Source organism: Nonomuraea sp. CA-143628, assembly GCF_050942315.1.
GTDB lineage: Bacteria > Actinomycetota > Actinomycetes > Streptosporangiales > Streptosporangiaceae > Nonomuraea.
Window position 1 is genome coordinate 1,688,185 of the sequence record NZ_CP192072.1, and the last position, 57,197, is coordinate 1,745,381.

General features: G+C 70.0%; 51 protein-coding genes, 1 tRNA gene and 1 pseudogene (2 of these 53 only partly in view). 32 read left to right on the plus strand and 21 right to left on the minus strand.

Translation table 11 applies throughout. The features are described 5' to 3' along the window. The 4 genes from cysN to ACQP2T_RS07905 form a co-directional block, all read left to right on the plus strand. Positions 1–1,070, plus strand: partial view of a sulfate adenylyltransferase subunit CysN gene (gene cysN / locus ACQP2T_RS07890; RefSeq protein WP_357943927.1) — the 3' portion only. The gene continues 193 nt to the left of window position 1, outside the view; 1,070 of the gene's 1,263 nt are visible here — the last part of the coding sequence; its start codon lies beyond the left edge, outside the window; it ends in the stop codon at positions 1,068–1,070. A gap of 381 nt (positions 1,071–1,451) precedes the next feature. Then, positions 1,452–2,360, plus strand: coding sequence for a sulfotransferase (locus ACQP2T_RS07895; RefSeq protein ID WP_433515533.1), 909 nt, complete (start codon positions 1,452–1,454; stop codon positions 2,358–2,360). Positions 2,361–2,649: 289 nt separating this feature from the next. Beyond that, positions 2,650–3,570, plus strand: coding sequence for a glycosyltransferase family 2 protein (locus tag ACQP2T_RS07900; protein WP_433515534.1), 921 nt, complete (start codon positions 2,650–2,652; stop codon positions 3,568–3,570). 457 nt (positions 3,571–4,027) lie between these two features. Next, a complete protein-coding gene (locus ACQP2T_RS07905) occupies positions 4,028–4,849 on the plus strand; it encodes a WecB/TagA/CpsF family glycosyltransferase (protein WP_433515535.1) in 822 nt (273 codons plus the stop codon). Between the two features lie 262 nt (positions 4,850–5,111). On the opposite strand, the gene ACQP2T_RS07910 is transcribed toward ACQP2T_RS07905, so the two are convergent. From ACQP2T_RS07910 to ACQP2T_RS07935, 6 genes are all read right to left on the minus strand, one after another. Continuing rightward, positions 5,112–6,008: a sulfotransferase gene (locus tag ACQP2T_RS07910; RefSeq protein ID WP_433515536.1), complete on the minus strand. Its 897-nt coding sequence runs from the start codon at positions 6,006–6,008 to the stop codon at positions 5,112–5,114. An 82-nt stretch (positions 6,009–6,090) separates the two neighbouring features. Next, positions 6,091–7,362, minus strand: a complete 1,272-nt coding sequence (locus ACQP2T_RS07915; RefSeq protein WP_433515537.1) for a lipopolysaccharide biosynthesis protein — start codon at positions 7,360–7,362, stop codon at positions 6,091–6,093. Next, a complete protein-coding gene (locus tag ACQP2T_RS07920; RefSeq protein WP_433519731.1) occupies positions 7,350–8,195 on the minus strand; it encodes a sulfotransferase domain-containing protein in 846 nt (281 codons plus the stop codon). The genes ACQP2T_RS07915 and ACQP2T_RS07920 overlap by 13 nt, the downstream gene beginning before the upstream one ends. Positions 8,196–8,200: 5 nt before the next feature. Beyond that, the gene (locus ACQP2T_RS07925) at positions 8,201–9,106 is read right to left on the minus strand and encodes a hypothetical protein (RefSeq protein ID WP_433515538.1); all 906 of its coding nucleotides are present in this window, start codon (positions 9,104–9,106) and stop codon (positions 8,201–8,203) included. Then, a complete protein-coding gene (locus ACQP2T_RS07930) occupies positions 9,103–10,380 on the minus strand; it encodes an O-antigen ligase family protein (protein ID WP_433515539.1) in 1,278 nt (425 codons plus the stop codon). The genes ACQP2T_RS07925 and ACQP2T_RS07930 overlap by 4 nt, the downstream gene beginning before the upstream one ends. Next, positions 10,377–11,678, minus strand: coding sequence for a YveK family protein (locus ACQP2T_RS07935; RefSeq protein WP_433515540.1), 1,302 nt, complete (start codon positions 11,676–11,678; stop codon positions 10,377–10,379). The genes ACQP2T_RS07930 and ACQP2T_RS07935 overlap by 4 nt, the downstream gene beginning before the upstream one ends. Positions 11,679–12,025: 347 nt before the next feature. Between ACQP2T_RS07935 and ACQP2T_RS07940 the strand changes: the two genes are divergently transcribed. Continuing rightward, positions 12,026–13,069 carry a glycoside hydrolase family 26 protein gene (locus ACQP2T_RS07940; RefSeq protein WP_433515541.1) on the plus strand — a complete coding sequence of 348 codons (1,044 nt, stop codon included), beginning with the start codon at positions 12,026–12,028 and terminating at the stop codon, positions 13,067–13,069. On the opposite strand, the gene ACQP2T_RS07945 is transcribed toward ACQP2T_RS07940, so the two are convergent. From ACQP2T_RS07945 to ACQP2T_RS07955, 3 genes are all read right to left on the minus strand, one after another. Then, positions 13,014–13,895 carry a sulfite exporter TauE/SafE family protein gene (locus ACQP2T_RS07945; RefSeq protein ID WP_433515542.1) on the minus strand — a complete coding sequence of 294 codons (882 nt, stop codon included), beginning with the start codon at positions 13,893–13,895 and terminating at the stop codon, positions 13,014–13,016. The genes ACQP2T_RS07940 and ACQP2T_RS07945 overlap by 56 nt on opposite strands. Further along, on the minus strand, positions 13,892–15,106 hold the full coding sequence (cysC, locus tag ACQP2T_RS07950; protein WP_433515543.1) for an adenylyl-sulfate kinase: 1,215 nt from the start codon (positions 15,104–15,106) through the stop codon (positions 13,892–13,894). The genes ACQP2T_RS07945 and cysC overlap by 4 nt, the downstream gene beginning before the upstream one ends. Before the next feature lie 378 nt (positions 15,107–15,484). Continuing rightward, positions 15,485–16,201 (minus strand): class I SAM-dependent methyltransferase, encoded by a 717-nt coding sequence (locus ACQP2T_RS07955; RefSeq protein WP_433515544.1) that lies wholly within the window; start codon positions 16,199–16,201, stop codon positions 15,485–15,487. A 62-nt stretch (positions 16,202–16,263) separates the two neighbouring features. Between ACQP2T_RS07955 and ACQP2T_RS07960 the strand changes: the two genes are divergently transcribed. From ACQP2T_RS07960 to ACQP2T_RS08050, 19 genes are all read left to right on the plus strand, one after another. Next, the gene (locus ACQP2T_RS07960; RefSeq protein ID WP_433515545.1) at positions 16,264–16,680 is read left to right on the plus strand and encodes a signal peptidase I; all 417 of its coding nucleotides are present in this window, start codon (positions 16,264–16,266) and stop codon (positions 16,678–16,680) included. A gap of 126 nt (positions 16,681–16,806) precedes the next feature. After that, positions 16,807–20,295, plus strand: coding sequence for a transcription-repair coupling factor (mfd, locus tag ACQP2T_RS07965; protein ID WP_433519732.1), 3,489 nt, complete (start codon positions 16,807–16,809; stop codon positions 20,293–20,295). Positions 20,296–20,323: 28 nt separating this feature from the next. Beyond that, positions 20,324–20,941: a SurA N-terminal domain-containing protein gene (locus ACQP2T_RS07970; RefSeq protein ID WP_433515546.1), complete on the plus strand. Its 618-nt coding sequence runs from the start codon at positions 20,324–20,326 to the stop codon at positions 20,939–20,941. Positions 20,942–20,944: 3 nt separating this feature from the next. Continuing rightward, a complete protein-coding gene (locus ACQP2T_RS07975) occupies positions 20,945–21,883 on the plus strand; it encodes a MazG family protein (RefSeq protein ID WP_433515547.1) in 939 nt (312 codons plus the stop codon). Between the two features lie 42 nt (positions 21,884–21,925). Beyond that, on the plus strand, positions 21,926–23,203 hold the full coding sequence (gene eno, locus ACQP2T_RS07980; protein WP_433515548.1) for a phosphopyruvate hydratase: 1,278 nt from the start codon (positions 21,926–21,928) through the stop codon (positions 23,201–23,203). 110 nt (positions 23,204–23,313) lie between these two features. Further along, on the plus strand, positions 23,314–23,706 hold the full coding sequence (locus tag ACQP2T_RS07985) for an FtsB family cell division protein (RefSeq protein ID WP_357943959.1): 393 nt from the start codon (positions 23,314–23,316) through the stop codon (positions 23,704–23,706). A gap of 58 nt (positions 23,707–23,764) precedes the next feature. Continuing rightward, positions 23,765–24,253, plus strand: a complete 489-nt coding sequence (locus ACQP2T_RS07990; RefSeq protein WP_357943961.1) for a DUF501 domain-containing protein — start codon at positions 23,765–23,767, stop codon at positions 24,251–24,253. After that, positions 24,244–25,188 (plus strand): exopolyphosphatase, encoded by a 945-nt coding sequence (locus ACQP2T_RS07995; RefSeq protein WP_433515549.1) that lies wholly within the window; start codon positions 24,244–24,246, stop codon positions 25,186–25,188. Before ACQP2T_RS07990 ends, ACQP2T_RS07995 begins: the two co-directional genes overlap by 10 nt. Before the next feature lie 177 nt (positions 25,189–25,365). Further along, positions 25,366–26,817 carry a hypothetical protein gene (locus ACQP2T_RS08000; protein ID WP_433515550.1) on the plus strand — a complete coding sequence of 484 codons (1,452 nt, stop codon included), beginning with the start codon at positions 25,366–25,368 and terminating at the stop codon, positions 26,815–26,817. A gap of 99 nt (positions 26,818–26,916) precedes the next feature. After that, entirely contained in the window at positions 26,917–27,243 is a 327-nt protein-coding gene (locus ACQP2T_RS08005; protein ID WP_358444342.1) for a PadR family transcriptional regulator, read from the plus strand. After that, positions 27,240–28,091: a hypothetical protein gene (locus tag ACQP2T_RS08010; RefSeq protein WP_433515551.1), complete on the plus strand. Its 852-nt coding sequence runs from the start codon at positions 27,240–27,242 to the stop codon at positions 28,089–28,091. Before ACQP2T_RS08005 ends, ACQP2T_RS08010 begins: the two co-directional genes overlap by 4 nt. Before the next feature lie 18 nt (positions 28,092–28,109). Then, complete coding sequence (locus tag ACQP2T_RS08015) at positions 28,110–28,910, plus strand: uracil-DNA glycosylase (RefSeq protein ID WP_433515552.1); 801 nt, start codon at positions 28,110–28,112, stop codon at positions 28,908–28,910. An 88-nt stretch (positions 28,911–28,998) separates the two neighbouring features. After that, positions 28,999–30,315, plus strand: a complete 1,317-nt coding sequence (locus ACQP2T_RS08020) for an NAD(P)/FAD-dependent oxidoreductase (RefSeq protein WP_433515553.1) — start codon at positions 28,999–29,001, stop codon at positions 30,313–30,315. Positions 30,316–30,408: 93 nt separating this feature from the next. Beyond that, a complete protein-coding gene (locus ACQP2T_RS08025) occupies positions 30,409–30,921 on the plus strand; it encodes a glycine cleavage system protein R (RefSeq protein WP_357943970.1) in 513 nt (170 codons plus the stop codon). A 71-nt stretch (positions 30,922–30,992) separates the two neighbouring features. Continuing rightward, entirely contained in the window at positions 30,993–31,442 is a 450-nt protein-coding gene (locus ACQP2T_RS08030) for a peptide deformylase (RefSeq protein WP_433519733.1), read from the plus strand. A 49-nt stretch (positions 31,443–31,491) separates the two neighbouring features. Beyond that, a tRNA-Leu gene (locus ACQP2T_RS08035) sits at positions 31,492–31,564 on the plus strand. Between the two features lie 170 nt (positions 31,565–31,734). Next, a complete protein-coding gene (locus tag ACQP2T_RS08040; RefSeq protein WP_433515554.1) occupies positions 31,735–32,523 on the plus strand; it encodes a Bax inhibitor-1/YccA family protein in 789 nt (262 codons plus the stop codon). Positions 32,524–32,690: 167 nt separating this feature from the next. After that, on the plus strand, positions 32,691–32,924 hold the full coding sequence (locus ACQP2T_RS08045) for a DUF4287 domain-containing protein (protein ID WP_357943976.1): 234 nt from the start codon (positions 32,691–32,693) through the stop codon (positions 32,922–32,924). A 61-nt stretch (positions 32,925–32,985) separates the two neighbouring features. Beyond that, on the plus strand, positions 32,986–33,396 hold the full coding sequence (locus tag ACQP2T_RS08050; protein ID WP_433515555.1) for a PPOX class F420-dependent oxidoreductase: 411 nt from the start codon (positions 32,986–32,988) through the stop codon (positions 33,394–33,396). 107 nt (positions 33,397–33,503) lie between these two features. Here ACQP2T_RS08050 and ACQP2T_RS08055 read toward each other — a convergent pair whose 3' ends face one another. From ACQP2T_RS08055 to ACQP2T_RS08065, 3 genes are all read right to left on the minus strand, one after another. Then, a complete protein-coding gene (locus ACQP2T_RS08055; RefSeq protein ID WP_433515556.1) occupies positions 33,504–34,721 on the minus strand; it encodes an acetyl-CoA C-acetyltransferase in 1,218 nt (405 codons plus the stop codon). A 114-nt stretch (positions 34,722–34,835) separates the two neighbouring features. Continuing rightward, positions 34,836–36,179 (minus strand): PQQ-binding-like beta-propeller repeat protein, encoded by a 1,344-nt coding sequence (locus ACQP2T_RS08060; RefSeq protein WP_433515557.1) that lies wholly within the window; start codon positions 36,177–36,179, stop codon positions 34,836–34,838. Between the two features lie 58 nt (positions 36,180–36,237). Then, positions 36,238–37,221 carry an SGNH/GDSL hydrolase family protein gene (locus ACQP2T_RS08065; protein ID WP_433515558.1) on the minus strand — a complete coding sequence of 328 codons (984 nt, stop codon included), beginning with the start codon at positions 37,219–37,221 and terminating at the stop codon, positions 36,238–36,240. Positions 37,222–37,350: 129 nt separating this feature from the next. Here ACQP2T_RS08065 and ACQP2T_RS08070 point away from each other — a divergent pair, with 129 nt between their 5' ends. Further along, positions 37,351–38,721 (plus strand): cystathionine beta-synthase, encoded by a 1,371-nt coding sequence (locus tag ACQP2T_RS08070; protein WP_433515559.1) that lies wholly within the window; start codon positions 37,351–37,353, stop codon positions 38,719–38,721. A gap of 46 nt (positions 38,722–38,767) precedes the next feature. Here ACQP2T_RS08070 and ACQP2T_RS08075 read toward each other — a convergent pair whose 3' ends face one another. Further along, positions 38,768–39,625, minus strand: a complete 858-nt coding sequence (locus ACQP2T_RS08075; protein WP_433515560.1) for an NAD(P)-dependent oxidoreductase — start codon at positions 39,623–39,625, stop codon at positions 38,768–38,770. A 66-nt stretch (positions 39,626–39,691) separates the two neighbouring features. Here ACQP2T_RS08075 and ACQP2T_RS08080 point away from each other — a divergent pair, with 66 nt between their 5' ends. Beyond that, entirely contained in the window at positions 39,692–43,096 is a 3,405-nt protein-coding gene (locus tag ACQP2T_RS08080) for a BTAD domain-containing putative transcriptional regulator (protein WP_433515561.1), read from the plus strand. A gap of 324 nt (positions 43,097–43,420) precedes the next feature. On the opposite strand, the pseudogene ACQP2T_RS08085 reads toward ACQP2T_RS08080, so the two are convergent. Then, a pseudogene (locus ACQP2T_RS08085) lies at positions 43,421–44,206 on the minus strand (histidine kinase); the annotation flags it as partial. A gap of 21 nt (positions 44,207–44,227) precedes the next feature. Between ACQP2T_RS08085 and ACQP2T_RS08090 the strand changes: the two are divergent. Together ACQP2T_RS08090 and ACQP2T_RS08095 are read left to right on the plus strand one after the other, a co-directional pair. Further along, entirely contained in the window at positions 44,228–44,437 is a 210-nt protein-coding gene (locus ACQP2T_RS08090; RefSeq protein ID WP_433515562.1) for a hypothetical protein, read from the plus strand. Between the two features lie 121 nt (positions 44,438–44,558). Then, on the plus strand, positions 44,559–45,698 hold the full coding sequence (locus tag ACQP2T_RS08095) for a cystathionine gamma-synthase (RefSeq protein WP_433515563.1): 1,140 nt from the start codon (positions 44,559–44,561) through the stop codon (positions 45,696–45,698). A 16-nt stretch (positions 45,699–45,714) separates the two neighbouring features. On the opposite strand, the gene ACQP2T_RS08100 is transcribed toward ACQP2T_RS08095, so the two are convergent. Beyond that, a complete protein-coding gene (locus tag ACQP2T_RS08100) occupies positions 45,715–46,149 on the minus strand; it encodes a hypothetical protein (RefSeq protein ID WP_393475505.1) in 435 nt (144 codons plus the stop codon). Positions 46,150–46,159: 10 nt separating this feature from the next. Next, on the minus strand, positions 46,160–46,285 hold the full coding sequence (locus ACQP2T_RS08105; protein ID WP_263655728.1) for a hypothetical protein: 126 nt from the start codon (positions 46,283–46,285) through the stop codon (positions 46,160–46,162). 140 nt (positions 46,286–46,425) lie between these two features. On the opposite strand from ACQP2T_RS08105, the gene ACQP2T_RS08110 reads away from it, so the two are divergent. Then, positions 46,426–46,848, plus strand: coding sequence for a DUF6292 family protein (locus ACQP2T_RS08110; protein ID WP_433515564.1), 423 nt, complete (start codon positions 46,426–46,428; stop codon positions 46,846–46,848). Between the two features lie 81 nt (positions 46,849–46,929). Here the strand turns inward: ACQP2T_RS08110 and ACQP2T_RS08115 are convergent, their stop codons facing one another. The 3 genes from ACQP2T_RS08115 to ACQP2T_RS08125 form a co-directional block, all read right to left on the minus strand. Further along, complete coding sequence (locus ACQP2T_RS08115; RefSeq protein WP_433519734.1) at positions 46,930–48,885, minus strand: vWA domain-containing protein; 1,956 nt, start codon at positions 48,883–48,885, stop codon at positions 46,930–46,932. 30 nt (positions 48,886–48,915) lie between these two features. Next, positions 48,916–49,650, minus strand: coding sequence for a hypothetical protein (locus tag ACQP2T_RS08120; RefSeq protein ID WP_433515565.1), 735 nt, complete (start codon positions 49,648–49,650; stop codon positions 48,916–48,918). A gap of 63 nt (positions 49,651–49,713) precedes the next feature. Then, entirely contained in the window at positions 49,714–51,105 is a 1,392-nt protein-coding gene (locus ACQP2T_RS08125) for a sigma 54-interacting transcriptional regulator (protein WP_433515566.1), read from the minus strand. A 171-nt stretch (positions 51,106–51,276) separates the two neighbouring features. Between ACQP2T_RS08125 and ACQP2T_RS08130 the strand changes: the two genes are divergently transcribed. After that, a complete protein-coding gene (locus tag ACQP2T_RS08130) occupies positions 51,277–52,461 on the plus strand; it encodes an FIST signal transduction protein (protein ID WP_433519735.1) in 1,185 nt (394 codons plus the stop codon). Between the two features lie 48 nt (positions 52,462–52,509). Here the strand turns inward: ACQP2T_RS08130 and ACQP2T_RS08135 are convergent, their stop codons facing one another. Beyond that, entirely contained in the window at positions 52,510–53,922 is a 1,413-nt protein-coding gene (locus tag ACQP2T_RS08135; RefSeq protein WP_433515567.1) for a M1 family metallopeptidase, read from the minus strand. Between the two features lie 156 nt (positions 53,923–54,078). After that, entirely contained in the window at positions 54,079–55,188 is a 1,110-nt protein-coding gene (hppD, locus tag ACQP2T_RS08140; protein WP_433515568.1) for a 4-hydroxyphenylpyruvate dioxygenase, read from the minus strand. Between the two features lie 103 nt (positions 55,189–55,291). Here hppD and ACQP2T_RS08145 point away from each other — a divergent pair, with 103 nt between their 5' ends. Continuing rightward, the gene (locus ACQP2T_RS08145; protein ID WP_433515569.1) at positions 55,292–55,771 is read left to right on the plus strand and encodes an Lrp/AsnC family transcriptional regulator; all 480 of its coding nucleotides are present in this window, start codon (positions 55,292–55,294) and stop codon (positions 55,769–55,771) included. Positions 55,772–55,897: 126 nt separating this feature from the next. Next, on the plus strand, positions 55,898–57,197 hold the 5' portion of the coding sequence (locus ACQP2T_RS08150; protein WP_433515570.1) for a transglycosylase domain-containing protein. The gene runs 818 nt beyond the window's last position; the window shows 1,300 of its 2,118 coding nt (coding positions 1–1,300); its start codon is at positions 55,898–55,900; its stop codon lies beyond the right edge, outside the window.

Below are 57,197 nucleotides of genomic sequence, written 5' to 3' on the forward strand. Positions count from 1 at the left end.
AGGGCATCACGATCGACGTGGCCTACCGCTACTTCGCGACGCCGCGCCGCAAGTTCATCATCGCCGACACGCCCGGCCACATCCAGTACACCCGCAACATGGTCACCGGCGCCTCCACCGCCGACCTGGCGATCATCCTCATCGACGCGCGCAAGGGCGTCCTTGAGCAGTCGAGGCGGCACGCCTTCCTGACCACCCTACTGCGGGTGCCCCACCTGGTCCTGGCCGTCAACAAGATGGACCTGGTCGACTACTCCGAGGAGCGCTTCGAGGAGATCCGCGAGGAGTTCACGGCCTTCGCCTCGAAGCTCAACGTGGCCGACCTGACCTTCATCCCGATCTCGGCGCTCAATGGCGACAACGTGGTCTCGCGCTCCGAGAACATGCCCTGGTACCACGGCTCGTCCCTGCTGCACCACCTGGAGAACGTCCACATCGCCTCCGACCGCAACCTGGTCGACGTGCGCTTCCCCGTCCAATACGTGATCCGCCCGCAGCGGGCCACCGATCACGCCTTCCACGACTACCGCGGCTACGCGGGACAGGTGGCGGGCGGCGTGCTCAAGCCCGGCGACGAGGTCGTCCACCTCCCCTCGGGCCTGGCCACCCGGATCGCCTCGATCGACACCTTCGACGGGCCGGTGGAAGAGGCGTTCCCGCCCATGTCGGTGACGCTCCGCTTCGAGGACGACATCGACATCTCACGCGGCGACATGATCGCCCGGCCCAACAACCAGCCGCAGGTGGCGCAGGAGATCGACGCCATGATCTGCTGGATGGCCGACAGCGCCAAGCTGGCGCCGCGCTCCAAGCTCGTGATCAAGCACACGACGCGGACCGCTCGGGCGCTCGTCCGTGACCTGCACTATCGGCTCGACGTCAACACGCTGCACCGCGACGAGACGGCCACCTCGCTGTCGCTCAACGAGATCGGCCGGGTGTCGTTGCGGATCACCCAGCCGTTGTTCGTGGACGACTACTCGCGTAACCGGCTGACCGGTGGGTTCATCCTGGTGGACGAGTCCACGAACGCGACCGTCGGGGCCGGCATGATCATGGACCTGCGGTAGCCGACTGATTCATGGCGGGCGTCCAGCGGGCTGGGCGCCCGCGTCGGCGTACTCGTCGCTGAGGAGTTGGCGCCCGCGTTCCAGCGGGCTGGACGTCCGCGTCGGCGCGCCTGCGGCTAAGGGTTTGGCACAGGCGTCCGGTGGGCTGGGCCCCCGCATCTGCGCGCGCCCGTGGCTGAGGGGTTTGGCCCAGGCGTCTGGTGGGCCTGGCGCCCGCATCCGCGCGCCTGTGGCTGAGGGGCTGACGCGGATGTCCGCCGGGCTGGGCGCGCCTGTGGCTGGGGGCCTTAGGTAGATCCTTTGTCGTTTCGCGGATGGGATGATTACTCTCCGCGCTAGCCTCTCCACGTTCCGTATCCATGACGTGAAGGCCATTCCCCCGTGACGCACCGTTCGACCGCCTATCGGGTGGTTTACCTGGGCGGCCTCGGCCGTAGCGGCACCACGCTGCTCGAGAGACTGCTCGGCGAGATCCCCGGCGTGGCACCCCTCGGCGAGGTCGTACACCTCTGGGCCCGAGGCGTGCTGGCCGGCGAGCCATGCGGCTGTGGCGAGCCCTTCCCGGCCTGCCCGTTCTGGCGCGAGGTCGGCGAGACCGCGTTCGGCGGATGGACGCAGGCCCTGGCCGAACGCGTCCTCACCCTGCGGCACCGCGTCGACCGCACCCACAGGATCCCCCGCATCGCCCACCCGGAGCTGGCCGAGTACGCCGGCACCTACCAGCGCCTCTACGACGCCGCGGCCAAGACCGCCGGCGCGACGGTCGTGATCGACTCCGGCAAACACGCCTCCCTGGCCTTCTGCCTGGCGGCGGCCGGAGTGGACGTGCATGTGGTCCACGTGGTCAGAGACCCGCGGGCCGTCGCCCACTCCTGGCGCAAGACCGTCGAACGACCCGAGGACGGCCGCCCGATGACCCGCTGGGGCCCCGCCCGCACCGCCGCCCACTGGACGGCCCAGAACCTCGCCCTGGACCTTCTCGCCGCCCGCGGGGTCCCGGTGACGAGGCTGCGCTACGAGGACCTCCTGGCCGACCCAGCGGCCGCTCTGGCGACATTGGCCGACACCCTGGGCCTGGGCACGGCGCTGCCGTTCCTGACCGGCACGACCGCCCAGCTGACCACCGCCCACACCGCCTCGGGCAACCCCATGCGCTTCACCGTCGGCCCGATCGAACTGCGACGGGACGACGCGTGGCACTCCGGCCTCCCGCGCCACCACCGGCACCTGGTCACGGCCCTGACCTGGCCGCTCAGGTCGCGGTACGGCTATGGGGAGGCGGCGGCATGAGCGGGTCTCGTGCGTGCGGCCCTTGGGTCATCGGGCCTTGTACGGACGGGTTCTGCGCGGATGGGTCTCGTCCGGTCGGGCCTTGGGTGGTCGGGCCTTGGGTGGTCGGGTCCCGTGCGGTTGGGTCTTGTCCGGTTGGGTCCCGTGCGGTCGGGTCTCAGGCAGTGGGGTCCCGCGCGGCTCGGCCTCAGGTAGGCGGGTCTTGTGCGGCCGAGCGTCGTGTGGCCGGGCCTCGTGAATCGGTTGCCGACGCCGTGGCGTGGGCCGTACCTCTCGAAGTGGGGGTCGCATGAGTGCGTCCGTCGGCGTGGTGATTCCCACTCGGGGTGACCGGCCCGAACAGCTGCGGGCGGCCGCCCGAGCCGTCCTGACCCAGGACTACCCCGGCCGGATCTCGCTGGTCATCGTCGTCGACGGTGGCGATCCCATCGCAGTCGCCGAGCAGGTGGCCGATGTGGTGACGCCGGGCTCCGCCACGAACGCCCGCCACCGCGTGCTCGTCCTGCCCAACGCCCTCAGCGCCGGGCTGCCGGGCGCGCGCAACACCGGCATCTCCGCGTGCGACACCGATCTGATCGCCTTCTGCGACGACGACGACGTGTGGTTGCCGGGCAAGCTCGCCGCGCAACAGCAGGCGATCGAGGATGGCGCCGAGTTCGTCAGTTGCGGCATCGAGGTCGAGTACGGCGTACGCCGGGTGCCGAGGCTGGCGGGCAGCGACACGGTCACGGCGGCCGACCTGGTGCGTTCGCGCATGGTGATGGTGCACTCGTCGACGTTCCTGTTCAAGCGTGGCGCCCTGTGGGTGGACGAGAGCGCCCCGGCCGGCCAGAACGAGGACTGGGACCTGGCCCTGCGCGCGGCCAAGCGGCATCCGATCGCGAACGTCGATCGCCCACTTGTACGTATCCGTTGGGGCAATTCCCACTATGTCGCCTGCTGGGCCGACCGCATCGCCGGGCTGGAGTGGATGCTCGCCCGACACCCCGAACTGGCCGTGGATCCGCGCGGCGCGGCGCGGGTCTACGGCCAGCTCGCCTTCCACCACGCCGCGCTGGGGCGGCGTCGTGAGGCCGGTCGCTGGGCCCTGCGCACGTTCGCCGAGCGCATCGGCGAACCACGCGCCCCGATCGCCCTCGCCGTCGCCGCCGGACTGATCTCCGCGCCGGCGGTGCTCGCCCTGCTCCACGATCGGGGGCACGGCATTTGAGCGCCGTCACGGCGGATGTGGTCGCCGCAGGCGTGGTCGCCTCGGGCGTCGTTACGGCAAGGGCGGTCACGGCGGGCGTCGTTGCAGCGGGCGTCGTCACGGCGGCCCGGGTCTCGGCGGGCGTCCTCTCAGGGGATGTGTTCTCGGCGGGCGTGGCCACGGCGGGTGTCGTCACAGGGAGCCCCGGCGCAAGGCTTGATGCAGGGAGCCCCGATGTGGGGCTCGGCGCGGGGAGTCTCGGGGCAGGGCTCGTCACATGGAGTCTCGGCGCGGGGCTTGGCGTAGGGAGCCCCGATGTGGGGTTCGGTGCAGGGGATCGCGATGTGGGGCTCGGTGCGGGGAGCCGCGATGTGGGGCTTGGTGCGGGGAGCCGCGGCGCGGGGCGCGGTGCAGGGAGTCCCGATGTCGGCCCTGTCACACGGGGGCCGGATACCGGGGTTTGACACGGGTGGGGTTCATGGGGACGCGGGGAGAGGGGCCGGGGATGGTTGGCGAGCAGGCGAGGCCGGTGCGGGTGCTGGTCGGGGGTGTTGCCGTCGATCCGCTGACCGAGCGCCAGGTCGTCGAGCACGTCGATGGTGAGCTGGGCGCGGGGAGGGGCGGGCGGATCGTGACGCCGAACGTCGACATCTGCCGCGCCGTCGCGAAGGACGTCAAACTCCGTCACCTCGTCAACTCCGCGGACCTCGTCGTGGCCGACGGGATGCCGCTGGTGTGGGCGTCGCGGCTGCTCGGTACGCCGATACCCGAGCGGGTCACCGGGGCCGACCTGATCTGGTCGTTGAGCAAGCTGGCCGCTCGCCGAGGGTGGCCCGTCTATCTCCTGGGCGGGCCGCCGGGGGTGGCCGCGTCCGCCGCTCATGAGCTCACCGCCTGCTATCCCACGCTTCAGGTCTGCGGCGTGGACGCGCCGCCCTACCGGTTCGAGAGCGGTGCCGGTGAGCGTGAGCGGGTGCGGCGGAAGGTCGTGGGGGCGGAGCCGAAGATGGTGTTCGTCGGGCTCGGGTTTCCGCGGCAGGACCGGCTGATCGCGCGGCTGAGCAAGGATCTGCCGGGGGCGTGGTTCGTGGGGTGCGGGTCGGCGATCGCGTTCGCCGCCGGCACGGTGCCCAGGGCGCCCGAGTGGATGCGGGGCGCGGGGATGGAGTGGGCGTTCCGGCTGGTGAGCGAGCCCGGTCGGCTGGCCAGGCGCTACCTGGTCGACGACCTGCCGTTCGCGGCCCGGTTGCTGGGCGATTGCCTGAGAGCACGGGCCTCGGCGGGGAGCGCACGCGAATAGACCGGCTGCCGACGGTCGCGCTTCCTCAGGGACGCGTCCAGACGCGCGCAGATCCGTCCAGACTCGCGCAGACCCGTCCGGGCGGGTCCAGACCCGTCCGGACCGGCCCGGGGGCAGGAGCGGTGGCTGGCCGGCGGAGCGGACGCCGTCGGCTTCGGATGGACCGAGGTGGTGCTGGTCGGCGACGCGCCACGGCTCCGGCGCGACGAGCCGGCCAGCGTGCTCATCCGGCGGGTTCCGGTGCGGCGAACTGGCCGGTGGCTCATCCGGCGGAGGTGAGCTCCCGTACGCGGGTCGCTTCCGCCCGTGTCAGGCCGAGGGTGGCCGTTTCGAGGGCGCGGCGTGAGTTCATGGGCCGGAAGGCCGTGCGGGACAGGCCTGACCAGGCGAAAGCGCTTCCCGCGCCGATGGGGGCCGTGCATGCTCGGGTGATGCGGCGCTCAGCCGTGGGCGACCAGGCGAGGCCCGCGTACTCGTACAGCTGCCGGAAGCCCGGGACCGGTGCGGAGGCCAGCTCGTCGTAGGAGGTCAGCAGGATGCCGGGGGTGCGGGCGAGGATCGCCTGCGTGACCCGCCACAGCGCCGCCGCCTTGGCGATGCGGTCCTGGGAGCCGACCAGGGCGCGGAGGGCCAGGAGTTCGGGGTGGTCGCGGACGAGCAGGGGTTGTTCGAGGAGCTCGTGGAAGTAGACGGTCCAGCCCAGGCGCTGCCAGCTGGCCACGAAGGCCACCGGGTCCCGGGTCAGCGCGATCACCTTGCAGCCCAGCCGCTTGGCGAACCAGCCTGCCGAGAGCACCGCGAACGGGTCGTCGAGCAGGGCCCGCCGTCCCAGCAGGCGGCCGAGCGTGAAGGCCGTGCCATACCGGGTCATGCGGGCCAGATCGTACGGCGAGCGGTTGGTACGCAGTTCGGCCAGGTAGCGGTAGCGAAGCGCGACCGTGTCCCGGAAGGCGGGCAGCCAGTCGGCGGTGTTGTCGTCGCAGATGTACTGGAAGCGGTGGGTGACCTGGGCCCGCAGGACGCCGGGACAGCGGCCGGGCGGGTGCTGGGGGTTGAGCGGCTCGTTGACATAGACGAGGTCGCCCCCGGCCGCCAGCATCTTGCCCGTCCAGCTCGTGCCGCTCCTGGGCAGGCCCGTCACCAGGATGGGCCCGCTCATGCCGCCACCAAGGAGTGCAGGTCGGGGCCGCTCATGCCGCGGCCCAGGAACGCGGGAAGCGCGAAGCGCGAGGTGCGGCCGGTCACGCTGTGGTCCAGGAGCGGAAGCGGAGTGCGGGGAGGCTGTGGCGGCCGAAGGGGTGCAGGCCGTAGCGGTGGTGCAGCTGCCAGAGTGGGAGCAGGTTCTTGGCGATCATCCCGCCCGCCCAGCCGAGCACCGCGCCGAACGCGCCGTGGGCCGGGATGAGCGCCACGTCCAGCGCGACCGTGCAGGCGATGGCCGCCACCAGGTTGAGCAGGCTGGCCGTGGTGTGCCCGGCGGCGGTCAGTACGACGTCGACCATGCCGCACGCGGTCGCCAGCATCATCGTGCCGGCCAGCACCAGTGCCACCGGCACGGCGGTGCCGTAACCCGGCCCGAACAGGCGCAGCAGCCACGGCGCCAGCGCGGCGTACCCGAGCCAGATCGGCCAGGTGAGCAGCACCAGCCAGATCGTCGCCGCCTGGTACAGCTCCCGCGCCCGCCCCATCTCGCCGTCGGCCAGCGCCCTGACCAGGCGCGGCTGCACGGCCTGCGCTAGCCCCTGGTTGGCGAGCTGGCCGACGACCTTGAACCGGGTGGCGGCGGTGTAGACGGCCGCCTGGACCGGGCCGCCGAGCAGTGCGACGACCACGATGTCGAGCCGCTGGAACACCGCCTGGATGGCACCCGCGACCGAGCGCGGCGCCGTGTAAAGCCACAGGTCGCGGGCGGTGCCCGGCAGGTACGGTGTACGCGGCAGCCGTTCGCGCAACTGCATCGCGGCGAGCAGCGCCACCGGCACGTACGGCAGCGCCCAGAGAAACGGCAGCCACTGCGGCCTGTCGGCGACGGCCGCCGCGGCGACGAGCAGGAACTGGAGCGTCGGCAACGCCATCCCGTCGAGCAGCACGGTGGGCCGCATGGCGCCGAAGCCCCGGGTGGCGGCGAGCAGGAGGTCGGCGGCGACCATCACGGGCAGGGCCGCCGCCAGCAGGCCGAGCCGCGGGTAGAGGACCGCTCCGCAGGCGGTGGCGAGCAGGACCGCCGGAACCAGAGCTGCCCGGATATATCCGGAAATGCCGTGGTAGTCGTAGGTCTTGGCGCGGGCGATGAAATAGATGAGGCCGTTGCCCGCGTCGAGCTTGGCCACCCCGGCCACCATGAGCGCCAGGGCGGTGGCGGTGAAGAAGGTGCCCGCCTGGTGCGCGCTGAACGCCCTGGTGACCACCACGACCAGCAGGAACTGGGCCCCCGCGCTGATGACGGCCCCGGCGATGCCCGCGATGCCGCCCCTGGCCACCTGGCCGAGCGGCCCCGTGGTCAGCGACGCCACGACGGCTCACCGCCCAGCCAGCGGGCCAGCGGCGTGTCGTACGCCTCGAAGTGGTCCCTGAGCCTCTGCCTGACCGAGCCGGACAGAGGGCGGGGCAGCGGCCGCCCGTTGTGGCGTTCGAAGACCGGGTAGCCCAGGTGGGGCAGGCCGAGGAAGTCCAGGACCCGGTCGTAGGTGCGTTCCGGCTCGGCGAAGAAGCGGTGGCTGTCGAGCACCAGGACGCGTTCGCGGCCGAACAGCGGCTCCAGCCGGTCGAGTTGCTCCGCGTAGCGCCCGCGCGCCAGGTAGGCGTGGTGGCGGTGCGCGTGGTGGACGGTGTGGGGCCGCTCGTGGATGGCCTGCTCGGCGCCCGCCAGCCGCCGCTCCTCCAGCTCCAGGGCCCGCTCGAAGTCGGGCTCGGTCTCGTAGCCCCTGGCCAGCTCGTGGGCGTGCGCGGAGCACGCCCGCTCGACCGGGTCGCGCACCAGCACGATGAGCCTGACCCCGGGCAGGTCGGCCGCGATGCGCTCCCCGGCCAGCGGATGGAACAGGTAGTAGGGCGACGACTCGAACGCCTGCGGTTGCGTGCCGTGGCGGCGAGCGAGCCGCGCGGCGGCCACCCGGAGCGGAAAGTGCCCTTGGTACCAGGACAGACCCTGCCCGTAGTCGGTGTCGAAGTAGTGGACGCCCTTGTGCAGCACCGGTTTGAGCAGCAGCGGGTGCCGCGCCAGAGCCCGGTAGAGCGACGTGGTGCCGCACCGCTGCGCTCCGGCGATCAGGAACGACGGCAGCATCCGTACGCTCGACGTGAACCGCCCGGTGGTCCGGGAGACGGACAGGACCGACTGCTTCATCGTGTTCACGTCAGCGGCTCCTGGTGGTCGACGAGGGGGTTGAGCCATGTGTCCGGTGGCCCGAGGGGTTCGTGGCCGTCGGCGGCGTGCCGGTCGGCCAGCGCGATGAGGTAGTGCAGGGCCGTCCGCCTGGCCTCCGCCGCCGACAGCCCGAGCGGGGCGAGCACGGGTACGGCCTGCGCCAGGCAGGCCCGCGCCGCCGTGGCCGGGTCCATCCGCCGCAGCGCGCGCTGGAAGAAGTAGTGAACGGCGTCGAACCCGTAGGGCACGCCGACCGCGTAGCGCTCCCAGTCCCAGACGAGCAGCCGCCCGTCATCGGAAGGGGCGATGTTCCAGGGCGACAGGTCGCCGTGCCAGGCCGCTCCCTCGGAGCCACCGGTGCTCGCGATCTCCTTGACGGCCTCGGTGATCAGGGCGGCGGGGATCCGGCCGCGCCTGATCGGCAGCGGTGCGAGGACCAGGACGGAGTACTCGCCCCAGCGCTCGTGGCGCAGCACGGTCGGCGCGACGACCGTCTTGAGCGCCAGACCGCTCAGTTTCTTGAGCGTGGCGGCCTCGCCGTCGACCAGCTCGCGGGCGCGCGGGGTGTCGCCGATCTTCACGAAGGCCAGGCGGGAGCCCTCGCCGTACGCCTCCAGGATCGGCTTGCGGTTGGCCCGGCGGGCCGGCCGTACGTGGAGGACGGTCTCGACGGGGACGCCGAGAACGCCGCTCAGGTACGTCTCGATCGAGCCCTCGACCGGCACCATGACCGGCCGGCCCAGCAGCCCGTGCCATCGGCGCCGTGGGGCCAGGCGGCGTGGCAGCAGCCGGTGCGGCAGCACGCTGTAGGCGCGCGGCGAGCCGGGGCCGGGGTAGAGCGCCCGCACGGTCTGGTCGAGGTAGCGCAGCCGCCGTTTCGCGTCGTTCACGCGGCCTCCCCGGTGTTACGCCACAGGAGGGCGAAGGAGATGAGATAGAGGCTGAGCGGCGTGACCAGGCCGTCGTACACGAACATGTAGAGCAGCACGAGGATCATGACGAGCACCCCGGCGAGCCCGATCGGGCTGCGGTCGGGCCAGTGGCGCCGGATCGCGCCCAGGAAGAACGCCACATAGAGCGCCGCCCCCACGAAGCCCTGGGTGATGATCAGCAGCCAGAGCTGCCCGTCGCTGCCCAGAGGAGGATGGCCGCAGCCGCCGCACCACTCGGTCTTGCCGGTGGTGATCGTGCGGTGGTTGCCCATGGCGTTGCGGGTGTTGCCATAGCCGATGATCGGCGAGTGCGTGGCCGCCGAGATGGTCGCCGACACGGTGAAGGCCCTGATGTCGTTGGAGTGCGGGTTGTCCAGGCGCTGGCCGACCAGCGAGGCGAGCGGGCTGAGCGCGAACGCGAGCGTCGCCGCCACCGCCGTAGCGCACAGAGCCAGCCTGGTGCGGCCGCCGACCCGGATGACCAGGTAGAGCCCGGCCAGCCCGAGGCCGATCCACAGGCCGCGGTTGAGCGAGTAGACGATCGGGATGGCGGCCACGGCGGTCAACGCGATGGCCACCGCCTTGCGAGCGCCCCCGCCGTAGACCCACCAGCCGACCACGAACCAGATGAGCAGCACCGACACGTTGCTGCCCCACGCGTTGGCCCACTCGAACGGTGCCTCGGGGCGCGGCGAGGCGTAGCCGAGCACCTTCTGGGTCTGGGCGGCCGTCGGGTGGATGAGGTTCTGGACGAAGGCGTTGTCGCTGATCCACCCCGGCAGCACCATCTCCACCGGCGAGGTGAACTCCAGCCGGGGGAAGAACACGCCGAGCAGCCCGCCCGCCACGGTCGTGACGAACAGCACCCCGAGCATCCGTACGAGCCTGAGCTGCGGCAGCTCCCGCTCTGTCAGGTTGCCCAGGTAGAGCACCATGATCAACAGCGCCGCGTAGAGCGCGAACCGGATGAGGTAGCCGATGACCCGCCCGGCGTTGAACGCCCCGTACGTGTCGGGCGGCATGTCGGCCAGCATCAGCGCGCTCACCGTGTAACCGGCCAGGAGCAGCAGCCACAGCCCGAACCCGCGCGGCACCCGGATCGGCCGGCGCCGCCAGAGCACGACGGCCATGGGCACCGCCAGGACGATCACCGACAGCCCGCCGAAGCCGAGCGCCCACCAGACGGGATAGCCGATGAGGAGCGCGCCGATCGGCCACGCCGGACCTCTCATGCCGAGGTGCCCGGTGGGTGGGGGAGCGAGGTCATGGGCGCCGCCTCGCTGGACTGGCCGGGTTCCAGCTCGCCGCTGGCGACCAGCTTGCCGAGCGGGTTGCCGTCGATCGGCTCGGGCCTCGGGGTCAGGTCCCTCGTCGTCACGACACCGATGATCGGTACGTTGTGCCTGCCCAGATGGCGTACGGCGGCGGCCACCTGGGCCGAGGTGGCCCGGCGCAGCCCCACCAGCAGCAGGGCCGCGTCGGCCCGCGCCAGGTCGCTCACGTCGGAGCCGGTCAGCAACGACAGCGGGGCGGTGACGGCCAGCGGCCCGACCACCGGCGCCGCGCCGAGCTCCGCCGGGATCGCCCTGACCAGCAGCCGCTTGCCCGGACAGGCGGCGATCACGGCCGAGGCCAGGTCGTGCGGCACGCCGTGGCGCAGCGGGTCCGACAGGTCGCCGAGCACGGGCAGCCCGGTCAGCCGCTCGACGTCGGCGGCGGTGCGCAACCGGGTGTCGAGCCGGTCGCGGGCGTAGGCGGTGGCCGTGCCGAGGAGCAGGCCGATCATGAGCCCGGTGCCGAGGTAGAGCGGCAGGCTGGGCGAGCTCGGCACGGTCGGCGGCGTGGCCTGGCTGATGACCGACCCGGGAGTGATGGCGACGGTCCGCAGCGCGTCGTACTTGAGCGTGAGGCTGTAGGCCTGCCGGTTGAGCACGCTCTGCCGGTGCGCGGCGATCGTGTGCTCGATGCTGCCCTTGCTCGCCAGGGCGAGCTCCTTGATCACGGTGTCGAGCGCGGTGTTGACCTGCTTGAGCTTGACCAGCATCGCCTTCTGCTGCGCGGTCATCGTCGCCTGCGCGTTCTCGGTGCGGTTGGCCAGGTATGCCTGTGCGTACGCCCGCGACTGGGCCGCCGCGACGGCGGGGTCGGGGGCGGTGACGGAGATCCACAGCACGGCCGAGTTGGGCGGCACCGAGACCTCGACGGGCTCGGGTGTGCCCGTTTTGAGGTCCTTGGCGGCCTTGTCGGCCACCACGGACGACTGGGCGATCTGCGCCTCGGTGTCGAGATTGAGCGGCTCGCGCTGCCGGTTGGTCACCTGGTTGTTCTGGTCCTGGACGCCAACGGGCGCGACCAGGACCTGGGTGGTCGCGGTGTAGGCGGCCGGGGTGAACCGCAGCAGCGCCAGCCCCGCCGTGCCGCCGGCCAGCAGGAACCCCAGGAACAGCAGCCATCGCCTGCGCACCAGCGACAGGTGGTCCACCAGGTCGGTGGTGTGGCGGCGGCCCGGAAAGTCCGGCGACAGGCTCATTGGAGCGGATCTCCTTCGAGTGTGTGCGCGGTGTCGCCGATCGGCGACTGTGCGTCACAAGTCGCGGCGTCCGCCCACTATAGGCCGGACAGATATTACCCAGGCTGAATCCAGAAGATTTTCTCTGGTACGGCCAGCAATTCACCCCCCGATAGCCCGAAATAATGCGAAATTGAGGGCTGGCCGGATGGTTGCTGAGCTGGCGATACACCCGCTCCGGCTGAAGTTCTGGGAATGGCATGGCATGGTTCAGGTTTGATAGGACGGGGGTCCTTGGTTGAGGGGGTTGAACGGCCTTGAACCGGTGGAGAATTTCTCATAAAGCGGTAAATATCAGCGTCAAAGGTGTGGCGCTGTTGGTCGTCGCCGTGCTCGCGGGCTGCTCAGGTGCGCAGGGCGCGGGGAGTCCGGCGCAGGTCGCCCAGCCGAGCGGCAGGCCGAATGCGGAGACCTCGCCGGCCTGCGCGGTCACCGCCCGACTCATCCCATCTTGTGGTGCTTGGTGGGGGATCGCCCCGGAGGTCTTCACCGGCGCGGGCATCGAAAGGTCGCTCCATGGCGCCGAATCCCGCATCGGTGGCACCGCCGACGTGCTGCACGTCTATCACCGGGGCAAGGAGGAGTTCCCCACCAGCGAGGAGGTCGCGCTGGCCCGTGACCCGGTCCGGCCCAGGCTGCTGCTGATCAACTGGAAGCCGTCGCTCGACTACACCTGGGCGCAGATCGCCCGCGGCGCCATCGACCGCAGGATCGACCGGCTGGCCGACTACATCAGGCGCACCTTTCCCGAGAGGTTCTTCCTCACCCTCCACCACGAGCCGGAGAACGACGTCGACGCCGCCCCCGGCTCGGGCATGCAGGCCACCGACTACGCGGCCATGTACCGCCATGTCGTGCTCAGGCTGCGCGACGAGGGCGTCAAGAACGCGGTCACGGTCATGACCTACATGGGCGCACCCAATTGGGCGGCCAAGCCCTGGTTCGAGCAGCTCTATCCGGGTGACGACGTGGTCGACTGGGTGGCCCTCGACCCCTATGCCGACAGCCGGGTCCGCGACTTCGACGGGCTGGTCAACAAGACCCGGCCCGACTTCGACCAGTGGCCGGGGTTCTACCGGTGGATGCAGTGGCGCTTTCCCGGCAAGCCGGTCATGGTCGCGGAATGGGGCGTGTTCGAGCGGGCCGACGACCGTACGGCCAAGCGCTCGTTCTTCGAGTCGGTGCGTACGCAGATTCAGCGCTATCCGCAGATCAAGGCGCTGATCTACTTCGACTCGCCGCACGCGCCGCGCGGCGACACGAGCTTCGACTCCGATCCCGCCGCCGGGCGGGCGTTCAGCGAGCTCGCGCGAGATCCCTACTTTCACTCGACGCCCGTGCCGCGGCCCTGACCCGCCAGCGCCAGCCCGCGACGGTCGCCACCGCGGCGGCCGCCAGCGCCCACACCGTCACCGTGTTGTTCACGTCGAGCAGCTTGAGCGCGGAGGCGAGCAGAACGATCCCGAGCAGCGCCCTGATGAGGCCGCCCGGCGCCCTGGAGGAGATCCGGGCGCCGAGGTAGACGCCCGGGATCGAGCCGATGAGCAGCGAGACCGTCAGGGTGAGCTGGAAGTCGCCGAAGAGCAGGTGGCCGAGCGCGGCCGAGGCGACGAGCGGCACCGCCTGCACCAGATCGGTGCCGACGAGCTGGTTGGCCTTGAGCGCCGGATAGAGGGCGAGCAGGGCCACGATGATCAGGGAGCCCGAGCCGACCGAGGAGATGCCGACGACGAGTCCGCCTACCGTACCGACCAGTACGGTCGGGATTGGGCGCACGACAATGTCGTGGGCGCTCGACGTACCGCCCTTCCCGGCCAGCCACGTCTTGGCGACCAAGCCCGCGACGGCGAGCAGCAGCGCCACGCCGAGCGCGTACTTCACCGCGTTGTCGACCGCGAACGCGCGCGCGATGAACACCCCGCAGAACGCCGCCGGCACGGACCCCACGCAGAGCCAGCCGACCAGGCGCAGGTTGACCGTGCCTCTGCGCAGGTGTACGGCGCTGCCGACGGGTTTCATCACGGCGGAGGCGACCAGGTCGCTGGAGACCGCGGCCAGCGGCGGAACGTTGAAGAACAGCATCATCATCGGCGTCATGAGCGCGCCGCCGCCCATGCCGGTGAGCCCGACGACGATCGCGACCAGAAAGGACCCGGCGATCAGGGGGAAGTCGATCAACGAACCCAGCCTCCGCTCCGCAGCGCCCCCAGCACCTGGGTGACGGCCGCCTCGATAGAGATGTGCGTCGTGTCGATGATCAGATCGGCGTCGTCCGGCTCCTCGTAGGGGTCGGAGATACCGGTGAACTCGGGGATGAGCCCGGCGCGGGCCTTGGCGTACAGGCCCTTGCGGTCGCGGCGCTCACACTCCTCCAGCGGGGTGGCCACGTGCACGAGCAGGAAGTCGGCCCCGACCGACTCGACCATCTCGCGCACCTCCTCGCGGGTGGCCGCATAAGGGGCGATGGGGGCGCAGATCGCCAGCCCGCCGTGGCGCGCGGCCTCGGCGGCGACGAAGCCGATGCGCCGGATGTTGAGGTCGCGGTCGTCCTTGGAGAACGTCAGGCCCTTGGACAGCAGGTGGCGTACCACGTCGCCGTCGAGGTAGGTGACCGGGCGGCTGCCCAGTTCGAGCAGCGAGTCGCGCAGGCCGCGGGCGATCGTGGACTTGCCGGAGCCGGACAGGCCGGTGAAGAAGACCACGAGCCCGCGCCGGTGCGGCGGCCCGGGGATGCGCACCGGCTCGGGGCCCGCCAGGTGCTCGGTCGCGCCGTAGGCGGTGGCGACGTGCTCGCGCAGCTCCAGGTCGATCTCGGGCTCCGCGCGCGGCGCCAGCGGCACCGAGACCACCAGGGTGCCCTCGGGCAGCTGCTCCTTGGCGCGCAGCGCGGCGCGTACGACGGCCGGGCCCGTCTCGCCGTACGAGAGGGGGAACAGCACGATCACCGCGTCGAGCTCCTTGGCGGTGGCGACGATCTCGGTGAGATCGTCGAGCGGTCCCCGCATGGTGACGGCGAGCGCCGCGCGCCCGTCGAGCTCTTCGCGTATCTGCGCCGGAGTACGGCGAAGCCGGGCGAACGGCCCGTGCTCCGGGGCGCCCAGGCCCTTGACCGGGCCGGAGACCAGGCCGTCGGGCTCGCGCTCGGCGACGGTGAGCACGGCCAGCGGCACGCCCTCGGGATCGAGCAGCGTGACCTCTGTGCCGGGGGTGGCCGCTTCTGGAAGGTGGATCGTGACGGGCGCCGGCCACGGGGTGCCGTCGGCGAGGGTGCCGCGCTCGTGCACCGTGTGCAGGTCGTCGTGCCCGAGGAACCCGCTCAGCGGCTGGAACGCGCCGGAGAGCAGCAGCTCCAGGTCGGCCAGCTCGTACGCCCCTGGGGTCCACTCCACGGTCTGCCATCCCAACTATTCCGATTGACTTGGTAGGAAAGGAGTCTAGCCTTTGGTACAAGTGTGTCGCTAGTGCGGCGTCCTCGAACCTTCACCAGACATTCCGGGGGGTTCTTCCGCTCCCCGGAGGAGTCCTCTATGGGGACCTCGGCCACGACGGGCCGTCTTCCTCCTCGCCTCTGTAGGGAGCGTCCGTCCTCAAGGACCTCGGCCGCGACGGACCGTGTTCCTTCTCGCGCCCGGGAGGGTGTCCCACCCCAAGGACCTTGGCCACGACGGGCGGTCTTCCTTCTCGCCCTCCGGAGGGGATATCCCTCCTAAGGACGTCAGCCACCACGGACCGTCACGGTGTCCGAGGCGGTCGTGACGAACCACACCCTAAATGAGCCGAGCGAAGTGATTCTGCGGCTTCTTGATCACCATGGCGATCTCATCATGCGTCGCCGGAAACCGGTCGCGAGTCAGCTTGGCCGTCATCCGGACGGCCACCCGCCCGACACGCCCCATGGCCGGACCGCTGGTCGCCGTGTGGTCGTCGGTGATCATGAGCCCGCGCGTGAGGCAGAAGGTGTGGATCCCGTCGCGCGAGGTCACCGGCCCATAGACGGCCGGTAGCGGGCCCGGTGTGCCGGCTGACACCAGGTGCGGCCAGATCAGCCGCCGCAGCCACCACGGGGTGATCCGGTCGAGCAGGCCGTAGGCGGATTTCCGGTCGCGCATGCGCAGTAGGATGAGCCCGCCGGGGCGCAGCGCCTGCAGCAGCCGGTCGAAGACCAGCTCGGCGTGCTGGATCCGCTCCAGCAGGAACGACAGCTGGATCACGTCCACCGACCTCGGGGGCAGCGGGACGCACCGCAGGTCGCCCAGTGACCACATGGCGAGATCGGCTCGCTCGCCGACCACTCTCCTGATCGGTGGCAGGTCCTCGTCGACGCCAGTGGCCCTGGTGTCGATCCGGTCCAGGACCAGTGGCTCGTCGTGCGCGCATCCGGCGACGAGCACGTCGAGCCGCCTGCCGAGCCGTCCGGCCCACTGCTCGCGGATGCGCTGACCAAAGAGATCGCCCCTTGGGGCTGCCGATCGCACCTCAGACATGTCACCCAGAGTAATCAATCGACGCCAATTAGTAAGCCATTTCCCTGCTAGCGTCCTGCGCCGTGAGTGATCTCGTGTACGTGGGCAACGCGAATGTCGACGCCGCGATGGACCATGGCTGGCTCCTGGGCCATTTCAAACCCTATGGCGACCCGAGAAACAGCGACGCGGTGGAGATCAAATGGGGCACCCACTCTCCGGGTGACGAACGCGCCGAGTGGGTGCGGGGCGAGGAGCGTACGGCGCTGCTCATCCTCATCTCGGGTCGCTTCCGCGTCGAACTACCGGGCAGGAGCGTCCTGCTCGCCGAACGGGGTGACTACGTGGTCTGGGGCAAGGGCGTGGACCACTCCTGGCACGCGGAGGAGGAGTCGGTGGTGCTGACGGTCCGCTGGCCATCCGTCCCGGGCTACAAGGTCCCGCATCCGGGCGAGGTCCTGGAGTCGGACAAGGTCCCGCATCCGGACGAGGTCCTGTAGCTGTACGAGGTCCTGCACCCGTACAAGGTCCCAGAGCCGGACGGGGGCGTGGGGCAGATGCGAATAGGCTTGTAGCACAACCCCCACGCCCGCCGGCTGGGGGTAATCGTCGTGGGGCTGTCGAAAATGAGTCTGTCCGGGCTGCTTGATCTTGTCGTCACCGATCCCAAGCTGACCGCCGCTCTCGAAGAGGGCGGCGACATCGCGCTGGTGGCGCCGTCCGCGCTGCGGCCGTTCGGGGTGGCCGCGCTGGCCGGGCACGATCAGCGGGCCGTGCTGGCGATCACCGCCACCGGCCGCGAGGCGGAGGACCTGGCGAGCGCGCTGACCAGCCTGATGGAGCCCAGCTCGGTGGCCGTCTTCCCCGCCTGGGAGACGTTGCCGCACGAGCGGCTCTCCCCGCGCAGCGACACCGTGGGTCAGCGGCTGGCCGTGCTCAGGAGGCTCGCACACCCGGTCAAGGACGACCAGGCGGCCGGCCCGCTCAGTGTGGTGGTCGCGCCGGTCAGGGCGCTGCTCCAGCCGATCGTCAAGGGATTGGGCGATCTGGAGCCGACCCGCCTGCGCGCGGGCGACGACGCCGACCTCGACGGGGTCGTACGCCGGCTGGTCGACAACGGCTACCACCGGGTCGACATGGTGGAGAAGCGGGGCGAGGTGGCGGTCCGCGGCGGACTGCTCGACGTGTTCCCGCCGACCGAGGAGCATCCGCTGCGGCTGGAGTTCTGGGGCGACACGGTCGAGGAGATCCGCTGGTTCAAGGTGGCCGACCAGCGCTCGCTGGAGGCGGCGGACGGCGGGCTGTTCGCGCCGCCGTGCCGCGAGCTGCTGCTCACCGCGGAGGTCAGGGAGCGGGCGCGTGAGCTGGGCCGGGAGCACCCGGCGCTGGCCGAGGTGCTCGACCAGCTCGCCGAGGGGACGCCGGTCGAGGGCATGGAGGCGTTCGCGCCCGTGCTGGCGGGGGAGATGGACCTGCTGCTCGACCACCTGCCCGGCAACGCCGCGGTGTTCGTCTGCGATCCCGAACGGATCAGGGGGCGGGCCGAGGAGCTCGTACGCACCTCGCAGGAGTTCCTGGAGGCGTCGTGGATCAACGCGGCGGCCGGTGGCGAGGCGCCGATCGACCTCGGGGCGGCGGCGTTCCGCTCGCTCGACGACATCCGCGGCCACGCCGACGTGCTGGGGCAGGCGTGGTGGACGATGGCGCCGTTCGGGGCCGGGGTCGAGCTCGACGCGCAGGACTCCGAGGCCTACCGGGGCGACACCAGGAAGGCGCTGGAAGACGTCAAGGGCTGGCTGGCCGAGGACAAGGCCGTCGTGCTGCTGAGCGAGGGGCACGGCCCGGCCGAGCGGATGGTCGAGGTCCTCAAGGGCGTGGACGTTCCCGCCCGGTTGGTGAAATATCTGGACAAGTCGCCTGAGGCGAAGGTCGTCCATGTGTCGACGGGGTTGATCGAGCACGGGTTCATCACCCCCAACCTGGCCGTGCTCACCCACCTCGACCTCGTCGGCCAGAAGGCGTCCACCAAGGACATGCGCCGCCTGCCCTCCCGCCGCCGCAACATGGTCGACCCGCTCCAGCTCAAGATCGGCGACAACGTGGTGCACGAGCAGCACGGCGTCGGCCGCTACATCGAGATGGTGCAGCGCACGGTCCAGGGCGCGACGCGCGAATACCTGGTCATCGAGTACGCCAAGGGCGACCGCCTCTACGTCCCCACGGACCAGCTGGACGAGGTCACCCGCTACGTAGGCGGCGAGGCCCCGACGCTCAACCGGATGGGCGGCGCCGACTGGGCCAAGGCCAAGACCAGGGCGAAGAAGGCGGTCAAGGAGATCGCGGGCGAGCTCATCCGCCTCTACTCCGCCCGCATGGCCTCGCCCGGTCACGCCTTCGCCGCCGACTCCCCGTGGCAGCGGGAGATGGAGGACGCCTTCCCGTACGTCGAGACCGGCGACCAGCTGGAGGCCATCGACGAGGTCAAGCGCGACATGGAGCGCGGCGTCCCGATGGACCGGCTGATCTGCGGCGACGTCGGCTACGGCAAGACCGAGATCGCGGTGCGGGCGGCGTTCAAGGCTCTCCAGGACGGCAAACAGGTCGCCGTGCTGGTGCCGACGACGCTGCTGGTGCAGCAGCACATGTCGACGTTCACCGAGCGCTTCTCCAGCTTCCCCGTCTCGCTCAGGGCGGTCTCCCGCTTCCAGACCGACGGCGAGGTCAAGGGCACTCTGGAGGGCCTGCGCACCGGCGCCGTGGACCTGGTGATCGGCACCCACCGGCTGCTCAGCCCCGAGGTCCGGTTCAAGGACCTGGGGCTGATCATCATCGACGAGGAGCAGCGGTTCGGCGTCGAGCACAAGGAGGCCATGAAGCACCTGCGCACCCAGGTCGACGTGCTGGCCATGTCGGCCACGCCGATCCCGCGCACCTTGGAGATGGGCCTGACCGGCATCCGGGAGATGTCGACCATCCTCACCCCGCCGGAGGAGCGGCACCCGATCCTCACCTTCGTGGGGCCGTACGACGAGAAGCAGATCGGGGCCGCCATCAGGCGCGAGCTGATGCGCGACGGCCAGATCTTCTTCGTGCACAACCGGGTGGCCTCGATCAACCGGGTCGCCGCCCGGATCAGGGAGCTGGTGCCCGAGGCGCGCATCGCGGTGGCGCACGGGCAGATGAACGAGCACCAGCTGGAAAAGATCATGGTCGGCTTCTGGGAACGCGAGTACGACCTGCTGGTCTGCACCACGATCGTGGAGTCCGGGCTCGACGTGCCCAACGCCAACACACTGATCGTCGACCGGGCCGACAACTACGGCCTCTCGCAGCTGCACCAGCTCAGGGGTCGCGTCGGGCGAGGCAGGGAACGGGGTTACGCCTACTTCCTCTACCCGCCGGAGAAGCCGCTCACCGAGACCGCCCACGAGCGGCTGGCGACGATCTCGCAGCACACCGAGATGGGCGCGGGCATGTACGTCGCGATGAAGGACCTGGAGATCCGCGGCGCGGGCAACGTGCTCGGCGCCGAGCAGTCGGGCTTCATCGCGGGCGTCGGCTTCGACCTGTACGTCCGGCTCATGGCCGAGGCCGTGCAGGAGCAGAAGGCCAAGCTGTCGGGCGCGGAGGTGACGGAGGAGCACCCCGACGTCAAGGTCGAACTGCCGATCAACGCGCACATCCCGCACGACTACGTCACCAGCGAACGGCTGCGCCTGGAGGCGTACAAGCGGATCGCCACCATCTCCGCCGAGATCCACATCGACGAGGTACGCGCCGAGCTGACGGACAGATACGGCAAGCCGCCCGTCGAGGTGGAGAACCTCCTGGCCGTCGCCCGCTTCCGCATCAGCGCCCGCCAGGCCGGGCTCACCGATGTCACACTGCAGGGCCAGAACATCAAGTTCGGTCCGGTCAGGCTGCGGGAGTCGCAGCAGGTACGCCTCGACCGCCTGTACAAGAAGGCCATCTACAAGCAGGCGGCGGAGACCCTGCTGGTGCCCGCGCCGAAGACCAAGCCCCTTGGCGGGCAGCCGTTGCGTGACCTCGACCTGCTCAAATGGTGCGGTGACCTGGTCGAGGCCATGTTCTTGGAGCCCGCGAGGGTAAGCTAGCCGCGGTTTTTGTCGGGAAAGGACGCACGTGAAGTCGATTCGAGTGGCTGTGGCCGCTGCCGTGGTGGGTGTCGCGCTGACCGCCTGCTCCTCGCCTATGGAGGCCGGAGCCGCGGCCGTCGTGGGCAGTGAGCGGATCTCAGCGCGCGACCTGAACAAGAACGTCCAGGAATATGAGGCCGCGCTGCGGAAGGTCAACATCGAGCCGTCGCAGCTCGGTGTGTCGGTCAACCAGTTCGTTCTGTCCAGGATGGCGGAGCAGAGCCGGCAGCAGCAGCTGGCCGACAAGTTCGGCGTACAGGTCAGCGACTCGGAGATCGACGCCGCGGCCCAGGACAAGGGCGAGCAGCAGACGGCCGAGATGAATCTGCTGTCCAAGGCCGTCTCCCCGGCCAACCCGCGCGGTTACCTGCGGGCGGCGCTCGGCGTGAACAAGGTGCTGGAGAAGCTCGGCGGGCCGCAGAACCAGCAGGCCGTGGAGAAGTTCAAGGCCGCCTACAACGCGATCGCCCCGGTCTTCAGCCCGCGCTACGGCGCGATCAGCCAGCAGGGCTTCGTCGACGCAGGCCGGTTCGGCAAGCCGTCGGCGACGACCGGGCAGGCCGGCCAGGGCGAGCAGCAGCAACAGCAGCAGTCGCAGGGTTAGCCCGTGCCGCTGATCATCGTCACCACCTCACCGCGGGTCGCGCCGGGTCTGCTGAGCCACCAGGCGTGGCAGGCGTTCGGCTCGGGCCGCGTGCTGACCGGGTCCGCGGATCATCCGCAACTGCCCTACCTGGCCGAGGCCGGGGTCGAGGTGGCCGTCGTCACGCCTGTCCCCGCCGAGCTGGCGCGGCGGGCGGTGACGGAGACGGTGGTCTGGCTGGCCGCCGAGGACTCCGAGGACTTCATGCGGGCGGTCGGCCACGCGGCCGTCGTGATGGCCGAGCCACCGCTGATCGAGGTCGTGCCGGGCTCCTACGACCTGCCGGGCGCGCGGGTGCTCGACCTGGTCGCGGTGATGGAGCGGTTGCGCACCGAGTGCCCGTGGGACCGCAAGCAGACGCACGAGACCTTGGTCCCGTACCTGCTCGAAGAGGCCTACGAGGTGCTGGAGACGATCGAGCAGGGCGACTACCCGGCGCTGCGCGAGGAGCTGGGCGATCTGCTGCTGCAGGTGGTCTTCCACGCGCGGGTGGCCGACGGGTTCGACATGGACGATGTGGCCGAGGGGATCGTCGAGAAGCTGGTGCGGCGGCATCCGCACGTGTTCGGCTCGGTGCGGGCGGAGACCGCCGACGAGGTGAACGACAACTGGGAGGCGATCAAGGCGGCCGAGCGGGCGGCGAAGGACGAGCGTCCGTCGGTGCTCGACGGGGTGCCGATGGGGCAGCCCGCCTTGTCGCTGGCCGCCCAGCTGGTGCGCCGGGCCGAGCGCGGGGGCGCCCCCGACGGGCTGGCCGCCGCGATCTCGCAGGGGGTGGGGCGCGAGCTGTTCGACCTGGTCCGCCGCGCCCAGGACGCGGGAATCGACGCCGAGGCCGAGCTCCGCGCCGCCGCTCGCGACTACCGTGACCGCGTGCTCCGGTGGGAGTCGGAGCACCGATAGGCTCTGAAGGCATATTGCCTTTCGATTTAGGAGCGCAAACCCGTGGCTACCATCGAGGTCGTATACGCGCGCGAGATCCTCGACTCCCGGGGCAACCCGACCGTCGAGGTCGAGGTGATCCTCGACGACGGCGGCAGGGGGCGCGCGGCGGTGCCCAGCGGCGCGTCGACCGGCCAGTTCGAGGCCGTGGAGCTGCGTGACGGAGACGAGCGCTACGGCGGCAAGGGCGTGGAGAAGGCCGTGCTCGCCGTCACCGACGAGATCTTCGAAGAGATCAACGGCATCGAGGCCGAGGACCAGCGCATCATCGACCAGATCATGATCGATCTGGACGCGACGCCCAACAAGTCCAAGCTGGGCGCCAACGCCATCCTGGGCGTCTCGCTGGCCGTGGCCAAGGCCGCCGCCGACAGCGCCGAGCTGCCGCTGTTCCGTTACCTGGGCGGCCCCAACGCCCATCTGCTGCCCGTGCCGATGATGAACATCCTCAACGGCGGTGCCCACGCCGACACCAACGTCGACATCCAGGAGTTCATGATCGCGCCGATCGGCGCGAGCACGTTCCGCGAGGCCGTGCGCATGGGCACCGAGGTCTACCACGCGCTCAAGGGCGTGCTGAAGGAGAAGGGCTACGCCACGGGGCTGGGCGACGAGGGCGGCTTCGCGCCCAACCTGCCGTCCAACCGCGACGCGCTCGACCTGATCCTGGTCGCCATCGAGCGGGCCGGCTACACGCCGGGCGACGACATCGCCCTCGCGCTCGACGTGGCCGCCTCCGAGTTCCACAAGGACGGCGTCTACACGATCGACGGCAAGGGCGTCTCGGCCCAGGAGCTCATCGCCTTCTACGCGGACCTGGTCGACAACTACCCGCTCGTCTCGATCGAGGACCCGCTCGACGAGGAGGACTGGGCTGGCTGGAAGGCCATCACCGAGGCCATCGGCGACAAGGTCCAGCTGGTCGGCGACGACCTGTTCGTGACCAACCCGGAGCGGCTCGGCCGCGGCATCGCCGAAGGCACCGCCAACGCGCTGCTGGTCAAGGTCAACCAGATCGGCACCCTGTCCGAGACCCTCGACGCGGTCGACCTGGCCCACCGCAGCGGCTACCGCTGCATGATGAGCCACCGCTCCGGCGAGACCGAGGACACGACGATCGCCGACCTGGCCGTGGCGGTCAACTGCGGCCAGATCAAGACCGGCGCGCCCGCCCGCTCGGACCGCGTGGCCAAGTACAACCAGCTCCTGCGCATCGAGGAAATTCTCGACGACGCCGCTCGCTACGCGGGTCGCGGCGCTTTTCCGCGCTTCCAGCGCTAGTTTCGGGTACGGCTCGCGGCATGGCGGGTATGCCGCGAGCCGATCAGAAGGGTGCAAATAGCACCATCCGCTAAGTTCGGCCACCGAACTGGACACGGAGGTGTGAACCATTGGCGAAGAGGCCGCAGCTGACCGGGCGGGCCGCCATCCTGGCGATCGTGGTGTGCGCGATCGCGATGAGCCTGGCCTACCCTGTACGCGAGTACATCGCGCAGCGCCGCGGCATCGCGGAGTTGCGGGCGGAGAAGGCACGGGTCGAGGCCGACCGCCAGGCGCTGGCCGAGCAGGCGCAGCGGATCCGCGATCCCAACTGGATCAAGCGGACCGCCAAGGAACGGCTGCACTACTGCGGGCCGGGCGAGAAGTGCTACGTGGTCATGGACGCCAAGCCGGACAAGACCACGACGACGGTCAAGCAGCCGGCCGCGACGCCGCCGTGGTACCAAACGCTGTGGGAATCGGTCGAGGCCGCCGACACGGGCCAGGGCCGCAAGGCCGGATGAGCACCGACTCGGGCCGGAGCCGTAAGGCACCGAGTCGGTGGCGTGTGAGGGGAGAGCGTTGGACAGCAGAGACGTCGACGCGGTGCAGCGGCAGCTGGGCCGCCCGCCGAGAGGGCTGCGCGAGGTGGCGCACCGCTGCCCGTGCGGCAACCCCGACGTGGTGGAGACCGCGCCGAGGCTGCCCGACGGCTCGCCGTTCCCCACGCTCTACTACCTGACCTGCCCCAAGGCGGCCTCCGCGATCGGCACGCTCGAAGGCTCGGGGCTGATGCGCGAGATGCAGGCCAGGCTGGCCACCGATCCGGAGCTGGCCGCCGCCTACCAGGCCGCGCACGACGACTATGTGGCCAGGCGCGACAAGGCCGCGGAAGAGCAGGGCACGGAGCCGCTGCCGCGTGACATGCAGAGCACCGGCGGCATGCCGCTGCGGGTGAAGTGCCTGCACGCGCTCGTCGCGCACGAGCTGGCCGTGCCCGGATCCAACCCGTTCGGCCGGGAGGCGCTGGATGCCCTCCCCGAGTGGTGGAGTGACGGACCATGCGTGTAGCCGCCGTTGACTGCGGCACCAACTCCGTACGCCTGCTGATCGCCGACGTCGGCGACAACGACCTCACCGAGATCGAGCGGCGGATGGAGATCGTACGTCTGGGCGAGGGGGTCGACCAGACGGGGCGGCTGGCTCCCGAGGCGCTGGAGCGGACGTTCGCCGCGATGCGTACCTACCGCAAGCTCATCGACCAGCACGGCGCCACGGCGACCCGGGTGGTGGCGACCAGCGCGACGCGCGACGCCGCCAACAGGCAGGAGTTCGTCGACGGGGTGCGCGAGATCTTCGGGGTGGAGCCCGAGGTGGTGACGGGCGCGGAGGAGGCGGAGCTGTCGTTCGTCGGCGCGACCAGGGGGCTGGTCCGGCTGTCGCGGGAGACCGGGATACCGCAGGGGCCGCTCCCGCCCTACCTGGTCGTCGACATCGGGGGCGGCTCGACCGAGTTCGTGGTCGGCTCCGAGCACGTCATCGGCGCGCTGTCGGTCGACATCGGCTGCGTACGCCTGACGGAGCGGCACCTGCGCGACGCGGGCGATCCGCCGTCGGCGGAGGCGCTGGAGGCCATCGTGGCCGACATCGAGGCCGCGCTCGACCGGGTCGCCGAGGCGGTGCCCGTCCACGAGGCGCACACGCTGGTGGGTCTGGCGGGCTCCGTCACGACGGTGGCGGGCATCGCACTAGACCTGCCCGCCTACGATTCGGAGCGGATCCATCACTCGCGGGTGACCGCCCAGCAGGTGCACGAGGTCACGCGACGGCTGCTCGCGATGACCCATAGTGAGCGAGCCAGGATTCCGGTGATGCATCCCGGGCGAGTCGACGTGATTGGCGTGGGTGCCCTGATTCTGGACCGCATCGTGCGGCGTTTCGCGTTTACGCAGGTCGTCGTGAGCGAACACGACATTCTGGACGGAATCGCCTACTCCATGGCCTGATTTTTCCGGCGAAAATCGGACAAATCTGGGATTCGGCTGTGTTGAGCGTGCAATCAGTTTTATGCTTAAGTAAAGGGGCATTGCGGGGGCTTTGTCATATTGCCGGACACGGGTGGTGTCGGCGTGGCGACCGTTCCCGGAGCGCATCTTTTCCCTAACGGAATGGAGCACTCTCACATGAACTCATCTCGTCCATTAGCGCGTAAGGCGGCGGCATTCGGCGCCTCCGCCGCCGTGCTGGGCGCCATGGTCGCGGGGCTGGCAGCCGCTCCCGCCCAGGCGTCCACCCAGGCCACCGCGGGCAAGGCCAGCGCCGCGGCGACCTCCTCCAAGGCCAGGCCCAAGGTCTCGGTATCCACGCCCATGGCGTCGAGCCGCGACAACGACGGCTCCTGCCCGGTGAAGGTCGACATCTCGGCCAAGATCAACGTCAAGCTCGACGGCAAGACCGAACTCGCCTACCGCTGGCTCCACGGAGACGGCTCCAAGGGCAAGGTCAAGGTCCTGAAGCTCAAGGGCCACGGCACCAAGTCGGTCAAGATCGGCCAGACGCTCACCTTCCAGGAGGACGTCAAGGGCTGGGAGGCCGTGCAGATCCTCGGTCCGCGCAAGGTGACCTCCAAGAAGGGCTACTTCTCGGTCACCTGCCAGGACGCCGTCGTCGTCGACAAGGATCAGCTGAGCGGCAGCAAGAAGATCTCGGTCAGCGCCTGGGCCGACCCGAGCTCGTACGTCGGGCCCTGTACCCCCGGCGACAAGGTCAACTTCCTTGGCCGGATCAAGGTCGACGACCCCACGTGGGTCAAGTACCGCTGGGTCCTGGACGGTCGCGTCGTCGACTATGGCCGGACGAAGGTCTACCACTCGAAGACCGTCTCCTTCGGCTACTCGCCGCGTGAGAGCCAGCGGGGCTACGCCGTCCTGCAGGTCGTCGGGCGCGGCGGCGGCTCCTCCTCGGACCGGGCCTACTACAAGGTCTGGTGCAAGGACGAGGCTCCTTCGACGCGGGTCTCGGCCACCAACCTGGTGACCTCGACCAATAACGACGGCTGCAAGGTCGGCGCGCACGCCAGCATCAACTCGACCGGCCGCGCGCGGGTCGAGTACACGTGGTACGTCAACGGCCAGTCCGTTGACAGTGGTGTGGTCGGGTTCGGCCGCGAGGGCTCGCGTACCGTCGAGCTGTCGGACCGCGTTCTCTCCGGCTCCGCGACGAAGGGTGGCCGGGTGACCCTGGCCGTCTCCGGGCCGCGGAACAACGACTCGATCAGCCAGTCCTACGCCGCCTGCGAGGCCCCGAAGCCGAAGGTCTCGGTTTCCAGCCTCTCGGTCTCCGGCCAGCGCAACGAGTTCTGCGCCGACAAGCGTGGCCCCGGCGTCGACTTCAAGGCGACGATCTCCAGCACCGCCCCGACCACCGTCAAGTACTACTGGGTGATCGACGGCAAGCGGGAGAACCCGGACCTCGAGCGTACGGTCAACGGCAGCGTGGATGTGACCTGGGGCATCGCGGGCGCGCAGAGCGCCAGCGAGACCAAGGGTTCCGTCCAGCTCGTGGTCACCAGCCCCGACTCGGCTTCCGCTTCCACCAGCTTCTCGGTGAGCTGCCCGAAGCCGGCCGGCGCCTGATCAGTTGAGTTGAGTTGAGTTGAACCGGGTGGTGCCCTCGTGGCGCCGCCCGGTTTTTCTGTTTGCTACTACTGCGCTTTGCGGAGTAGTGTGCATCGCGTGGATAGCAGCCAGCTGCTCAAGGGCGTGCTCGATCTGGCGGTCCTCGCCGTGCTCGACGAACGGGATGGCTACGGCTACGACGTCGTGCGCAGGCTGAGGGAGGCGGGGCTCGACGACGTCGGAGACGCCTCCGTGTACGGCACGCTGCGCCGCCTGTTCAAGGCCGGCGCGCTCAACTCCTACGTGGTGGCCTCCGACGAGGGGCCCCACCGCAAGTACTACGGGCTCAACGAGGTCGGCAGGAGCATGTACGCCTCGTCGGCCAAGACCTGGACCTCTTTCGCGGCCACCATGGCCTCCCTGCTCAAGGAGGGGCAAGCATGATCACGCCCGAACAGTACGCGCAGGCCGTACGGGATGCCCTGGCCGACCATCCGGAGCGCGAGGAACTGCTCGAAGACCTGGACGACCACCTGGCGGAGATCGCGGCCGAGTCCGACGCGCCACTGGAGGAGCGGCTGGGGTCGCCCGCCGCCTACGCCGAGGAGCTCGTAGCCGCCTATGGGGGCCGGCCGGAGAGCGGCAGGAAGCCCCGACGCCGGGCGAAGGAGCGGATCGCGACCTTGCACTCCCGGCTCCTGCGACAGGCGCCCTACCGGGGCTTCACGGGCTTCCTGCCCGAGTTACGGCCCGGGTGGTGGGTGCTGCGCGGCTACCTGGTGGCCATGGTGCTGCTGAGTGTGGCCATAGACCCCCGGCTCGTGCCGGGGACCCTGACCGACTGGGTGGTGGTGGCCGTGTGCGTCTGGGCCTCGGTCTGGCTGGGCAGGCGGTCGAAGGGGCGCCTCGCGGCGACGACCGCCTTCGCCGTCAACCTGGCGGCCGTGCTCGCGCTGGCCGCCGGGTTCGTGGCGGCGCAGCCGGTCGAGTCGTCCGAGCCGGTGAGCTACGCGGTGGCCGACGCCCCCGTGATCGTGCAGAACATGGCGCGGTCGGACGGGTTTTACAACATCAAGCCGTATGCCAAGGACGGCACCCCACTGGCCGATGTCTACCTCTACGACCAGGACGGAAATCCGATCATCACCCGCCCCGAAGAGCACGGCTACATGGTCGACCGCTCGTGCGGCGAGCCGATTCTCAACCGCTACCCGCTGCCGCTGGTCGAGGCCGCCCCCGAGGCGCAGACCGCCGCCCCATGCCCCAGCCCGAGTCCATCGGCCACCAAGTGATCGGGCACCATCGGTGCCATGAGCTTCGTACCTCCGGGCACCGGCTGGCCCGGCGACCCGGCGACCGCTGACACCCCGGTCGCCCACGACCCCGCGGACGTGCGCCGCATCGCCGCCGCCGGCAGCACCCTGGCGGAGCTCACGGCCGCGCAGTCCGTCTGCCGGGCCTGCCCGCGCCTGGTGGAATGGCGCGAGGAAGTGGCCGAGGTGAAGCGGCGCGCGTTCGCGGACGAGACCTACTGGGGGCGGCCGGTCCCCGGATGGGGCGACGACCGGCCGCGCGTCCTGCTCGTCGGCCTGGCCCCGGCCGCGCACGGGGGCAACAGGACCGGGCGGATCTTCACAGGCGACCGCAGCGGAGACTGGCTGTTCGCCTCGCTGTACCGCGCCGGACTGGCCGTACAGGAGACGAGCACGCACGCCGGTGACGGGCAGCGGCTGATCGGCGCCCGGGTGGTGGCCTCAGTGCGGTGCGCGCCGCCCGCGAACAAGCCCACGCCCGAGGAGCGGGCCACCTGCTTCCCGTGGCTGTCGCGGGAGCTCACGCTGACCGCGCCGAGCGTGCGGGTGGTCGTCGCGCTGGGCGGGTTCGCCTGGCAGGCCATGTGGCCCGCGCTGAAGGACGCGGGCTACACGCTGCCGCGCGGCAGGCCGCCGTTCGGGCACGGCGTCGAGGTCCAGGTCTCGTACGGGCAGGCGCCGGTGACCCTCATGGGCTGCTATCACCCCAGCCAGCAGAACACCTTCACCGGCAGGGTGACCGCCCAGATGCTCGACGACGTCTTCGTCAGAGCCAGGGCGCTGGGGTGTGACGCGTAGCACCACCTGGGGATTGGCTTTATGGGGTGCCCTTGACGTAGCCTTGTGAATAGTTTCACAAGCGCTCCCATGGGATGGGGAACCGAGGATGAACAAGCACATTCTGATCGTCGGCGGCGGTTACGTCGGCCTCTACACGGCATTGCGGCTACAGCGCACGCTCCGCTCGGAGCTGCGCGACGGCGACGTGCGCATCACCATCATCGACCCCCACTCGTACATGACCTACCAGCCCTTCCTGCCCGAGGCGGCGGCGGGCAACCTCTCCCCGCGGCACGTGGTCGCCCCACTGCGCCGGGTCCTGCCCAAGGTGCGCGTGCTCAACGGCAGCGTCACCGCCGTCGACCACGACGGGCGGAGCGTCACCTTCCAGCCGGTCGAGGGCGAGCCGCGAGAGATCGCCTACGACGTGATCGTGATGGCCGCCGGCTCGATCTCGCGGACGCTGCCGATCCCCGGCCTGACCGACATCGGCATCGGGTTCAAGAACGTGGGCGAGGCCATCGCGCTGCGCAACCGGGTCCTGCACCTGCTCGACGTGGCCGAGTCGACCGAGGACCTGGAGGCGCGCCGCCGCGCGCTCACCTTCGTCGTCGTCGGCGCGGGCTTCGCGGGCGTCGAGGCGCTGGCCGAGCTGGAGGACATGGCCAAGGACTCGACCCGCTACTACCGCAACATCAAACCCTCCGACATCCGCTGGGTGCTGGTGGAGGCCACGAACCGGGTGCTGCCCGAGGTCGGCCCCGAGATGGGCAAGTGGACGCTGGAGCAGCTGCGCGAGCGCGGCATCGACGTGAAGCTCGACACCCGCCTGGAGTCCTGCGAGGGCGGCCACGTGGTGCTCTCCGACGGCTCGAAGTTCGACGCCGACACCCTCGTGTGGACCGCGGGCGTCAAGCCCAGCCCGGTGGTCAACGACGGCGGCCTGCCCCTCGACGAGCGCGGCCGGATCAAGACCACGACGAAACTGACGGTCGCGGGCGTCACGGACGCCTTCGCCGCCGGTGACGCGGCGGGTGTCCCCGACGTGACCAACCCCGGCCAGTATTGCGCGCCCAACGCTCAGCACGCCGTACGTCAGGCCAAGGTGCTGGCCGACAACCTGGTCCGCCATCTCCGGGGACAGGAACTGGTCGACTACCGCCACAAGTATGTCGGATCGGTCGCCGGTCTCGGCCTGCACCAGGGGGTCGCGAACGTCTATGGGGTCAAGCTTCGCGGATTCCCTGCGTGGTTCATGCACCGCACTTACCATCTGTCGCGGGTGCCGACGCTGAACCGCAAGGTCCGTGTCGTCGTCGACTGGACTCTGGCCCTGTTCTTCAAGCGGGAGACCATCTCACTGGGCGAGATGGAGCACCCGCGCGACGGGTTCAGAGCCGCCGTGGCGACGACCCGCCGCTAGCCCGCGTACAGCAGCGCCCCGGTGCGGCCGCATCGGGGCGTTTCGGCATTCTTGACTCAATATTCTCGGTCTCAATCGAGAGGGGATCCACGAGTGGGGCTCTCAGCGGTGACGGTGCTCGGCGTGGACCGGCCCGGCGTGATCGCCGCGGTCACCGGCTCGCTCGCCGACTGCGGGGCGAACATCCAGGACTCGACCATGACGCTGCTCGGCGGCCATGTCGCGATGATGCTGCTGGTCTCGGGCGACCTGAGCGCCGACGAGCTGACCAAGCACCTGTGCGCGCCGGACCTGGTGGTGACCGCCTCGGCCGTCGAGGCCCGCCGCTACTTCGGCGGCCGGCCGACCGGGCTCGGTTACGTCCTGACCGTCCACGGCCCGGACCGGCCGGGCATCATCTCGGCCATCAGCGCCGAGCTCGCCTCGGTGGGCGGCAACATCACCGGCATGAGCACCCGGCTCACCGGCCGGCTGTACGTCCTCATCGCCGACGTCGAGCTGCCCGAGGAGGTCGACGTGGCCGGGCTGATGCGCGGGCTGGCCACGGTCGGCTCGGGCCTCGAGTCCGAGATCACCTTCCGGCCCGTTGAACCGGACCTGTTGTGACCTCGCCGGACGGGATCGCCCGCGGAGTGCTCGGCGCTCCGCACCCGCTCCTGTCCGCCCGGGCCCAGCAAGTGGATCCCACCGACCCCCGCGTGGTGGCCGCGGCGGCCGATCTTCTCGCCACTCTGCGCGGCGAGCCGGGGACCGCGGGCCTGGCCGCCCCACAGATCGGGCTGAGTTGGCGGCTGATCGCCTTTGACGCCGCCGGGCACCCGAGGGGTAGGTCGTGGGCCGGCGAGCTCGTGGTGGTCAATCCACGGCTCGCTGAGGCGTCTCACTGGTGCGTCGGGCGGGAAGGCTGCGCCTCGATCGCTGGTTTGACCGCTGACGTACGGCGAGCGACGCGTATCACAGTGCTCGGCAGCTTGCCTGGGACGGGAGATCCCGTCACCATCGAGGCGGATGCATTCGAAGCTAGGTGCATTCAGCATCAACTGGACCATCTCGACGGCGTTCTGTTCCTGGACAGAGTGTCAGGAGCCCTATCACTTCACCGCAGACTTCACAGTTGTGACGCCTGATACGAAGTTGTGCTCCTCGGAAGCATGGTCCGTTTCGTATGATTGCGGCGCCCCCGTAGCCCAAAGGCAGAGGCAAACCCCTTAAAAGGGTTGTAGTGCGGGTTCGAATCCCGCCGGGGGCACCCGCATCTACCAGAGGAAATGCCCCACTAAACAACCCTCAGTAACCGCGGGAACTCAAGAACGGATCCGTTCGTTGTCCTCCTGCTGAAGTCTCGAAACCACATAGATCTGAGTGCGTGTTGACCTAGGTGACGCCGCGTCCAATAAGCTCGGCGCACAGGAGGCAGCGATGGAGAGCAAGAACCCCGTTTTCAACCGGTCCCGGCAGGCCGGCGGGTGGCAGGGCGCGACGCCCACCCCCGGGCAACTGCAGAACATGTACGACTCCCCGTCGTACGCGCCCCCGGCACCGCCCGCCTACCGGGCGATGACGATCGACGACGTCGTGGTGCGCGGTTTCATGACCCTGGGCACGCTCGTCGTGGCCGCGGCCGCCGCCTGGTACCTCAACGTCCCCCTGGGCGTGGCCATCGGCGCGGCCATCGTGGCGCTCGTCCTGGGGCTGATCGCCTCGTTCAGGCAGAGCACCAACCCGGCGTTGATCCTCAGCTACGCCGCCTTCGAGGGGATCTTCCTCGGCGCGATCAGTAGCGCGTACGAATCCCTCTACAACGGGATCGTCCTCCAGGCGGTGCTCGGCACCGCGTTCGCTTTCGGCGGAGTCCTGACCGTCTACGCGCTGCGCGTCGTCAGGGTGACACCGAAGTTCATTCGGTTCGTGGTCGCCGCGGGCTTCGCGGCCATCGCCCTGGTGCTCGTCAACCTGATCGTCGGGATCTTCGTCCCGGGCGGCCTCGGGCTGCGCACCGACTCCCCTATCGGGTGGATCTTCAGCGTCGCGATGATCCTGCTCGGCTGCTTCTTCCTGCTGCTCGACTTCAACGCGGTCGAGGAGGGCGTCCGGCAGGGCGCCCCGGAGAAGTTCGCCTGGCAGTGCGCCTTCGGGCTGACGCTGACCCTGGTGTGGATCTACCTCGAGGTGCTCCGGTTCATCAGCATTTTCACGCGTAGCGACTGACCGTTCGCCTCCCGGACCCCGCCTGGACCCCGCCGATCCGGCGGGGTCCTTCTCTTTGCGCGACCGAAAATCTACCCGCCGTTACAAAAACCTCGGAGGTTGGGGCTTGTCATTCGGGGGGACGTGTTGCAGTGTCGAGCAAAGGACCTTAATCCGTGGAGGTGCCCATGTCCTTGAACCACTCACCGGAGACGCAGACGAAGCTGATCGCAAGGGTCCCAACGATAACGGGACGCGAACTCCCCGAGTGGTTTCAAGCCATCGACAACGGCCCGTCCTTCCTGAGGTGTGACGAGCGGGCCAACTGGCTCGCCGACGAGCACGGGCTGTCCCATGGCTACGCCGCCGCCATCGTGCACGAACACGAGCGGTACCGCCATAACCGTATGGGCTTCCTGTAGAGCCCACACTCCGACCCGACCCGCGCCCGTGCCCTCGGTACGGGCGCGGAATCATGGGTGGATGGACCTAGACAAGGCACGCGACTTCCTGCGAGACAACCACCGCGCCGTGCTCCTCACCAAGCACGGCGATGGCCGCCCGCAGATGTCCCCGGTGTCGGTGGGCGTGGACGACGAGGGCTACCTCGTCATCAGCACCAGGGAGACGGCCGCCAAGACGCGCAACATCCGGCGCGACAACAAGGTGACGATCTGCGTCTTCACGGACGCCTTCTACGGAAACTGGATCCAGGTGGAGGGCGAGGCGGAGATCATCTCCCTCCCGGACGCCATGGATCACCTGATCGCCTACTACCGGGGGATCTCGGGCGAGCACCCTGACTGGCCGGACTACGAGGCGGCGATGGTCCGCGACAAGAGAGTCCTGGTCCGCGTGACCCCGACAAAGGCGGGTCCGGACCAGCACGGCTGAGACCGGGGCCGCCACTGACGCGTCGCAGTGGCCTGCGCCGAAGACCGAGCCCTGAGCGGGCGCCAACCCCGTATGGCGGTTGGCGCCCATCGGCCCGGTCGCGAGACTCAGGAAAGGCGTTCGAGGACCATCGCCATGCCCTGCCCGCCGCCCACGCACATGGTCTCCAAGCCGATCGACTTGTCGTGGTGACGGAGGCTGTTGATCAGCGTGGAGGTGATGCGCGCGCCCGTCATGCCGAACGGGTGCCCGACGGCGATCGCGCCGCCGTTGACGTTGAGCCGGTCGAGGTCGATGCCCAGATCCCGGTAAGACGGGATGACCTGCGCCGCGAACGCCTCGTTGATCTCCACCAGGTCGACGTCGTCGATCGCCATCCCCGCGCGGGCCAGCGCCTGCTTCGACGCCTCGACCGGGCCGAGGCCCATGATCTCGGGGGACAGGCCGGTGACGCCGGTGGAGACGATGCGCGCCAGCGGCGTGATGCCCAGCTCGGCCGCCCGCGTGTCGCTCATCACGATGACGGCCGCGGCGCCGTCGTTCAGCGGGCAGCAGTTGCCGGCCGTGACCGTGCCGTCGGGGCGGAAGACCGGCTTCAACCCGGCCACCCCCTCGTACGTGGTCCCGGCCCGCGGCCCGTCGTCCTTGCTGACCACGGTGCCGTCGGGGAGCGTCGCCGGGGTGATGTCCTTCTGCCAGAAGCCGTCGGCCAGCGCCTTCTCGGCCAGGTTCTGGGAGCGGACGCCGAACTCGTCCTGGTCGCGCCGGGTGACGCCCTTGATCTGGGCGAGGTTCTCGGCGGTCTGGCCCATCGCGATGTAGACGTCGGGGATCGTGTCGTCCTCGCGCGGGTCGTGCCAGCTGTGCCCGCCCTCGGCGGAGGCCTTGCTGCGCCCGATGGCGTCGTCGAAGACCGGGTTCTGGGTCTCGGGCAGCGAGTCGGAGTTGCCCTTCACGAACCGCGACACCATCTCCACACCCGCGGACACGAACACGTCGCCCTCGCCCGCCTTGATCGCGTGGAAGGCCATCCGGGTGGTCTGCAGCGACGACGAGCAGTAGCGGGTGACCGTGGTGCCCGGCACCTTGTCGAGGCCGAGCAGCACCGACACCACGCGGGCCATGTTGAAGCCCTGCTCACCGCCGGGCAGGCCGCAGCCGAGCATGAGGTCGTCGATCGTCGTCGGGTCGAGCTGCGGCACCTTGGCGAGCGCGGCCTGGATCATCTGCACGGTCAGGTCGTCAGGACGTATGTCCTTCATCGAACCCTTGAAGGCCCGCCCTATGGGCGAGCGAGCGGTAGCGACGATCACAGCTTCAGCCATCTTCATCCTCCTGTGTCGGCCTTTAGAACTATATTCCAGTCCTGGTGGCGGAGCACGGTGGGTGGGGCGTCAGTCGTACGGGGGTAGGCCGTCAGCTCGTCGGTGGCAGGCCGGTCAGCCGTACATGCCGGGTGCCGTGGCCGTGCCGTCGTTGACGGCGTGGACGGCGCCCTTCTCGTCACGCCAGAGGCGCCAGCCGTCCTGGCTGCCGGTGAACCAGGGGGGCGGGGTCGTCGTGGAGGCGAGCCGCTTGCCGGTCGCGAGGTCGTACTCGCAGACGGCGGCTGTCGAGTAGAAGCCGGGGGCCTGGCCGTGGAGCGGGAGCGGTTTGGGGTCCGTGACGCAGAAGGACCAGCCGCGCTGGTCCTCGACCGGGACCGGCCCGCCCGTCGTCAGGTCGAAGGCGGCGCCCTTGGCGTCGTGCTTGAGGAAGCCGAGCTTCTCCATGCGGTCGGGGAAGGCCAGCCACCAGCCGGAGCCGGGCACCTCGGAGGCGGGGATCTGGCCGATGACCCGGCCGCTCTCGGAGTCGAGCCGGGCGAAGCCGCCGTAGGTGCCCTGCCGGTCGACCGGACGCACGACGGGGGCGTAGCCGGGGCTGCCGCTGGGGTAGACGCGGACGACCGAGGGACGCATCCAGTTGATCGTGCCGTCGCCGATCTTGATGGAGAACAGGCCGAAGGTGGAGGCCTTCTTCGTCCGCGGGTTGGTGTAGGGGGCGACGTAGCCGATCAGGTTGTCGCTGGTCGCGCCGAAGGCCCACCCGCCCGACAGGTCGATGCCGGGGCCGAGTGCCTGCTCGATCGGCTGCTGCCACTGCAGCTTGCCGGTCTTGAGCTCGTACGACTCGATCATGGGGTTGGCGGCCAGGCGGAGCAGCAGCACCCGGTCGGGATCCGACCACTCGACCTCGGCGATGCCGGGCAGCTTCCACATCTGCTTGCCGCTGGCCGGGTCGAGCACCACCACGCGGGCGGTGGAGAGCGCGGTGTGCTCCGGCAGGCAGACGTAGGGCCCGCAGCGCTGGGGGCCGAACGTCGAATGCACCGGCCGTGTCCACTTCTGCGCGCCGGTGCGCGCGTCGCGGGCGACGACGCCGGCGTTCCAGCGGCCCTTCTTGACCGGGTCGACCGCCACGACCACGGCCTGGCCGGGGGCCGTCTCGACGATGGCGGGCGCGGAGACCCCCATGCCGGGCAGGCGGCCCGCCATGGTGGCCGGTTGGGCCCAGAGCTTGTTGCCGTGGGTGAGGTCGACGGCGACCGTCTCCAGCGAGCCGTCGGGCTTCATGGAGGTGGTCGTGACGACCCCGCCCGCGACCGACATCCGGCTGACCGCGTTGATCTCGTCGTTGTGCCAGGTCGGGAAGTGGACCGTGGCCGCGCCGCTGTCGGAACAGCCGGCCAGGGCCAGGATTCCGGCGAGAGTGAGGGCGGCGTTCGCGAGGGGCCGAAGCACGAGCAATCCACTCCAAAGGGACGAGGAGTGACGGCTTCGGTTCGGAGGGTGACCGGGATCAGGCGTCGTTGGGCGACGCTCCCAGCCGGCGGCGGAACAACGTCGCCCACTTGCCGTGGAGACCCGTCGCCCGCCCGGCGACCGTGGTCGCGGAGACCTCGGTGCCGGGCTCCTCCGCGGCCGTAGCCGCCGCGAGGTAAATCGGTTGCAGTCCTTCGCCGCGCGCGGGTCGAGGCTCTGGCCACAATCCCAACGCAGCGCATACAGAAGGTAGCACTGCGTAAGCTGCCTGTGCGTAACCTCGGGCAGATGGGTGAAAACGATCGGGTCCGAACATCTCGCCCGGATTTGTCGCGAAATCCGGCCCCAGGACGTCAGCGAACGAGACCGTACGCCCGCCCGCGTCGACCACCGCGACCGTCTGGGCCGCGGCCAGCTGGCGGCTCCAGCGCCGCGTCACCCAGCGCAGCGGCTGCGCGATGGGCCGTACGGTGCCGAGGTCGGGACAGGTGCCCACGACCACCTCGGCGCCCGCCTCGCGCAGCCGGCGCACGGCCTTGCTCAGGTGGCGTACGGCCACCGCGGGCGGGGTCTGGGTGGTGACGTCGTTCGTGCCGACGAAGATCACGGCAAGCTGGGGCTCCGCCTTCAGCGCCCGGTCGACCTGGTCGGCGAGTTCGGCCGACGAGGCTCCCGACTTGCCGACCACGCGGAGGCGTACGGGGCGCTCGGCGACGGAGGCCAGGCCGTTCGCGAGCAACACGCCCGGGGTCCCGGCCGGATCGGTCATCCCCAGGCCGACGGAGAGGGAATCGCCCAGCAAGGCCATGGAGACAGGAGTGCCGGGGAAGTCGCCGTATACGCCGTCGGACGGCGGCCCCTCCATGCCGTGGGGGCGGCCGATGATCTTCCTGGCCAACAGGCTTTCGGCCATCAGCAGGGCGTACGCGGTGGCGCCGAGGGCCGTCAGCCCGCCGCCGCCGAGTGCCGCCGCCGTCGCGATCTTGCGCGCCGCCCGCGCCGTGCCCGCTGCCCAGACCACGTGCGTGCTCCTCTCGACCGAACACGGCGGTAGCGTTTGCCTTGAAAACTAGCCGAGTGCCCACCACCCCCACGGGAGCTCGGCCCTCGGCAAGCTGACCAAGCTTCGGCAAAGAAGGTGAACACCTCGGTGCGCGTTTACGATTCCCTGGTCGAGTTGATGGGCAACACCCCGCTCGTCAGGATGCACAAGGTCTCCGCCGGCCTACCCGCCCAGGTGCTCGCCAAAGTCGAGTACTTCAATCCGGGCGGCTCGGTCAAGGACCGCATCGCGGTCCGCATGATCGACGCGGCGGAGGCGTCGGGGGAGCTCCGGCCCGGTGGCGTGATCGTCGAGCCGACGTCCGGCAACACGGGCGTGGGCCTGGCCATCGTGGCCCAGCAGCGGGGCTACAAGTGCCTGTTCGTGGTGCCCGACAAGGTGGCCCAGGACAAGATCGCCGTGCTGCGCGCCTATGGCGCCGACGTCGTGGTCTGCCCGACCGCCGTGTCGCCCGACCACCCGGACTCTTACTACTCGGTGTCCGACCGGCTGGCCCGCGAGGTGCCCAACGCCTGGAAGCCCGACCAATACTCCAACGTCAACAACCCCGACTCCCACTACTACTCGACCGGTCCCGAGGTGTGGGAGCAGACCGAGGGCCGGGTCACCCACTTCGTGGCGGGCATCGGCACCGGCGGCACGATCAGCGGCACCGGCCGCTATCTCAAGGAGATCTCCGACGGCCGCGTGAAGATCATCGGGGCCGACCCCGAGGGTTCCGTCTACTCGGGCGGTTCGGGCCGTCCATACCTGGTGGAGGGTGTCGGCGAGGACATCTGGCCGGCCACCTACGACACGAAGATCTGCGACGAGATCATCGCGGTGTCCGACAAGGACTCCTTCAACATGACTCGGCGGCTCGCCCGCGAAGAGGCACTGCTGGTCGGCGGCTCGTGCGGGATGGCCGTGGTCGCGGCGCTGGAGGTGGCCGCCAAGGCGGGGCCCGAGGACGTCGTGGTCGTCCTCCTGCCCGACGGCGGGCGCGGCTACCTGTCCAAGATCTTCAACGACGACTGGATGGCCGACTACGGCTTCCTGACCACCCCGTCCGAGGAGGGGCTGGTCCGTGACGTACTGGCTCGTAAGGGGGTGGGCCTGCCGGAGTTCGTGCACGTGCACCCGCACGAGTCGGTCGGTACGGCCATCGCCATCATGCGCGAATACTCGGTGTCGCAGCTTCCGGTGATGAAGGAGGAGCCGCCGGTCATGGCGGCCGAGGTGGTCGGCTCCATCGTCGAGCGCGACCTGCTCGAAGCCCTCTACCGCGGCCGGCTCTCCTCCGAGGACACGATCGCCGAGCACATGTCGTCGCCGCTGCCGATGATCGGCAGCGGCGAGTCGGTGGCGCGCGCGGTGGAGGCGCTGGAGAAGGCGGACGCCGCCGTGGTGCTCGAAGACGGCAAGCCGGCCGGGCTACTGACCCGCCAGGACCTGCTCGCCTTCCTCGCCAACCACTAGGGCCTCGCCGACCGGTAGGGCTCGCCAACCACTACGGCCTCAACCACTAGGGCTTTCTGATCGACTCGATCACGGTGCCGAGCCCCTCCGAGCCGCGTCCTTCCGCGTCGGCGCGCTCGAACAACTCCTTGAGGGCGTTCGGCACCGTGGTCTCCAGCCCGGCGTCCTTCAGCGCGTGGACGGCGTGGCCGATGCCGACCGCCTGCATGTGCAGGGAGTTGAGCTCGCCCGGATACACCCGGGCCTCGGCCTCCTCGGCCAGGATCTTGGCGAACCCCATCGGCCCGTCACCCCCGAGCTGCGTGAACGTCTCCCTGGCGAACGGCAGGAAGTCCCGGGGCGGCACCCCCGCCGTGCCGAGCAGCGCGAGCGCGTGCATGTAGCTGGTCAGGCTGGACCAGAAGATCAGCAGCTGCGCCTGGTAGTACATCATCGCCAGGCCCTGGTCCTCGCCCACATAGGTGATCGTGGCCAGCGCCTTGAGCGTCTCGGCGTACCGGTCGACGGCCTCCTTCGGGCCGCTGTAGAAGGTGTACGCCATGGGCAGGCCGATGCCCGGCGGCGGCACCATGATCCCTCCGGTGACGAGCGTGCCACCCCGCCCGGCCACCCACTCCGCCGCCGCGCGCAGCTCCTCCGGGGTGCCCGAGCTGAGGTTGACCAGCACCTTCCCGTCCAGCCGCGCGTCGCTCAGACTGTCGTACATGGCCTGGTAGCTCACCTGGCTGATGACCAGCAGCTCGCCTTCGGCCGCCTCGGCCGCTCGCCGGGCGCCTCTGGCCACGAGCGGGTCCGTCTTGCTCCTCGTACGGTTCCAGACGGTCACCTCGTGGCCCGCCGCGAGGAACGTCTCCGCCATCTTCGACCCCATCGGGCCCATTCCGATCACTGTCACTCGACTCATGAGCCCCACCATCGAACGTCCCCCTACGGAAATCCTTCCGCCTCGCTACGGGTTGTCCCTGATGTGGTGAGTTTCGGGGTGCTCGGGCCGCTGGCGGTCTGGACGGACGACGGCCGCCCGATCCAGGTGACGGAGCCCAGGATGCGGGCGTTGCTGGCCGACCTCCTGGCTCACGGGGGCGGGCCGGTCTCGATGGACCGGCTGATCAACGACCTTTGGGGGGAGCGACCCTCCCGCAATCCCGTCGGCACCCTCCAGGCACGCGTCTCCCAGCTCCGCCGCGCCCTGGGTGACCCCGGCTCGATCGTCCACACCCCGGCCGGCTACCGCCTGGCGTTCGCCGAGCCTTCTCGGGCCAGGGGTTGGCGGGAGGCCAGGCACTCCGGTGTCTCGCTGGACACGGACCGCTTCGGTGGTCCTCAGGGCACGGGCCGCTTTCGTGTTGCGCTGGGTGAGGGCCGATTCGGTGTCGCGCTGGACGCCGACCGGTTCCGTGAGCTCGTCCGTGAGCGTGCCACGGATCCGCGTGAGCGGGCCGCCCAGCTCCACGAGGCGCTGAGTCTGTGGCGCGGTCCCGCGTACGCCGATCTCGCCGACGAGGAGTTCCTGCGTCCGGAGATCGCGCGTCTGGAGGAGTTGCGCCTGGCCGCCCTCGAAGAGCAGGCGGAGGTACGGCTCGCTCTGGGCGAGGACGTGGACCTGGCCGACCTGGTCTCCCGGCACCCGTTGCGAGAGCGCCTGCGCGCCCAGCACATGACGGCCCTGTACCGGGCCGGTCGGCAGAGCGAGGCCCTGGCCAGCTACGGGGAGCTGCGCGAGCGGCTGGCGGAGGAGCTGGGCCTGGACCCCACGCCCGAGCTGGCGGCACTCCAGGAGGCGATCCTCCGGCAGGATCCTTCGCTCGTCCGGCGGGACCCTCCGCCCGCTGCCCAGCCGCCCCGCTCCAACCTGCCGTCGTCGCTCACGGAGCTGATCGGCAGGGATGCGGAGGTCGCCCAGACTCGCGAGTTCCTGGACGCCGCCCGCCTGGTGACGCTCACCGGACCTGGCGGCGTCGGCAAGACCCGCCTCGCCCTGGAAACTGCCCGTTCCCTCCTCGACGAAGGCGCGGCCTTCCTCGACCAGATGGCGGCCTCTTCCGGCCAGAGCGTGGCCCTCTCCGGCCAGAGCGCGGTCTTCCCCGACGAGAGTGCCGCCTTCCCTGACGGGGTGTGGCTGGTGGAGCTGGGCGGGATCACGGACGTGGCCGAGGCGGTTGCGGACGTGCTCGGCATACGCGACGACGACGCCGCGCCACTGCCGCCGAGACTGGCGACCGCCCTGGCCACCAAGCGCGCGTTGCTCGTACTCGACAACTGCGAACACCTGGTGGAGGAAGCGGCGGAGCTGATCTCCGCACTGCTACGGGCCGCCCCAGGGCTGCGGGTCCTGGCGACCAGCCGGGAACCGCTCCGGGTGACCGGTGAGCGCGTCCATGCCGTACCGCCGCTGACCGAGCCCGACGCCGTACGCTTCTTCACGCTCCGTGCCGGAATCGAGCCGAACGAGGTGGGTGAGGCGGTCGCGACCATTTGCCGGCGGCTCGACGGTCTCCCGCTGGCGCTGGAGCTGGCCGCGACACGGGTGCGTGCGTTGGGTGCGCGGGAGGTGGCCGAGCGGCTCGACGACCGGTTCCGTCTGCTCAGCTCCGGCATGCGTGACGCGCCCTCACGTCAGCGCACGCTCCGGGCGGTGATCGACTGGAGCTGGGAGCTGCTGTCCGGCAACGAGCGGGTCGTGCTGCGGCGGCTGGCCGTACACGCGGACGGGTGCGCGCTGGAGGCGGCCGAGGAGGTCTGCGCCGAGCCCGGCGTGGACGTGGTGGACGTGCTGGCTCGTCTGGTCGACCGCTCGCTGGTGGTGGTGTCCGCCGGGCCCAGGTACCGGCTGCTGGAGTCCGTCGGGGTCTACTGCGCCGAGCGTCTGGCGGAGGCGGGTGAGCACGGGCGGATCGCCGCACGTCACGCCCGCTACTACACGGAGTTGGCCGAACGGGCGGACCTGCGCGGCCCGGGGCAGAGGCAGTGGCTCGAACGCCTGGACGCCGAGACCGCCAACCTGCGGCTCGCCCTGTCGGGTCCCGAGCCGCTCCGTCTGGTCAACGCGCTGGCCTGGTACTGGTTCCTACGCGGCCGCATGGGCGAGGCCCGCCGCTCCCTGGCCGCCGCCCTGCCCAAAGCCGCCCCAGCATCCAGCGCCGCCCCGTACGCGCCCGTCACTGATCTGACCGCCGGTCGGGCGGCTGTGGCGTCGGTGTGGTTGGCGGGGATGGCGTTGTCCGTCGGGGAGGTGGCGCCGCCGGTGCGGGTGGCCGGGCTCGACGCCCGAGGGCGGGCACTGGCCGACTGGTTTCTGACCCACGTGCGCTGGGCGTACGGCGATCATGGGGCGCACGAGGCGGCGGCGAGCCGGGCGCTGGCCGCGTACGAGGCGCTCGGCGACCGGTGGGGGATCGCCGTCGCGCTCAGCCTGCGCGCGAAGCTGGCCGTCGGGCGGGGGGACCTGGCCGCGATGGAGCGGGACGGGCGGCGGAGCCTGGAGCTGTTCGGCGAGCTGGGTGACGCGTGGGGGCGGTTGGAGGCCATGGACGCGCTCGATCGGCTGGCCGAGATACGGGGCGACTACGCCGAGGCCGCCAGGTTGCGCGAGGAGCAGTTGCGGCTGGCGGAGGAGCTCGGCTTCGAGGTCGCGTTCAAACTGGCCGGGCTGGGCCGTGTGGCGCTCCTGGCGGGCCGGTACGAGCGAGCCGACCACTACCACGAGCGGGCCAGACTGCTGGCCGTGGAACAGTCCTACAAGGCCGCGGAGGAGCATGCCGTGCTCGGGCTGGCACTGAGTGCCAGGCGGCAGGGCGACTATGTACGGGCGGAAAGGCTCCTGACGCCGTGGCTCGGCTGGCTGCGTGAGGTGCGGGGGACTCCCGGCATCGCGTTCGTCCTGGCCGAGCTGGGGTTCGCCGCCGAGCAGCGCGGTGACGCCGCGGGGGCGCTGGCCAGGCAGCGGCAGGGCTACGAGGCGGCCCAGGCCACCGGGGACCCCAGAGCGGTGGCCCTCGCCTTGGAAGGGCTGGCGGGCGCGCTGTCACTCACAGCCGAGCAGGTCGGGAACGGCCGCGGGAGCCCTTCCGAGGAGTGCCGGGAGGCGGCCGGGATGCTCGGCGTCGCGGCCGCGCTCAGGGAGGCGGTGGGCGTGCCGCTGCCCGCCCCCGAGCGGGCCGACGTCGACCGGATCGCCGCCAGGCTGCGCGCGGCGATGGGTGCCGAGTTCGACCCGGCGTACACCTCAGGACGTGGGAAACTCCGCGACCACTTCCCAGGCCCCGTCGGAACCGGGCCCGGCATAGAGGCGGCCGCCCAGTGCCTCCACCCGCTCGGCCATCCCGACCAGCCCGAACCCGCCGCCCAGGCGCGAGAGCCGGGGATCGGCGGCTGAGCCGAAGTTGCGGATGCGCAGCAGCACGAGCTGGTCGAACCGGCGCAGCTCGGCCTCGACCCAGCTGGCCCCCGGCGCGTGCTTGCGGATGTTGGTGAGCGCCTCCCGCAGCACCCGGTGGACCGTCGTCATGACCTCCGGCGCCAGGGTGTGGTCGTCGATGCCGGACCCGATCTCGAACGCGACGCGCGGCCCGTTCTCCGAGAACCGTTCCGTCAGCAGCCGCAGGTCGGCCAGGGACGTGCCGGGGGTCCTGGCGGCCTCGTCCTCGGCCCGCAGCACGGTGACCAGGCGTCGCATCGAGGTGAGCGCGTCCGTCCCGGCGCTGGCGATGGCGTCGAGGGCGGGCAGCACGGCGTCGGGCTTCAGGTCGGCGACCGTGCGGGCGGCCTGTGCCTGTACGACGATGCCGGTGATGTGGTGGGCGACCAGGTCGTGCAGCTCCCTGGCCAGCTCCAGGCGTTCCGCACGCCGTACGGAATGGACGGCCTCCTTGCGGCGCTCCTGCTGGAAGCGGAGGTAGCCGCCGACGGCGGCGGTCATCGTCCACGCGGTGAAGAGGATGAACGAGAAGGCCAGCTTGTTCTGGGGATCGCGCGAGGCGCCCTCCGCCATGAGGACGACCAGCGCGGCGCCCCCGAGCACCGCGGCCCGCTTGACCGGCTCGACGTGGCGCAGCACGCCGATCGTCAGGATCATCAGCGCGCCGGTCTCCGCCGCGCCGGGCACGCCCACGAACCCCACGACCGGGATCACCAGCGAGGTGACGAGCGAGAGGGCCAGCAGGACGACGAACGTCTCGACCCGGAAACGGCGCCGCAGGAGGGCGGCCGCGATGCCCGCTACCCCGCAGATCGGCACGAGCCACTGGACGCCGCCCCTGCTGGCGGCTACGGCGAGGTCCATGAGGAGCATCATGGCCAGCCAGCCGATCGCCGCGATGTCGCTCAGCCGGCGGATCCAATAGACGACGTGCTTGGCTTCCCCCACCCCTGGGAGCCTAGGCCGCAAGTCGGATGGCGGGCATCGACCGTTCGGCTGAGGGGGCTCTCCGAGGACCGGCCCTTCAGTGGAGGCGATGGCGGGGGGCCGTCGACCATGCTGATACATGTCCGGAAGGGGGACGGGAAAATGATTGTCCTTGGATTCGTACTACTAGGTGTCGGTCTGGTCGTGGGTCTGCTGCTGGCGCTGGCCGACCCGGTGCTGCTCTCCCGCATCAACGGGGAGCACGCGGAGGGCGGCAGCGGCCGCCACATCCATGTGCCCGCACGCGACGCCGATGTCATTCCGCTGGCGCCGCGGGCGGGTGGCGACAGGAAGAAGCCGCAAGCGGCCTGAGACCTGGCTCGCGCGGGGCATGACGCGCGCGAGCCACGCGGGCGCGGCTGGGGACGGCGCCCGCCTCGGCCCGCGGTCCGTTGGGGAACGGGCCGCGGGCCGCTTCCGTTACCGTGGGCCTATGACGAACGGTTTCGAAACCCTGGCGATCCACGCAGGTCAGGAGCCTGACCCGCTTACCGGCGCGGTCGTGCCGCCGATCTATGCGACGTCCACCTACAAGCAGGACGGTGTGGGTGGCCTGCGTTCCGGATATGAGTACAGCCGCTCCGCCAACCCGACCAGGACCGCGCTCGAAGAAGCGCTGGCCGCGGTCGAGGGCGGCGCGCGCGGGCTGGCGTTCGCGTCGGGCCTGGCCGCCGAGGACACCCTGCTGCGCGCTCTCTGCGCCCCGCAGGATCACGTGATCATCCCCAACGACGCTTATGGCGGTACGTACCGGCTGTTCGCGAAGGTCGGCGAGCGCTGGGGCCTGCACTATGACCCGGTGCCGCTCGGCGACCTCGACGCCGTGGCCGCGGCGATGACCCAGAAGACGCGGATCGTCTGGGTGGAGACGCCGACCAACCCGCTGCTCGGCATCGCCGACCTCGCCGCGCTCGCCCAGCTGGCCCACGACAACGGGGCACTGCTGGTCGTCGACAACACCTTCGCCTCGCCCTACCTGCAGCAGCCGCTCGCGCTGGGCGCCGACGTGGTCGTGCACTCCACCACCAAGTACGTCGGCGGCCACTCCGACGTGGTCGGCGGCGCGCTGATCGCGGCCGACGAGTCGATCGGGGCGGAGCTGGCCTTCCACCAGAACTCGATGGGCGCGGTGGCCGGGCCGTTCGACGCCTGGCTGACGCTGCGCGGGCTCAAGACCCTGGGTGTACGGATGGACCGCCACTGCGACAACGCCGAGCGGGTCGTCGATCTGCTCCTCGCGCACCCGCGCGTGACGCAGGTGCTCTACCCGGGCATGGGTGACCACCCCGGGCACGAGGTGGCCGCCAAGCAGATGAAGCGGTTCGGCGGCATGGTGTCGTTCCGCGTCGCGGGCGGCGAGGCCGAGGCCGTCGAGGTGTGCAACCGGGCGAAGCTGTTCACGCTGGGTGAGTCGCTGGGCGGCGTGGAGTCGCTCATCGAGCACCCGGGCAGGATGACGCACGCCTCGGCGGCCGGCTCGCCGCTTGAGGTGCCCGCCGACCTGGTGCGGCTGTCGGTCGGCATCGAGACGGTCGACGACCTGCTCGCCGATCTCACGCAGGCGCTCGGCTAGCAACAGGTACGCCCGGTCAGGAACCCGGTACGACCATCAGGAACAGGATCACCAGCCAGATCAGGGACAGCAGCCCGCTGATGGCGGCGATCCTGCCGTTCTGCACCTTCGCGTCGTCGTCCGGGGTCTCGGTTTCGAGGACCTTGACGGCGGCGCGCAGGTCGCGGTCGATGATGACGAGCAGCACGACGGCCACGATGAACAGCGTCATCGAGGCCGTCATGTACCACTTGCCGAGCACGCCGCCGCCGATCGACATGCCGACGGCCAGCCCGAAGATCAGCACGCCCAGCGAACCGATGCTGTAGATCCGGGTGGTCCGCTGGATGTTCTGCAGGACGGGCACGTTCTTGCCGCGGATGGCCCGCGGGGCGGCCATGGTGGCCGCCGTGAGCGGGCCGATCGTGAAGATCGCGAAGCCGATGTGCAGCCAGAGAAGCAGGGACGACATGCGAAGGAGACTAGTCCCCGACGATCTCGCCCGTGGACTCGACACTCTGTTTACCCTCTGAGGAGCAGCGCATGATCAGCTCGGTGGCCGCGATCGCGACCACCATGAGCACGATCAGAAGAATCATGGCAATCATGGAGCCCCCCTCCTTCCCCGTGTCGGACGTAAATATCGTCCGTAATGACTAGACGCTCTGGCAACGGAATAAGTTCGGCGCGGGTATGGTTGGCCACCGTCGCTTTTTCCTTACCGTTTGGGCACAAGGGGGTGCCGTCCGTGGCCATCAGGCATGTCGAGCCGTATACAGACGAGTGGCTGCAGCAGCCGACCGGCTACGTGCAGCGGGTCGTCGACCTGCTCGGAGCCGAGGTCGCCGACTGGTGGGAGGGCCCCTGCGAGCCGCGTGGCGCGACCGTCCGTCTGGCGGACGGCAGCGCGCTGGTGTGGGACGAGGAGAGCGGGTGGCGGCTCGGCGCCTTCGTCTCCGGGGGCCGCGGCGAGCACACGCAGCTCGACGGCGTCCGTTACCTGGGTGGCGGCCTGCTGCCCCGGCCCGAGCGCGTGCCGTCGGCGCTGAGCGACGCCCGCACGGGTGTGGGCGCCAGCTCCGCCTGGCGCCCCTGCTACCGCTCGCACCGCAACTGCCGCGACGGCTTCGACGTCGCCCTCGACTTCTACGCGCCCCTCGTCGACGCCTGACCGCCTGAAGACGCGCGCCCTGACCAGCGAGACGCGCGCCCTGGTCGGCTGAAGACGCGCGCTACGACATCGAGCCCGCGTTCAGCGGGACCGGCGTACCCGTAGGAAGTCGCTCACCACGTATTCGCCCAGCCGATCCGCGCTGGGGGAGAACACGCGACCGCCGTTGCGCCGCGCCACCTCGTCCACGAACTCCTTGAGGCGGTCGTCGCCGGCCAGCATGAAGATGTTGAGCGTCGCCCGCCGCCGCGTCATCTTGTCCACCTCGGCCAGCGTGAGCTCCAGCGTCTCGGGCGACGGCGGCCACTCGAAGGCCGAGTGCCCGTTGCGCATCAGGTGAGCCGTCGGCTCGCCGTCGGTGACCACGAGCACGACCGGCTCGAAGTCGGGATGGCGATCCAGGTGCCGGCCCGCGATGAGCAGGGCGTGGTGCAGGTTCGTCCCCTGGACCATGTCCCAGTCGAGCCCGGCCAGTTCGTCCGGCTGGAGCACCCGCGCGTAGTTGGAGAACCCGATGATCTGCACCGCGTCCTGCGGGAACTTGGAGGCGACCAGCGCCTGAAGGGCGAGCGCGGTCTGCTTGGCCGCCGCCCAGGTCCCGCGCAGGGCCATCGAGTAGGACAGGTCGACCAGCAGGCAGACGGCCGCCGCGCTGCGCCGCTCGGTCTCGGCCACCTCGAAGTCGTCGACCGAGAGGTGTACGGAGCCGGACTCGGACTGGACGCCGCCGTTGCGGACGCCGTTGACCAGTGTGCGGACCACGTCGATCGGTTGCTCGTCGCCGAAGCGCCAGGGCCGTGACGAGCCGGTCAGCTCCCCGGCCGAGCCCGCGTCGCGCTGGTCGTGGTCGCCGCGCCGGCCCGCGTCGAGCGAGGCGAACACCCGGCGCAGCGCCGTCTCACCGAGCCTCCTGACGGCCTTCGGGGTGAGCTCCAGCTTGCCCCGGCGGCGCAGGAGGTAGCCCTGCTCCTCCAGCTCGCGTTCGATCCGCTTGAGCGCCTCCAGGTCGTCGACCGCCGAGCGGCCGAGCGCGCGGCGGACCGCCGACTCGTCGACGTCGTCGAGCCTGGCGCCCGGGTAGTCCTGGCGGAGCGAGGTCTCCAGCTGTGAGAGGTCGGCCAGCTCCTCCAGGGCGGTGACGGCGTCGCCCATGCCCAGCGGCTCCTCGCCGGTCAGCCGTTCGGGGGTGTCCCAGGCCAGATCGGGCCGGCGAGCCTGGAGGGACTCGCCGAGCCGGCGCATCTCGTCGGACAACCCCGCCTGGTCGAGCGTCTGGCTCATCAGGTTGGCCAGCTCCTCGCGCTGGCTCGGGGTCATCGAGGCGAGCATGCGCTGGGTCGCGGCGGCCCGCCGGGCCAGGACGTCGACCAGCTCGTCGAGGTCGCGCGGCTTCTCCGGGAAGAGATCGCCGTATTCCTTCATGAACGCGTCGAAGTCCTGCTGGGTGTGCTGACCTCTGGCGTCCTTGTCGAGCATGTCGTTGAGGTCCGACATCATCTGCCGGACACGCTCCATCGCGGCCGGGTCCGGCTGGGCCAGCGCGTCGCGCAGCCCTCTGAACTGGCTGTCGAGCACTTCGCGGCGCAGCAGGTCGCGCAGCTCGTCGAAGGTCTGCCTGGCGGCGGCTGAGCGCCATTCGTAGGGGGTCAGCTGTTGGATCGCGCTGGCCGTGTCGTCGGGCAGCGAGTCGAGCTCGCTCTCGCGCAGCCGCGCGTCGTCGGACGGGTCGGGGAACAGCTCGGCCCGCTCCTGGCCGATGGCCTTGTCGAGGAGCGCCCGGGCCCGCTCCAGCGTGCCGTCGAGGCGGCCGCTCTCGCGCAGGTCCCTGCGGCGCCGTCGTACCTCTCTGAGCATGTCGTCGAGACCCCGGCGGTCCTGGGCCCCGGGCAGCCCGCGCTTGAGCAGGTCGCGCAGGGCGTGCACGGGGGTGGAGCCGGACAGGATGGCGTCGCCCATCTCGTCGAGCGCGGCGCGCACGTCGTACGGCGGGGCGAGGGGGTCGGGGCCATCGTTGTACTCGCCATAGCGGTAGGCCATCACGAACACACGCTAACCCGAGAACGGGGGCTACGCGTCCCCGAAGACCTCACGCACACCGGAGAGTTCGTTGACATCCGGCATGTAATCGACCTGTACGAGCACCGGATGCTTGACCGACTTGAGGGCTTTGGTGAAGTCGCCGCTCTGGCATGCCTTCTTGCCCAGGCCGTGCTTGTCGGCGTTGACCGGCTTGCCGGCCAGCCAGCCGTCGCCGCAGCGCTTGGTGGTCCTGGCGAACGACATCAGGTTCGTGTAGCCGAGCTTGAGCGTCCTGCCCGCCCCGGTGAACAGGACCGTAGTGTCGTCCACCCGCTTGACCGTGCCCCGGGCCGTGCGCGGTGAGGGCCACTTGGCGAGCACTTCATTGATCTTGACGGCCTCGGCACCGCGGTACTCGACGCGGACGGGCGCGGGCCCGGACGCCAGCTTGTCGGTCAGGGCGTCGACCTTGCAGACGGTGGTGCCCAGGCCCTTGCGGTCGATCGCCACGCGCCCCTCGGTCTCCTTGAGGTCGCAGGCGACGGTCACCCGCCGGAAGGCCGCCTTGGCGTAGTCGAGCCGCAGTTCCTTGGCGCCGGAGACGGCCTTGAAGGTGTGCAGCGGCTTGCGGTATGCGGCGGTCATGGGCGTGATGCGGATCTCGGTCGGGCCGGCCGCCCAGGCGTACCCGTACACGATCTTGGTGTCCGCGGCATCGGCGGGTACGGCGAAAGCGCACAAGGCGGTGGCGCTCAGGGCGGTGGCACAGACAAGCAGACGCATGGGCGGTCTCCCCCGACGGCGTGATCAATTCATCACGTTCGACGTGTGAGACCGCCCGAATGTTCACGTCCGGTAGACGGAGACCCCGTCCACGTCGTCCTTGGACAGGCGGCGCATGAGATAGAGGCCCTCCAGGGCGAACTCCAGCGCGGCCGCCGCGTGCCCCGGCGACTCCTCGCCCTCGCCCATGCCCAGCCGCGACATGACCTTCGCCAGGCCGCTGACCGGGCCGATGCGGCGCAGCAGCTCGGCGGCCGGGATCAGCTCGCCGGACTCCACCTGGTTGCCCTCGGCGAACTTGTCCGTCAGCGGCGACAGGTCCATGCCGCCCAACCGGCTCCTGAACGTCTCGGCCGTGGCCCGGCGGAGCAGGTGGGCGAGGATCTCGGTCTCCCTGCCCTCCTCGCTGACCTCGAACTCCACCTTGCCGCGCAGGCTGTGGACGACGCTGGCCAGGTCGCAGACGCGGGCGACGGCCTGCTCCTCGCCGGCGATCGCCCCCCTGCGTACGGCGGAGGCCATGGCCGTCTCGGCGGCCGCGATCGAGAACCGCGCCGACACGCCGGAGCGGGCGTCGACCGCGGTGGACTCGCGGACCAGGCGGGTGAACCGGGCGATCACCTCTACCAGGTGCTCGGGGATGTCCGCCCCGATGTCCGGCATGGACTCCTGGCGGATGAGCACCAGCTCGTCCTCGACCGTCAGCGGGTAATGGGTACGGATCTCGGCGCCGAAGCGGTCCTTCAGCGGGGTGATGATCCGGCCCCTGTTGGTGTAGTCCTCGGGGTTGGCGCTGGCGATGAGCAGGATGTCGAGCGGCAGGCGCAGGTTGTAGCCGCGCACCTGGATGTCGCGCTCCTCCAGCACGTTGAGCAGCGACACCTGGATGCGCTCGGCCAGGTCGGGCAGCTCGTTGACGGAGAACACGCCCCGGTTGGTGCGCGGCACCAGCCCGTAGTGGACGGTCTCCGGGTCGCCGAGTGTCCGGCCTTCGGCGATCTTGATCGGGTCGACGTCGCCGATCAGGTCGCCCACGGAGGTGTCGGGGGTCGCGAGCTTCTCGCCGTAGCGCTCGTCGCGATGCTTCCACGCCACGGGCAGCTCGTCGCCCAGTTCCCGCGCCAGCGTGACGCAGCGCGTACAGGCCGGCGCGTACGGATGGTCGTTGATCTCGCAGCCGTCGACCACCGGGGTCCACTCGTCGAGCAGTCCGGTGACGGTGCGGATGAGTCGGGTCTTGCCCTGGCCCCGCTCACCGAGCAGGACGAGGTCGTGCCCGGCGAGTAGCGCCCGCTCCAAGTGGGGCAGGACGGAGTCGTCGAAGCCCACGATGCCTGGAAAACGGGGCTCACCTGCCCGCAGCTTGGCCAGCAGGTTTTCGCGGACCTCTGCTTTCACGGTGCGATGAACGTGACCGCTCTCTCGCAGCTCGCGGATATTTAGAGGCTGATGCACGGGAACGAGACTACGTCCCCTGGGACCACTGCGGCAGACACTTTCGCATCTGGCGGAGATTTCGGATCTTGACTATTGCGTGACGGTTCGTGCGCGTGCTTGTTCCTTTAATGGGGAGAATCGGTTCCTAGGGAACTTCGACCCGCTGAGGAGGCGAGATCCGTGGCTGTGATGACGAGCCGCTTCGCCGACGGCCTCGCCGTGGGTTCCGACCTGGTGGAGGCCGCGGAACGTGCTGTCGGTCAGGCCTTGTCGAGACTCAGTGGCGAGGCGGACCTGGTGTGCTTCTTCATCTGCGGCGACGATCCGGACGAGGTCGCCAGGGCGGGGGAGAGCGCGATGAGGCTGGCCCCCGAAGCCCATGTGATCGGCTGCAGCGCCACCGGCGTGATCGGTGACGGGCAGGGGGTCGAGCTGACGTCCGCCGTGAGCGCGTGGGCGGCCACGCTGGACGGGGCCGAGCTGACCACGTTCGCGCTGGAGACGCTGACCGCCGAGGACCGGTTCGTGGTGGTGGGGCTGCCGGAGCGGACGGCTGATGATCACGTGGCGATCCTGCTGGCCGATCCGTACACCTTCCCCACGGACGCGTTCGTGGAGCGTTCCGTGGACGTGCTGGGTAATCTGCCGCTGATCGGCGGGCTGGCCAACGGTATGCGGGGCCGGGGGTCGGTCCGGCTCTTCGCCGACGGCGAGGTCTACACCGAGGGCGCCATCGGCGTGCTGCTCAGCGGCTCCGTACGCGTCAGCACAGTGGTCAGCCAGGGCTGCCGGCCGATCGGCCCGACCATGGTCGTCACCCGCTCCGAGGAGAACCTGCTGCTGGAGCTGGCCGGCCAACCGGCCCTGGCCCGGCTGGAGGACATCGTCAGCGAGCTGGACGAGGACGACCGCGAACTGGTCGCCGCCGGCCTGCAGATCGGCGTGGCCATGGACGAGTACGCCGAACGGCACGAACGCGGCGACTTCCTCATCAGAGGCGTGATCGGCATCGACCCGGAACGCGAGGCCGTGGCCATCGGCGACGTCGTGGACGTCGGCAGGACCGTACGCTTCCACGTGCGCGACGCGGCCACGGCGGACGAGGACCTCTACGACCTGCTCGACGCGCATCGCGAGGAGCTCGGCCGGATCGACGGCGCGCTGTTGTTCTCCTGCAACGGCCGGGGGTCGGCGATGTTCGGCACCGCCGACCACGATCCGGTGGCGCTGCGCGACACGCTCGGGCCGATCGGGATCGCGGGCTTCTTCGCCGCAGGCGAGGTCGGCCCGGTGGGCGGCCAGAACCACGTGCACGGCTTCACGGCGTCCGTCCTGGTCTTCTCGGCACCCACGGGCACGCCCGGCGCCCCGTGAGCCTCGCGCTCAGGCACTCAGGCGATCGGGAAGTCAGGCAGCGGGCGGTCAGGCGGCGGGCTTGATCGGCTGGAAGAGCCAGGCGTCGAACAGCGGCTTGAGATCCTTGCCGGAGAGCTTCTCCGCCAGCGCGATGAACTCGTCCGTCGTGACGTTGCCGTATTTGTGGTCGGCCGTCCACGTCTTCAGCAGTGTGAAGAACGTCTCGTCGCCGATGGCCTTGCGCAGGGCGTGGAGGGTCAGCCCGCCCCGGGTGTAGACCGAGTCGTTGAACAGGTCTTTGGGCTGGGCCCGGCCCGGGGGATATTTCCACATCGGGCTGCTCGCGGGGCGGTTGTAGAAGGTCTGGAAGAGCCGGTCGGCGGTGTTGGTGCCCTTGTGCTCGGCCCAGAGCCACTCGGCATAGGTGGCGAAGCCCTCGTTGAGCCACAGGTCGCGCCAGCGCTTGATGCTCACGCTGTCGCCGAACCACTGGTGGGCCAGCTCGTGCGCGATGATGCTCTGGTCGGGCTCGAAGCCGCCGTAGAGCGGCTTGGTCTGGTTTTCCAGGGCGTAGCCGGCCGAGAAGTCGTCGACTATGCCGCCCGTGGATGAGAACGGGTAGGGCCCGAAGACCTTGCTCCAGTAGTCGGTGACCTCGCCCGAGACGTTGTAGAGATCGTCGAGTGAGCCGCGGTGCCTGGGATCGACCGCCGCGAGGTTGGGGATGCCGCCCGGCGTGTGGCCCTTGCGCAGCTCGAACTTGCCGATCGTGGCCGTCGCGAGATAACTCACCATCGGATGCCGCTCGCGCCACCGGAACGTGGTCTTGCCGTCGGCGGTCGTGGGCTCGCCGACCTGCTCGCCGTTGGCCAGCGCGGTCACGCCGTCGGGCACGGTGATCGCGAAGTCGTAGGTCGCCTTGTCGGCGGGGTGGTCGTTGACCGGATACCAGGTCTTGGCGCCGTCGGGCTCACAGGCCACGAAGGCGCCGTCGGGCGTCGGGACGAAGCCGAACGTGCCGAGGTTGGTGGAGTCCTTGATCGGCTTGGGCACGCCGGAGTAGGTCACCTTGATGGTGAAGTCGGCCTTGCCACTGAGCGGCGTGGCGGGCAGCACGCCGAGCTCGGTGCCGTTACGCGAGAAGATGGCCTTCTCCCCGTTGACCGTGATCTCGCTCACGTCGAGGCCGGACAGGTCGAGGTTGAACCGCGAGAGCGCCTGCGTGGTCGTGGCCTTGATCGTCGCCACGCCGTCGAGGCGCTTGCTGCTCGGCGTGTAGCCGAGCTCGAGGCCGTAGTGGGAGACGTCGTAGCCGCCGTTGCCGTCAAGGGGGAAGTCGGGGTCGCCGATGCCGGGCGCGCCCGTGTCTCCGCTCACCGGCCGGGCCGCTGTGGGCGCCATGGCGCCGTTGGACGGCGCGCAGGCGAGGATGCTCAGAAGCGCCACGAGCGAAGCGGCCCTGCGCTGGTCAAACCCCATAGGCTGCGCTCTTCCCTTCGCTAAGTGACAGGAATTCTACGCGGAGTCAGGCATTGACCACGACCGTCTTCGCGGCTTTGGCATGCGGAGCCTGCTGGCGCGCGTCGAACAGAATCCAGCCTAGGTCGAGCCGACCGCCCACGCAGTACGCGCGATCTAAAGGTTGCCCCGCCGCTCCTGCTCGCGCTCGATGGCCTCGAACAGTGCCTTGAAGTTGCCCTTGCCGAACCCGAGCGAGCCGTGCCGCTCGATGAGCTCGAAGAAGACCGTGGGCCGGTCCTGCACCGGCTTGGTGAAGATTTGCAAAAGGTAGCCGTCCTCGTCGCGGTCGACCAGGATCTTGCGCTTCTTCAGCTCCTCGATCGGCGCCCTGACCCGCCCGATGCGCGAGCGCAGTTCGGGGTCGTCGTAGTAGGAGTCGGGGGTGTCCAGGAAGCTCACCCCGGCCGCGCGCATGTGGTCGACCGTGGTCAGGATGTCGTTGGTGGCCAGCGCGACGTGCTGTACGCCCGGCCCGCGGTAGTACTCCAGATATTCGTCGATCTGCGATTTCTTGCGGCTCACGGCCGGCTCGTTCAGCGGGAACTTGACCTTGCGGCTCCCGTCGGCCACGACCTTGGACATCAACGCCGAGTACTCGGTGGCGATGTCGTCGCCGACGAACTCCGCCATGTTGGTGAAGCCCATCACGTGCTTGTAGAACTCCACCCACTCGTCCATCCGGCCCAGCTCGACGTTGCCCACGCAGTGGTCGATGGCCTGGAACAGCCGTCCGGACCTGGTCGTGGGCGGGGCGACGAGCGGCTCGGCGGGCACGTAGCCGGGCAGGTAGGCGCCGCTGTAGTTGGCCCTGTCGACGAGCGTGTGCCGCGTCTCGCCGTAGGTGGCGATCGCCGCGAGCACCACCTTGCCCCGTTCGTCCTCCAATGTGTACGGCTCCGCCAGCCCGCGGGCCCCCTGCTCCACGGCGTGCCGATAGGCGGCCTCCACGTCCGGCACCTCGATGGCCAGGTCGATCACCCCGTCACCGTGCTCGGCGACGTGCCTGGCCAGGTCGGTCCCCGGCCGGATCGGGGCCCTGAACTCGAACCTGGCGCTCCCCGAGGTCAGGACATAGGCCGCCTCGTCGCGGCTGCCGTTCTCCGGCCCGCGATAGGCCACCAGCCGCATGCCGAACGCGGTCGAGTAATAGTGAGCCGCCTGCCTGGCGTTGCCCACGGCGAACACCACGGCGTGCATCCCGTTAACCGGAAAGACATCAGTCATAGCATCAATACTTGGATTCCCTGGACGAGTTGAGCAACAGTTACTTTTTTGACTAGACAATATGTACGCCCTGTCCCGGCGTAGAGCAGGAGATCTGTACACCATGACGATCGACCAACTGGACGCCCGGCTGATCGCCCTCCTGGCCGCCGAGCCGCGATTGGGCGTGCTGGAGTGCTCGCGCCGGCTGAGCGTGGCCCGCGGCACCGTGCAGGCCCGGCTCGACCGGCTGATCGCCAGGGGAGTGATCACCGGGTTCGGGCCCGACATCTCGCCGGTGGCGCTCGGCTACGACGTCACCGCGTTCGTGACGATGGAGATCAGGCAGGTCGCCGGGCACGATCCGGTGGCGCACCGGCTCGCCCACATCCCCGAGGTGCTGGAGGTCCACACGATCACCGGCGGCAGCGACCTGCTCTGCCGGGTGGTGGCGCGGACGAACGCCGATCTGCAGCGGGTGATCGACCAGATCGTCGAAGTTCAGGGTGTTCTCAGGACTTCTTCGATCATCGCCCTCGACACACCTGTTCCCTACCGCGTTTTGCCATTGGTGGCGAATGTTCCCCAGCGCGAAACTCGCTAGACGTACTATCGCCGCAGGGGACGAGGCACCGTTGTCGATCGCTTAACCTTGACATTCGCCCAGCTGACGGGGGTATGGCGAGACGCGATCGGGGGGTTGTGGGTGCGGATCGGTGGTGAAAAAGGCATGCGAAAGCGGCGAATCCTTAAACGGCTGTTGATCGTTTTCGGCGCCGGGATCCTCTTGGCCATAGGGCTTTTCGCCGTCGCGTGGGCGATGACCCCGATCCCCGACAGCACCCAGAAGGACGCCACGGCCCAGGGGTCGGTGATCTACTACCGCGACGGCAAGAGTGTGCTCGCCAAGAAGGGCATCGACCGCAGGAACGTTCCGCTGGACAAGGTTCCCCAGCACGTACGTGACGCGGTGATAGCAGCCGAGAACCGCTCCTTCTACCAAGACGGCGGCGTCTCGGTCAAAGGCACCGCGCGAGCCGTGTGGTCCACCATCTCCGGGCAGCAACTCCAGGGCGGGTCGACGATCACCCAGCAGCTGGTCCGCAACTACTACAGCGGGCTCAGCCAGGAACGATCCATCACCCGCAAGTTCAAGGAGATCATGATCTCCATCAAGGTCGACCAGTCCAAGTCCAAGGACTGGGTCCTTGAGCAGTACCTCAACACGATCTACTTCGGCCGCGGCGCCAACGGCGCCCAGGCGGCCGCGCAGGCGTACTTCGGCAAGGACGTCGGCAAGCTGAGCGTGGCCGAGGGCGCCTACCTGGCCGCGGTGATCCAGCAGCCCAGCCGCTTCGCCGACCCCAAGGGCGCCGACCTCGATGCCGCCGAGGCCCGCTGGCAGGCCGTGATCGACGCCATGCGGCAGACGGGCAAGCTCACCGCCGAGCAGGCCGCCGCCCAGACGTTCCCGGTGCTCAAGGCGCCGAAGAAGCCGTTCGAGCTCAAGGGCCAGGCCCAGTACATGCTCGACCAGGTCACCGCCGAGCTCAACCGGCGCGGCTACACCGACGAGGACATCAACGGCGGCGGGCTGAGGGTCGTCACGACATTCGACAAGAAGCTCATGCTCGCGGCCGAGAACGCGATCAAGACCGTGCTGCCCGAGGGGACGCCGAAGAAGGTGCGCACCGGGCTGGCGGCCGTCGATCCGGCCACCGGCGAGGTCGTCGCCTTCTACGGAGGGCGCCCCGACCGCTCCGAGTACGACAACGCCTTCTCTGCCAAGGTGATGGCCGGCTCCACGTTCAAGCCCTACACGCTGGCCGCCGCGCTCAACAACGGCTTCGACCTGTCCACCAGGGTCAACGGCAACTCGCCGATGCGCGTGGCCTCGGCCAGCAAGCCCATCCCCAACGACAGCGACCGCTCCTACGGCGAGATCAACCTGATCAGCGCCACCCAGAACTCCGTCAACACCGCCTTCGTCGACCTCGGCCAGAAGGTCGGCCTCGACAAGGTGGCCGCCA

What these genes read in the sequence shown, in the direction of transcription:
- ACQP2T_RS08095 (WP_433515563.1), top strand. Translation starts at nt 44,559, where the DNA reads ATGACGAACGGTTTCGAAACCCTGGCGATCCACGCAGGTCAGGAGCCT.
- ACQP2T_RS07920 (WP_433519731.1), bottom strand. Translation starts at nt 8,195, where the DNA reads ATGAAGCAGTCGGTCCTGTCCGTCTCCCGGACCACCGGGCGGTTCACG.
- ACQP2T_RS08040 (WP_433515554.1), top strand. Translation starts at nt 31,735, where the DNA reads ATGGAGAGCAAGAACCCCGTTTTCAACCGGTCCCGGCAGGCCGGCGGG.
- ACQP2T_RS08020 (WP_433515553.1), top strand. Translation starts at nt 28,999, where the DNA reads ATGAACAAGCACATTCTGATCGTCGGCGGCGGTTACGTCGGCCTCTAC.
- ACQP2T_RS08120 (WP_433515565.1), bottom strand. Translation starts at nt 49,650, where the DNA reads ATGCGTCTGCTTGTCTGTGCCACCGCCCTGAGCGCCACCGCCTTGTGC.
- ACQP2T_RS08115 (WP_433519734.1), bottom strand. Translation starts at nt 48,885, where the DNA reads ATGGCCTACCGCTATGGCGAGTACAACGATGGCCCCGACCCCCTCGCC.
- ACQP2T_RS07935 (WP_433515540.1), bottom strand. Translation starts at nt 11,678, where the DNA reads ATGAGCCTGTCGCCGGACTTTCCGGGCCGCCGCCACACCACCGACCTG.
- ACQP2T_RS07995 (WP_433515549.1), top strand. Translation starts at nt 24,244, where the DNA reads ATGCGTGTAGCCGCCGTTGACTGCGGCACCAACTCCGTACGCCTGCTG.
- ACQP2T_RS08045 (WP_357943976.1), top strand. Translation starts at nt 32,691, where the DNA reads ATGTCCTTGAACCACTCACCGGAGACGCAGACGAAGCTGATCGCAAGG.
- ACQP2T_RS08100 (WP_393475505.1), bottom strand. Translation starts at nt 46,149, where the DNA reads ATGTCGTCCCTGCTTCTCTGGCTGCACATCGGCTTCGCGATCTTCACG.
- ACQP2T_RS08075 (WP_433515560.1), bottom strand. Translation starts at nt 39,625, where the DNA reads ATGAGTCGAGTGACAGTGATCGGAATGGGCCCGATGGGGTCGAAGATG.
- ACQP2T_RS08050 (WP_433515555.1), top strand. Translation starts at nt 32,986, where the DNA reads ATGGACCTAGACAAGGCACGCGACTTCCTGCGAGACAACCACCGCGCC.
- hppD (WP_433515568.1), bottom strand. Translation starts at nt 55,188, where the DNA reads ATGACTGATGTCTTTCCGGTTAACGGGATGCACGCCGTGGTGTTCGCC.
- ACQP2T_RS08055 (WP_433515556.1), bottom strand. Translation starts at nt 34,721, where the DNA reads ATGGCTGAAGCTGTGATCGTCGCTACCGCTCGCTCGCCCATAGGGCGG.
- ACQP2T_RS08090 (WP_433515562.1), top strand. Translation starts at nt 44,228, where the DNA reads ATGATTGTCCTTGGATTCGTACTACTAGGTGTCGGTCTGGTCGTGGGT.
- ACQP2T_RS08015 (WP_433515552.1), top strand. Translation starts at nt 28,110, where the DNA reads ATGAGCTTCGTACCTCCGGGCACCGGCTGGCCCGGCGACCCGGCGACC.
- ACQP2T_RS08145 (WP_433515569.1), top strand. Translation starts at nt 55,292, where the DNA reads ATGACGATCGACCAACTGGACGCCCGGCTGATCGCCCTCCTGGCCGCC.
- ACQP2T_RS08000 (WP_433515550.1), top strand. Translation starts at nt 25,366, where the DNA reads ATGAACTCATCTCGTCCATTAGCGCGTAAGGCGGCGGCATTCGGCGCC.
- ACQP2T_RS08105 (WP_263655728.1), bottom strand. Translation starts at nt 46,285, where the DNA reads ATGATTGCCATGATTCTTCTGATCGTGCTCATGGTGGTCGCGATCGCG.
- mfd (WP_433519732.1), top strand. Translation starts at nt 16,807, where the DNA reads ATGAGTCTGTCCGGGCTGCTTGATCTTGTCGTCACCGATCCCAAGCTG.
- ACQP2T_RS07900 (WP_433515534.1), top strand. Translation starts at nt 2,650, where the DNA reads ATGAGTGCGTCCGTCGGCGTGGTGATTCCCACTCGGGGTGACCGGCCC.
- ACQP2T_RS07905 (WP_433515535.1), top strand. Translation starts at nt 4,028, where the DNA reads ATGGGGACGCGGGGAGAGGGGCCGGGGATGGTTGGCGAGCAGGCGAGG.
- ACQP2T_RS08130 (WP_433519735.1), top strand. Translation starts at nt 51,277, where the DNA reads ATGACGAGCCGCTTCGCCGACGGCCTCGCCGTGGGTTCCGACCTGGTG.
- ACQP2T_RS07910 (WP_433515536.1), bottom strand. Translation starts at nt 6,008, where the DNA reads ATGAGCGGGCCCATCCTGGTGACGGGCCTGCCCAGGAGCGGCACGAGC.
- ACQP2T_RS08135 (WP_433515567.1), bottom strand. Translation starts at nt 53,922, where the DNA reads ATGGGGTTTGACCAGCGCAGGGCCGCTTCGCTCGTGGCGCTTCTGAGC.
- ACQP2T_RS07955 (WP_433515544.1), bottom strand. Translation starts at nt 16,201, where the DNA reads ATGTCTGAGGTGCGATCGGCAGCCCCAAGGGGCGATCTCTTTGGTCAG.
- ACQP2T_RS08010 (WP_433515551.1), top strand. Translation starts at nt 27,240, where the DNA reads ATGATCACGCCCGAACAGTACGCGCAGGCCGTACGGGATGCCCTGGCC.
- ACQP2T_RS07930 (WP_433515539.1), bottom strand. Translation starts at nt 10,380, where the DNA reads ATGAGAGGTCCGGCGTGGCCGATCGGCGCGCTCCTCATCGGCTATCCC.